We start from the raw sequence: 57307 nt of genomic DNA on the forward strand, positions 1-57307 counted from the left end.
CAGCACGATCAGAGGAAAGAGCCGTGAATTAAAGACAAGAAGGGTCTGTTTTTCGGCCGACTTGGATTTTTTGAACCTCAAGCAGCGAGGGCCTCAAAAATCGGTGGGTACTTCAGACCTTCCTTAGTTCGTCCTCCTGCTCATTAACTGCATCAATGTGCTTTCTGCGCCATTTGATGATTCGGTGGGCGGCAAACAAGTAAAGGATCGCCATGCCAGTCATTGCCAGAAAAATACCTGCCCCATCCATGTAGTAAAAAGCCAGTCCGACGATGATGAACTCCAGACACAGCGGCAAACCGGTGGTGATGAAAAACGTCAGCAATTGCTCATGAGCGGTAATCCCACGCTCTACTGACTTAATGAAATGGCCAATACGCCAAGTGTTGAATTGCTGGAACTCTTTACGCATCAACTGTGCCATCCAGCCGATTGAGGCATCCATCACTACCTGTTGCACCAGCTTGGAAAGGAAATAGATTTGCAGCGGATTGATTGCCGCTTGAATGCACCCGGCTAGGGTTATCGCCACCGTCAATAAAAACAGTGGGTTTAGCGCTGTTGGGGGTTGACTGTTTAGTGTGTCAATTACTTTGCCCAGGAGCAGTGGCGGTGCTAGTGCAAGGACTTTCAGCGCTATGACTGTGGTGATGGTTGAGATCAATAGCCATGCGTGTTTTTTGCAAGCGGTTCTGATGAGCGTCTGCATTGAATGTCTTCTGTGGTGTAGCGCTAACATTATTTTGCAGGTGATTGACGCAAGATGGTTTGTGGTGCTACCAGGCATCCATTTCTTATAATGTTAAAGCGTTCAAGGCCAGGTATATAGCTTTGGCAAACAATGCCGTTTCCGGGAAAGTCGGTAATGACTCTATAATAAAGTTTCCGGCCTGAGTTTGTGATGTTGTTGTTCAGGGTTTTTAGTTGTAACGGTTGTCGGTATGGCGTGTAATCGCCTCCAGGTCTAAGGAATTTATTGTTTTCTCAATTTTTGATTGCGCTACAAAAGGGCAAAACTCCCGCTCAGACATAATGGTCTCCTATAGTATAAATGCCGGAGAGTTTCTCCGGCACTTTCCTGCAGTGTCGGTCAGTTAGTTAGTGAGGCAAAGAAGCTCACTTCAGAAGCCAGAAAACTATCTGATGTATACAGCATCTCTTGAAGACTATCCCAGGGGCCGATCTCGGTACGTTTTTTACCCATGATATTAACTCCTTGTTATTGATGTGGCGCTAACCGGTAGTTGATGCACTTGCATTGATAGGAATGCAAGTGATTTATAAATAACATTGGGCTATTTGGTTTTCAATTGAGATCGGCAACGATATTTCCCAAGCTTCTGTGGGATTGTTCTTGCTGCTGAGTAGGGGGTTGCTTACGGTTTTTTCGGTTGTAAGAGGTGGGGGTTTTTAACTTTTCACTTCAATGAGTTGCAACGTTTAATAATGTTTCGCGCAAAGTGCGGGAAATGATCGTGGGAATTGTTGGATTTTTGTAGCAGGGGACTATCGAGCTGGAAGTTCTGGCCTCATCGCTGGCAAGCCAGCTCCCACACGGATCGCTGTGTTGCATAAATCGCATGCACACCGCTGATACCTGTGGGAGCTGGCTTGCCAGCGATGGGGCCCGTCCAGACGCCATCAAACTTCGCTAACGAAGGTCCCGGTGCCATCAAGGATGATCTTCAAAGTCTCCACAACCTCATCCATATCCACCATGTCCGGGTTGAAGCTGATCTCCAGCACATCATCCCCGTTCAGCGCATCGGCATCCGCCGCTGCAATCTCGATCTTCAGCAGGGTCGAGGTCAGGGTAACTTTGACGCCATCGAGCGTGGAAGGCTCGCCATCCAGCGTAATCTCCAGTTCATCCTCGTCCGGATAGCGGCTCATCAGGAACATGTCGCCCTTGTCGCTGTGGCAGCAGAGCATGGCCATGTTGTCTTCTTCGTCGTCGCACGGGTTGACGATGAGTAGGGCGGTGGTCATTTGCATGGGGGAATTCCTGCCTCAAAGGGCGTGTTGGTCGCAATTGGGCGCGATTCTGCCAGCCCTCGGGAATTTCTGCATGTGAGAGTGTCAGAGGATGTGTCGTGAACGCGACATGGGTCAATGGTCATTTCTGGCACGAATGTCCCGTAAAACCGGGCATTCAGACCGGCGTTATGCGCCATGAATGCTAGTGTTTAACCCAGCCAGAGCCTTGGTTTACGTGCCAATGACCGAATATGTCGCAGCACCGCAAGCAGACACATTGTCGCACCCATTAAGCTGCGCAACGGATGAGCACCCGTAAAGGCATTGCCGGCAGCCCCGGACAGTCGCTTTTGCAGATGCTCATTCATGGAAGGTGAATGTGACCTGAGTGTCCCGTCCAGCTTCACCCACCTGTCCCCCTGTTTCCTCTGCCCGAGATTCAGGAACAGGGCGACACAAGCCCCGAATGGGGTGTTGCACGCGACGCTTTCCATCAATAACAAGCTTAAGCGGAGTACCACAGATGGCGTTCTTCACCGCAGCCAGCAAAGCCGACTTCCAGCACCAACTGCAAGCGGCACTGGCGCAGCACATCAGTGAACAGGCACTGCCACAAGTGGCGCTGTTCGCTGAACAATTCTTCGGCATCATTTCCCTGGACGAGCTGACCCAGCGTCGCCTCTCCGACCTCGCTGGCTGTACTCTCTCTGCGTGGCGCCTGCTTGAGCGCTTCGATCACGCGCAACCGCAAGTGCGCGTCTACAACCCCGATTACGAGCGTCATGGCTGGCAGTCGACCCACACCGCGGTCGAAGTCCTGCACCATGACCTGCCATTTCTGGTCGACTCGGTCCGTACCGAGCTGAACCGCCGCGGCTACAGCATCCACACCCTGCAAACCACCGTGCTCAGCGTACGTCGTGGCAGCAAGGGCGAGTTGCTGGAAATCCTGCCAAAAGGCAGCACCGGCGAAGGCGTACTGCACGAATCGCTGATGTACCTGGAAATCGACCGCTGCGCCAACGCGGCCGAATTGAATGTGCTGAGCAAAGAGCTGGAGCAGGTTCTCGGTGAAGTCCGCGTTGCGGTCGCCGATTTTGAACCGATGAAAGCCAAGGTGCAGGAACTCCTCACCAAGCTCGACACCAGCGCATTCGTCGTCGACGCCGACGAGAAGACCGAAATCAAGAGCTTCCTGGAATGGCTGGTGGGTAACCACTTCACCTTCCTGGGCTACGAAGAGTTCGTGGTCACCAATCAGGCCGACGGCGGCCACATCGAGTACGACCAGAACTCCTTCCTCGGCCTGACCAAGCTGCTGCGCACCGGCCTGACCTACGATGACCTGCGCATCGAAGACTACGCCGTAAGCTACCTGCGCGAACCGACCCTGCTGTCGTTCGCCAAGGCTGCGCACCCAAGCCGTGTGCATCGTCCGGCCTACCCGGACTACGTGTCGATCCGTGAAATCGACGCCGACGGCAAAGTCATCAAGGAACACCGTTTCATGGGCCTGTACACCTCTTCGGTGTATGGCGAGAGCGTGCGGGTCATCCCGTTCATCCGCCGCAAGGTCGAAGAAATCGAACACCGCTCCGGCTTCCAGTCCAAGGCTCACCTGGGCAAGGAACTGGCGCAGGTGCTCGAAGTGCTGCCGCGTGATGATCTGTTCCAGACCCCGGTCGACGAACTGTTCACGACCGTGATGTCGATCGTGCAGATCCAGGAACGCAACAAGATCCGCGTGTTCCTGCGCAAAGACCCGTACGGTCGTTTCTGCTACTGCCTGGCCTATGTGCCGCGCGACATCTATTCCACCGAAGTTCGCCAGAAGATCCAGCAAGTACTTATGGAACGTCTGAAGGCGTCCGACTGCGAGTTCTGGACGTTCTTCTCCGAGTCGGTACTGGCGCGCGTGCAGTTGATCCTGCGTGTCGATCCGAAAAACCGTCTCGACATCGACACGGTGCTGCTGGAAAAAGAAGTGGTTCAGGCCTGCCGCAGCTGGCAGGACGACTACGCCGCACTGACCGTCGAAAGCTTCGGCGAAGCCCACGGCACCAACGTGCTGGCTGACTTCCCGAAAGGCTTCCCGGCCGGCTACCGCGAGCGTTTCGCTGCGCATTCGGCCGTGGTCGACATGCAGCACCTGCTGAGCCTGAACGAAAAAAATCCGCTGGTGATGAGTTTCTATCAGCCGCTGGGTCAGGTTTCCGGCCAGCGCGAACTGCATTGCAAGCTGTATCACGCCGACACGCCGCTGGCACTGTCCGACGTGCTGCCGATTCTGGAAAACCTTGGCCTGCGCGTTCTGGGTGAATTCCCGTATCGCCTGCGCCACACCAATGGCCGCGAGTTCTGGATTCACGATTTCGCGTTCACGGCCGCTGAAGGTCTGGACCTCGACATCCAGCAACTCAACGACACCCTGCAGGACGCCTTCGTCCACATCGTGCGTGGCGAAGCCGAGAACGATGCGTTCAACCGTCTGGTACTGACCGCCGGCCTGCCGTGGCGCGACGTAGCGCTGCTGCGTGCCTACGCCCGTTACCTGAAGCAGATTCGTCTGGGCTTCGATCTGGGTTACATCGCCAGCACCCTGAACAACCACACCGACATCGCTCGCGAACTGACCCGGTTGTTCAAGACCCGCTTCTATCTGGCGCGCAAGCTCAGCGAAGACGACCTGGAAGACAAGCAACAGCGTCTGGAACAAGCGATTCTGACGGCACTGGACGACGTTCAGGTGCTCAACGAAGACCGCATCCTGCGTCGTTACCTCGACCTGATCAAAGCCACGCTGCGTACCAACTTCTACCAGACTGACGCCAACGGCCAGAACAAGTCGTACTTCAGCTTCAAGTTCAACCCGCACGCAATTCCAGAGCTGCCGAAGCCAGTACCGAAGTTCGAAATCTTCGTTTACTCGCCACGCGTTGAAGGCGTGCACCTGCGCTTCGGCAACGTTGCTCGCGGTGGTCTGCGCTGGTCCGACCGTGAAGAAGACTTCCGCACTGAAGTCCTCGGCCTGGTAAAAGCCCAGCAAGTGAAGAACTCGGTCATCGTGCCGGTGGGTGCGAAGGGCGGTTTCCTGCCGCGTCGTCTGCCACTGGGCGGCAGCCGTGACGAGATCGCGGCCGAGGGCATCGCCTGCTACCGCATCTTCATTTCGGGCCTGCTGGACATCACCGACAACCTGAAAGACGGCGCGCTGGTTCCGCCATTGAACGTGGTTCGCCACGACGATGACGACCCGTATCTGGTAGTAGCAGCGGACAAGGGCACTGCAACCTTCTCCGACATCGCCAACGGCATCGCCATCGACTACGGCTTCTGGCTGGGTGACGCGTTTGCCTCCGGTGGTTCGGCGGGTTACGACCACAAGAAAATGGGCATCACCGCCAAAGGCGCGTGGGTTGGCGTACAGCGCCACTTCCGCGAGCGCGGCATCAATGTCCAGGAAGACAGCATCACTGTGGTTGGCGTCGGCGACATGGCCGGTGACGTGTTCGGTAACGGTCTGTTGATGTCGGACAAGCTGCAACTGGTTGCTGCGTTCAACCACCTGCACATCTTCATCGATCCGAATCCGAATCCGGCGACCAGCTTCGTCGAGCGTCAGCGCCTGTTCGACCTGCCGCGTTCTGCCTGGACCGATTACGACACCAGCATCATGTCCGAAGGTGGCGGTATCTTCTCGCGTAGCGCGAAGAGCATCGCTATTTCCCCGCAGATGCAGGAACGCTTCGACATCAAGGCTGACAAGCTGACCCCGACCGAGCTGCTGAACGCCTTGCTCAAGGCGCCGGTGGATCTGCTGTGGAACGGCGGCATCGGTACTTACGTCAAGGCCAGCACCGAAAGCCACGCTGATGTCGGCGACAAGGCCAACGATGCGCTGCGCGTGAATGGTAACGAGCTGCGCTGCAAAGTCGTGGGCGAGGGCGGTAACCTCGGCATGACCCAGCTGGGTCGTGTGGAATTCGGCCTCAATGGCGGCGGCTCCAACACCGACTTCATCGACAACGCCGGTGGTGTGGACTGCTCCGACCACGAAGTGAACATCAAGATCCTGCTGAACGAAGTGGTTCAGGCCGGTGACATGACCGACAAGCAACGCAACCAGTTGCTGGCGAGCATGACCGACGAAGTCGGCAATCTGGTGCTGGGCAACAACTACAAGCAGACTCAGGCCTTGTCCCTGGCAGCGCGTCGTGCGTATGAGCGCATCGCTGAGTACAAGCGTCTGATGGGCGATCTGGAAGGCCGTGGCAAGCTGGACCGTGCCATCGAGTTCCTGCCGACCGAAGAGCAACTGGCTGAGCGTATCGCTGAAGGCCACGGCCTGACGCGTCCTGAGCTATCGGTGCTGATCTCCTACAGCAAGATCGACCTCAAGGAGCAGCTGCTGGGCTCCCAGGTGCCGGACGATGATTACCTGACCCGCGACATGGAAACGGCGTTCCCGCCGACCCTGGTCAGCAAGTTCTCCGAAGCCATGCGTCGTCACCGTCTGAAGCGCGAGATCGTCAGCACCCAGATCGCCAACGATCTGGTCAACCACATGGGCATCACCTTCGTTCAACGACTCAAAGAGTCGACCGGCATGAGTCCGGCGAACGTGGCCGGCGCTTATGTGATCGTGCGCGACATCTTCCACCTCCCGCACTGGTTCCGTCAGATCGAAGCGCTGGACTATCAGGTTTCCGCTGACGTACAGCTGGAGCTGATGGACGAGCTGATGCGTCTGGGTCGCCGTGCCACTCGCTGGTTCCTGCGTGCCCGTCGTAACGAGCAGAACGCTGCCCGTGACGTCGCGCATTTCGGTCCGCACCTCAAAGAGCTGGGTCTGAAGCTCGACGAACTGCTGAGCGGCGAAATCCGTGAAAACTGGCAGGCGCGTTATCAGGCTTACGTCGCAGCCGGTGTACCGGAGTTGCTGGCGCGTATGGTTGCGGGCACCTCGCACCTGTACACCCTGCTGCCGATCATCGAAGCGTCCGACGTGACTGGCCAGAACCCTGCCGAAGTGGCCAAGGCCTACTTCGCCGTGGGCAGTGCGCTGGACATCACCTGGTACCTGCAACAGATCAGTGCTCTGCCGGTTGAAAACAACTGGCAGGCGCTGGCCCGTGAAGCGTTCCGTGATGATGTGGACTGGCAGCAACGTGCGATCACCATCTCTGTCCTGCAACAGGGCGACGGCACTCAGGACGTTGAAACACGTCTGGCGCTGTGGATGGCGCAGCACGAAAGCATGATCTCGCGCTGGCGCGCCATGCTGGTGGAAATCCGTGCCGCGAGCGGCACTGACTACGCCATGTATGCAGTCGCCAACCGTGAGCTGCTGGATCTGGCGTTGAGCGGCCAGGCAGTCGTTCCTGCACCGGCGACGACCTCGGCCAACGCCGAGCTCGAGCCGGCTGTCTGATCGGCAACTGAATGAAAAAGCCCCGCATCGTGAGATGCGGGGCTTTTTTGTTTATGCGGGCTCAACAAGTGCAGCCGCGCAAATCTCTCGGATACAGTCGATGCTATTACGCGTCGACTGCTCCTTTATTCGAAATACCCGAACTTTAATTCGAATCCAGTCTCAGGAATTGTTGCGCCGAACGCGAGAACCCGTAATTCGCCAAGTCATCAAAACCGCGTTCGACGATTTCAATGTTGAGTTTGACCAGAGTCCCCTGTTGCCCGCTGAAAGTGTAGACCTTATCGTCGAGCACTTGCCTTTTAATGAAATCGCCCTGATTCAATTTCAAATAAACGCTGGCATTGTTTGTTGTAATGTCATCCAGTGTGACGACATTCAAATTGGCATCGAACAGTGCGAAAGAACCTGTGGTGTTCGATTCCGTGAAGGCTCCGAGGGGATAGCCGATTTTGACGCCGGCACCGAGATACAACGCATGGTTCGTGCCGCTGCGGAATTGTATCTTGTACGTGTAATCGTCATGGCCAATAAAGTAAGCGTAGTCCGGGCCATCCCACCTGGCTGGAGAGTAGCTGGCCAGGGTGTCACCGGATTTTTCAGGGCCTTGGGATGTAGTGATATGGCTCTTGCGGAACTCGTAGTTTTTGCCGAAAGGATGTTTGTCGAAGAATACGATGTCAGCATCATCGAATTTGATTTTTGCCAGAAAAGATCGGCTATTCGAAATACCCATGGGTTCGTCCTTGTTTGGTTGGGTTTAAGTTCTGTGTTGCATCGACAGTATGCAATTCATTGAGTTTTTTAAAAGCCTGGAACGGTTACTTGTTATTGCGCGAGTGAAGATCGCATTAGCGGTTTGGAATAACTGGTAAAGAAATGACGTAGTGCAATCGGGTTGCGGATTCTTTTGTGATGTTGCACGCGTTAAAAAGCATTGCCTCTGCTTATCATCTAGGCAGAGGCGTTGCCTGTTAACGGTGGCGTTAGTTGTTTTGCAGCATTGATACGGTATTTACAGCGGGTTTCAACACGTTGTTTAGCGATTGGTCGAATTTTTTCAGAGCGCTTGTTTGCACATCCTGCTGCTGATTAATATCCGCAACAATTTCTTCCGAGCGTTTGAAGTCCGCCCAGAGTGGTGTCAGTTCTCTTGCCGCGGAGCCCTTTGCCGTTGCGATATAGTTCAACTGGGCGTCATAAAAATCGGCGCTGACATCGGCCTTGATGTCGGAACTGCGTGACGTGATCAATTGGCTATGGGTATCGACGATGGCTACCACATCAGGCTTGGCCGCACGCAGGCTTTGCATGTCCGGATACACCGTCACCGAGCCGAACTGACGCTGCAGGGAGGCGTTGACCCAGTCCACCGCCATGTCCGGTTTCGAGCTGGCGACGTAGGCGTCATGGATCGATTGCACCAGCAGGCTTTGGCCGAACCCGGTGCCGGCGTTGGCCTGATAGCCGCGCAGGTATTCGCGGTTGGTCTGGGTGCTTGGGCTGTAGACCACGCCGAGCGAAACGCCGGGACCACTGTTCACCAGGGTGGCGCTGCTGCGGCCGGTAGGGTGAGGAAGCAGTGTGTCCAGTGATGAGACTGCTCGGGGGGCGGTGGGAATCGAACAGGCTGACAGGGCTAGAACCGATATCGCTAATACACTGGTGAGCGCAAGTTTCATGGTGTTTCTCCCGTGAAACAACATCAGTCGGAAAGTTTTCAATGTCGTTCATGGCGACAGTTGAACCAGACTAAACCCACCGAGCTGACCCTTTGCTGAGTTAAAACGACATGGATAGTTTCATTTGCTGTAACCCGTTGCGGGTAATTGCTGCGGGAAATAAAAAGGCGCCGATTGTCGATTTGCGCCTTTTTATTTATGGCTGACTAAACAGCCATCAGTTTTTCAGCGGGATCAACACTTGTTCATCCGGGGCCAGCACCATGAACACCAGCAACTTCGCCGGTTTGCTTTGGCTGGCATTTTTCGACACCAGATGCTCGGAGCCGGCCGGTTCGTACCAGAACTGACCCTTCTTGTAAGTGACCGCTTCTTCGCCCTTGACCTGGGAAATCACTTCGCCCTCTAGCACATAGGCCATGGCAGTGCCCTCGTGTTTGTGGGCGATGGACGACTGGCCCGGTTTGTAATCGACTTCGATCATCATGGCTTTTTTGCCGGGGACGTTTTTTAGCATCTGGTCTTGCAGGACGGTGATTTTCTCGGACGGGTCATGAGCGAAAGCGGCAGAAGCGCAAAGGCTCAGGGTGAGGGCAGCGGTGAACAAGGGCAGGGCTTTCATGGCGGGTTTACCTGTGATGATTGGGGGGTGCAATCACAGTAGTCCGCAGGACGGGGCATTCAAACGGCCAATATTCGGGAAGATTGGGTGACCAATCTGTGGATTTTCAGCGCTTCCAGATAAGCCATCGCTGGCAAGCCAGGCTCCCACAGGTTTTTGTGCCGTTCATATGATTAATGAACGGCACGAAACCCTGTGGGAGCTGGCTTGCCAGCGATGGCGTCAGATCAGACGATGGGGAAACTATTGAAATCCACACTGTTGGCCAATCGACTGTCGATCAGGTCGATAAACCCCTGCGCCTCGGGCCGGTTGAAATGCGCCTGCATTGCCGCCTCCGACTGCCATCGCGCACTGACCGTCCAGCGGTGGTTGTCTTCGGGGCAGCGGTCGACCAGATAGGAATCGCAGCCCGGCGTTTCGCGCAGGGTGTCGACGATCTTCTGCAGTTGCCTGCCCAGCTCATCCGAGCGGCCGGCCGCAGCCTGCAGTTGCACCGTGTTGATCACTTCGTTGGACATTACTCACACTCCTGAATCAGGCCGGACGAATCCTGCTCATTGAGGGATAACGCCTGTGCAGAATAGGCCTGCCCCTGTCGATCACCAATAACCAATCGGCGGTTAATCGCCGAGACCAATCATTCAGGCAACTTGTTGCAGAATGTCGCGCAGGCGATCCAGTGCGATATCGATGTCGAGGGTCTCGATGGCGCCGAAGCCGAAATACAAACCGCTGCGCACGGGCTGCTGGTAATAGAAACCGTCGATGGAATACAGCCCGACCTCGACTTTTTTTGCCAGTTCGATCACCAGCGGCAGGTCGATCGGCACCTTGCACAACGCGGCCATGTGGAACCCGGCACTGGGCGGCACGGCCTCGAGCCACGGCGACAGATCGCTGGCCATGCGCGCCAGAATCCGTTCGCGCCGCTGGGCGTAAATCGTGTGGCAGCGGCGGATGTGTTTGAGCAGGCAGCCCTCGGCGATGAACTTGGCCAGCGCCCATTGCGGCAGGGTCGAGGCATGCAGATCGGTGAGTTGCTTGGCGCGGATCACTGCTTCGAGGATCGATGGCGGCAGGATCGCGTAACCCAGGCGCAGCTCCGGCAGCAGGGTCTTGGAGAAGGTGCCGACGTAGGCGACGATGCCGCGCTGGTCGAGGCTATGCAGCGAATCGGTCGGACGCCCTTCATAGCGAAATTCGCTGTCGTAGTCGTCCTCGATGATGATCGCTCCCAGTTCATGAGCGCGAGCCAGCAAGGCTTCGCGGCGCGCCGGGCTCATTGGCATGCTCAGCGGAAACTGGTGCGACGGCGTGACATAAATCAGCCGCGTGCCATCAGGGATGTGTTCAACCTGTATCCCCTCGGCATCCACGGGAATACCGACCACCTCGGCGCCATGGGTGCCGAACAACAGGCGTGCCGGCGGATAGCCCGGATCTTCCATCGCCACCAGGCTGCCGGGGCTGATCAACACGCGAGTGATCAGGTCCAGCGCCTGTTGTGCGCCGTTGCACACCACGATGTCTTCGTCCTGACAGTTGACCCCGCGAGAAAACGCGATGTGCCGGGCAATCGCATTGCGCAGCGCCGGCAGGCCTTCGGGCACGCTGTAGAAACCTTTGGACGCGGCCATCTGGCGCATGGCGTGGGAGACGCAGCGGCGCCAGTCGTCATGGGGGAACTGGCCCTTGCTGGTGGCGCCACCGATGAAGTCGTAGCGCAGCGAACCTTGCAGCGTCGGATGGCGCAGGAACACCGGCAAGTTGCGCCAACTCTCGATCACCTCTGCACCGGCCAGCTCGGTGTGGCTTTGCTTGCGCTGGACTTGCGCCGGGCGCGCATTGACGTAGGTGCCTTTGCCGATCACGCCGGTGAGGAAGTTTTCGTAGGTCAGTAGCGCGTAGGTGTCGGAAATGGTCTTGCGCGAAATACCCAGTTGCTCGGCCAGCAGACGGCTGGGCGGCAATTGCGTGCCGGCGGCAAGGCGCCCGGATTCGATGGCCTCGCGCAGTTGCTGATACAACTGACCGGCAAGATCCTTGCGGCCGTTGATCACGACGTGAAGTTCCATACCGACGAGGCTCCGGGGGCTATTTGGTGTGCCGGCCAGATTACCGCTGTTGCGTGGTCGGCAATAGTTGCGCACCACAAAAACCCGAAATTGGCCTAGATCCCTGTGGGAGCGGGCTTGCCCGCGATAGCGGTACATAAGGCGACATTTTCGTAGGATGTGCCGACGTCATCGCGGGCAAGCCCGCTCCCACAGGGATCTGCTGTGTCTGCAATTTTTGTGTGAAACACCATTGCTCCAATTAGTGGTGTAGCCATTTTCCGTGGAATTGGGGCTGTAACGCCGCTGTGGCAGCGCATACCTTGAGGCCACTATTACGCGTCCCGAGATCACCCCATGTCCCCGCGCCTGGATTACTACAACGCTTCGCCCAAGGCCATGAAAGCCATGATTGCCATGGAGGCACTGACCGGTAACCTGAGCATCGAGCAGCCGTTGCTGCAACTGATCCGGATCCGCGCTTCGCAGCTCAACGGCTGCGCGTTCTGCACCGACATGCATTCGGTGGACGCACGGCGGGCGGGGGAGAGTGATCGGCGGTTGTATGCGATTGCGGTGTGGCGCGACAGTGACTTCTTCAACCCCCGCGAACGCGCGGCGCTGGCGTGGGCCGAGGCGGTGACGCTGCTCTCGGAAAGCCATGTGCCGGACGACGTCTATCAACTGGCACGCGAGCAATTCAACGAAGGCGAACTGGTCGACCTGACGGTGGCCGTGACCACCATCAACAGCTGGAATCGACTGGCAGTGAGCTTTCGTCAAACGCCAAGTGACTGAAGATCAAAAGATCGCAGCCTTCGGCAGCTCCTACATGGGATCAACTGTAGGAGCTGCCGAAGGCTGCGATCATTTCCCTAGTTCGGCGGGCGCTGCGGTTTCACCGACGTTCCAAACGTATTGCCCATCCGCGTGCTGGTTGCCGCCGGTGTTGCCAGGCCTACCTGATTCGGCGGCCGTTTGTTCACCGGCACATTCAGCGCTTCTTGATTCTTCTGCGCCGCCGCCGCGCCTTCCGGGTTGTTGCCCATCTGTTGACTCAGGCAATCGTAATTCGGTGCCTTGTAACCACCGACCGTCACATCCACGCAACCCAGCCGCTGCTCGGCGTGGGCACTGGCGAACAGGCTTAGCAACAGCCCACCGAAGGTGATTTTCCACAATGATTTCATGCAGGCCTCCTGGCCGACCCGAAGGGGCCGCGCTATGGAATGAGTCTAGTGCACGCCGTGCGCAAATCCCGTGATGGTTTTTTTGCACCGCCCGTCACACCAGATTCATAAACAGCCCTCAGGATGACGATTTTCAGGGATACGTCGGCCGTGCAGCGAGGCAGTTCCAGGGACGGTCTTCAGCGTTCAACGACACTTGTGCGCCAGATCACGCTGGGGCTGCTGCTTGGCTTGCTGGCAGGCAATGCGACAGCTGCGCCCGTGCCGGCGGACCTGCGCATGACGCTGCATATTCCCGCGCAGGATCTGGCCGGGGCGCTGGATCAGTACAGCCGCGCCACGGGAGTTGCAGTGCTGGTCGACAGCCAATTGAGTCGCGGCAGACGTTCCTTGGCGGTTGATGGCGAATACACCGCGGCGGACGCTTTGCGCCGGTTGCTCGGTGGCAGTGGCTTGATGGCGCGCTATGCCCGTGACGATGCATTCACCTTACAAGTGGCGCAGGTCGAGGATGTGCCGGCGACGCTGGAAAACCCGACCCCCGCCAGCATCGCGGTCAACCGCAGTTACGCCACGGCAGTGCAAGCCGCCATCGAGCGCAACCTGTGTCGTTCGCCGCTGACCCGCCCGGGCAATTACCGCGCGGTGTTGCAGGTGTGGGTGGGGCGCGACGGCGTGGTGCAACACAACCGGTTGCTCACCTCGACCGGAGATGTACGGCGCGATACCGCGCTGGTGGAAAGCTTTCGCAATCTCAGGATCGACCGGCCGACGCCCAGTGCCTTGCGTCAGCCGGTCACGTTGCTGTTGTTACCGGAGTCGTCAGGAAAACGCATGGAATGCACTAAATGGGAAGGAGTTTCCGGGGGATGAAAGACACCGGACAAGGTTCGATGGTCCAACTGTTCCTGACGTCCTACGAGGACTTTCGGGTGCGCCTGCGCAGGCGTCTCGGTTCGGAGGATCTGGCCAACGACGTGCTGCACGAAACCTACCTGCGGGTCGACCGCATGGAGACGCCGCCGAACCTGCTGCGGCCGAACGCCTACCTCTATCGCATGGCCCTGAACGTCGCCGCAGACCGGCGTCAGGCCGATGCGCGGCTGCTCACCGGCGAGGAAGTCGAGGAGCTGCTGCAAATCGGCGACGAAGCGCTGGACCCTGCGCGGGTGGTGGGCGGGCAGAAGGAAATCCAGTCGCTGCTCAGTGCGTTGTACGAACTGCCGGCACGGCGCCGGAAGATCTTCATCGCAGCGCGTCTGGAAGAGGCGCCGCACCTGGAAATCTCTCAGCGCTTCGGCATTTCCACGCGCATGGTCGAGAAGAAATCAAGGCCGCGTTGGGCTTCTGCGCAGCGAAACTGGAAAGAAAAGTGTTTCAGCGGTTCGGTCGCGGGGCCGGAAAACCGTCTTCTGAATAGTGCCCGATCAATTCGTTGAGAAACTGCGCGTTTGAACATCTTTCGACTGAAACCTGCCGAGCCATCGGCGGCCGACAATCTGCACAGTGAAGCCCGCGACTGGCTGGTCCTGCTGACCTCCGGCCGCGCCACCGTGGCCGATGCCCGTGCACTGCGCGAATGGTGTGCACAAAGCGCCGAGCATGCCCGCGCCTTTGAGGACGCCAAAGCGCTGTGGCATTTGTTGCAACCGGCGGCCGAAGGGTTGCAGGCGCCGCGTGGGTTTGGCCGGCGTGCCTTTCTGGGTGGGGCGATTGCGGCGTCGGCGGCGTTTTTGCTGGTACGCGGAACGATTCCCGGGGGCTTTGGCGGGCTGGGGGCCGATTACATCACTGAGGTTGGCCAACAGCGCCGCTTCGAACCGGCGCAGGGTGTGAGCCTGGAGCTGAACACTCAGACGCGGATCAATCAGCGTGCAGTGTCTGACGGCGTGCAGGGTTTTGAACTGGTTAGTGGTGAAGTCGAGGTGCAGACCGCACGCCTGCCCTTGGCGATGCAGGCTGGGGGAGGGTGGTTGCGTGCCAGTCAGGCGCGTTTCAACCTGCGCAACACTGATCAGCAAGTTTGCGTGACCTGCCTTGATGGCGCGGTGGAAGTCGACGTAGAAGGCCGCAGCCTGCGCCTCGAACCTGGGCAGCAAGTGACTTATGACGCGCGGCGGGTTGGCAGTGTGCAGAGCGTTGATACGGCGGCGGTGATGAATTGGCGGCAGCAGGTGTTGGTGTTCAACGGTGCGACGCTGAGCGAGATGATTGATGAGATTAATCGGTATCGGCCGGGGATGTTGCTGCTGCTCAACCGTGAGCTTGGCCAACGCCGGGTTCAGGCGCGGTTCAGTCTTGATCAACTTGCGGGCGTTGCACTGCTGATTCGCGATGCCTATGGCGTTAAATGCACCGAGCTGCCGGGCGGAGTCGTTGTTTTGAGCTAGTGGGTTTGATCGGGTACATATCCGTTGCTGCGGTAACGGCGGCCCAGGGTTCCGCCCTTACGGCGGGTCACTTTTGACAAACGCCCGGAATGCCGGCCCAGCCAAAAGTAACCAAAAAGGCTTGCTCCAACGTCCGGCCCGCTCGCTAAAGCTCGGGGTTCCTTCGCTACGGTGTCCATCCGGGGCATCGATTCCGGTTTGCTTCGCTGCACCTCCTTTCGATGTCCTCCTCGGATGAATCCCTCCACTCAGCCTCCCGACGTCGCCCGTGAATCAAGATCAACAGCGGCAGCCGAGCTTGCGCTCATCCTGTTAAGTGGTTAGAAGCGGGTCGGTGTGTTGCTTTGATTTCTGTGGGAGCGAGCCTGCTCGCGAAGACGGCCTGCCGGCCAACCCATCTCCAGCACATGTACCCAATCCCTGTGGGAGTAGGCCCGCCAACGATGACGGCCTGAAAGCCAACCAACCTCCAACTGACCTCACCCAATCCCACTGTGGGAGCGAGCCTGCTCGCGAAGACGGCCTGCCAGCCAACCCATCTCCAGCCCATGAACCCAATCCCTGTGGGAGTTGGCTTGCCAACGATGGCGGCCTGACAGCCAATAAATCTCCAACTGACCTCACCCAATCCCACTGTGGGAGCGAGCCTGAACTGGCGAAGACGGCCTGCCAGCCAACCCATCTCCCGCACATGCACCCAATCCCTGTGGGAGTTGGCTTGCCAACGATGGCGACCTGTCAGCCAACCAATCTCCAACGGACCTCACCCAATCCCACTGTGGGAGCGAGCCTGCTCGCGAAGACGGCCTGCCAGCCAACCCATCTCCAGCCCATGTACCCAATCCCTGTAGGAGTAGGCCCGCCAACGATGGCGACCAGAAAGCCAACCAATTTCCAACTGACCTCACCCAACCCCACTGTGGGAGCGAGCCTGAACTGGCGAAGACGGCCTGCCAGCCAACCCATCTCCAGCACATGCACCCAATCCCTGTGGGAGTTGGCTTGCCAACGATGGCGGCCTGACAGCCAACCAACCTCCAACTGACCTCACCCAATCCCACTGTGGGAGCGAGCCTGCTCGCGAAGACGGCCCGACGGCCAACCCATCTCCCGCCCATGTACCTAATCCCTGTGTAAGTTGGCTTGCCAACGATGGCGACCTGTCAGCCAACCAATCTCCAACTGGCCTCACCCAACCCCACTGTGGGAGCGAGCCTGCTCGCGAAGACGGTCTGCCAGCCACCAGTCTTTGGCAGGTGCACCCGATCTCAAGGAGCTGCCGAAGGCTGCGATCTTTTGATCTTGCTTCTGAAAAACAAAATCAAAACATCGCAGCCTTCGGCAGCTCCAGAGATCTCCGGCGGTAACGGGGATAATCTGCATAGCAGGCGCGTGTCAGTCCAACGGCCCAATCACCTGCCGATATTTCTCCACCCCCTGCGGCGTCTGCCGAGTCAACCGAATCTCCAACCCCGCCGGATCTTCCCGCCGATTCCCGCTGAGCTGCCGCCACCCCTTATCCATCTCCCAAACCCGCACCTGCGCATCGCTAACGTCGTTCAACACCGCAACCCCATTCCCAGGCGCCGGCAACGGATACCGACTCCGCGCCTCAGCCACCGCCCGATACAACGTGCCGCCCTTGAGCCACCAACGAACCCGCTGCAAAGCCCCCGGCTGATCAGCCGCCGTACGAATGATGTCGAGCCGAAACCCCTTGCTGTCACTGCTACGCACGGTGAGGGCAGGGGGCGCGCTCGGCGGCTCATCATCCACCCCAACCTTCTTCGGCTCGGTCAACTCAATCCCCGCGCGCATCTCCACATCCCGCTGCAACTGATTCAGCGCCCGCAACAGGCTGTCGCTCTGCTCGCTGCTGGCCTGCAAATGACTGTCCGCCCGCGTCACACTGTCCAACCCCCGCCAGGCAATCAAACTCACCACCGCCATCAGCAGAATCGCGACCATCACCTCAATCAGGGTAAAACCTTGTTGGTTTCTCATTGCACACTGATCCGGCCGGCGCCGTCGCGCAGCACGCTGAGGCGATTGAAACCATCGGACAAAGTCAGTTGCAGCGGCGGATTGATCCACTCGGCGTTGAGCACGACTTTCTGTCTGGGCTCCACGCGCACTTCCAGTTTCGGGCTCTGCCACTGCCGTGGGCGCAACTGCGGGTCCTGCGCGAAATGATCAAACCCCTTGCCACTGTCACTGCGCCGACTAAACCGAAACCCCTTGGCATCACTCACCCACACAATCGGCCGACCATCGGCGCGGGCCTCGGCCTGCGCCACCTGCAGCAACTGCGCCACACGCTCGGCATCCTTGCGCAGCAACTGCAACGGATCGGGCTTGATGCTGAGGCTGATCGCCGCACTGGCGATACCGATGATCACCAGCACCACCATCAACTCGATCAGCGTAAAACCCTGTTGCTTGACCACGTTCATCGATTGCGCGCTCCTTTGCGTCGGAAGTCATCGTGCACGGCCAACATGTAAGGCGTGTGAAATAAAACGGAGAGAATTGCCGCGTAGGCTGGCAGCAGGGATAAAAAGGAGATTCACCCCATGACCTTCACCGCACGCGTTTCCCCACCCCAAATGGTCCAGGCCCTCGCACTGCTCGCGGCACTGGTCGGCGTGGCGACGTGGTCGTCGCTGCTGCTGACCTCCGCCGAATCACACACCCCGTCAGCAGCCCCCCAGTTGTTGGCGGCACGCAGCGATAGCCCGGCGTTGCAGTGGTTTTCCAATCAAACGGCGCCAGTGGACATCAAGGTGAGCGGGGTGATGGCGGGGAGTCGGGGGGCGGTGGCGATACTGAGTTTGAATGATGGGCCGCCAAGGAGTTTTTTGCAGACCGAGGTGTCTTGCGTTTTACATCGACCTGAAAGATTTTGGTCGATTATGGATTCAAAGCAGGAGGGCCAGGTCGCTGCAATCCGTCAATATTCCCCATTCGGTTCCCTCTCCCTCCGGGAGAGGGCTAGGGTGAGGGGGCTTTTGCAGTCACCTGAACCCCCACAAAACCTCCGGCCACAGGTAAACTCCGCGCACTTTTTCAAGGAGTTCACATGAGTCACTACCAGCCGGGCATTCTCGCCACCCCCGTTCCATTGCAAGCACGTCATTTGTTTTTCGCCCTGGCCTCGATTGAAGCCTTGCCGCAGGCGATCGACAATCTGCTGAGCCTGGTGGACGGCAAGTCTGCGGTGGTCGGTTTTGGTGAATCCCTGGCCAAGGCCCTCAACGTGGAAATCGCCGGTCTGCGCAGTTTCCCGGCCATGAGCGGCGTGGGCGTGAACAACCCGTCGACTCAACAGGCGCTGTGGGTCTGGTTGCACGGCGTCGACCGTGGCGACCTGCTCAATCGCTGCAACGCCATTGAAGCTGCGCTGGCTCCGGCCTTGCGCCTGGTAGAGATGCAGGAAGCCTTCCTCCACAAGGACGGTCACGACCTGACCGGCTACGAAGACGGCACCGAAAACCCTCATGACGAAGCCGCTATTGCTGCCGCGTTGCAGAGCGAAGGCGCTGAAGGCCTGGTCGGTGGCAGCTTCGCCGCGATCCAGCAGTGGCAGCACGACCTCAAGGGTTTCCACAAACTGTCCGCCGACGACAAAGACAGCATCATGGGCCGTCGCCTGAGCGATAACGAAGAGATCGACGACGCGCCGGTCTCCGCTCACGTCAAACGCACCGCGCAGGAAAGCTTTGCGCCTGAAGCGTTCGTCGTGCGTCGCTCGATGCCGTGGATTGAAGGTGACCGCGCGGGGCTGATGTTCCTCGCGTTCGGTTTCTCGCTGGATGCCTTCGAAGCCCAGTTGCGGCGCATGAGCGGTCTGGAAGACGGCATCGCCGATGGCCTGTACCGCATCAGCCGGCCGATCACCGGCGGCTATTACTGGTGCCCGCCGCTCAAGGACGGTCATCTTGATCTGCGCGCCTTGCGCATCGGCTGATTCTGCAAAAGGACTAAAGATGAACGTGGTGCGCTGGGGCATGATCGGTTGCGGCAGTGTCGCGGAACGCAAGAGCGGGCCAGCCTTTTACAAGGCGCCAGGGTCCGCACTGGTGGCGGTGATGGGGCGACGCCTTGAAGCCGTCAGTGATTACGCCGCGCGCCACGGTATCGCTCGGGTTTACACCGACGTCGATGCACTCATCAACGATCCCGAGGTGGACGCGGTGTACATCGCCACGCCGCCCGACAGCCACCGCGATTACAGTCTGAAAGTCGCCGCCGCCGGCAAACATTGCTGCGTGGAAAAACCCATGTCACTCAACGCCGGCCAAAGCCGCGAGATGCAGCAGGCGTTTGCCGACGCCGGTTTGCACTTGTTCGTTTCCTACTATCGCCGTTCGTTGCCGCGCTTTGCGCAGGTTCGGCAATGGCTGGAACAGGGACGGATCGGCGAAGTGCGGCACCTGAGCTGGACGCTGACCAAGGCACCGTCGCCGGCCGATCTGGATGGCCGCGACAACTGGCGCACCGACCCGGCGGTAGCGGGCGGCGGTTACTTCGCAGATCTGGCCAGCCACGGTTTCGACCTGTTCCAGTATTTGCTCGGCGACATCGTCGAGGTCGCCGGTTTCACCGCGCGGCAGGCCGGGTTGTACGCGGCGGAAGATGCGGTCAGCGCCAGTTGGCGCTTTGCCTCTGGGGCGCTGGGCATGGGCTGCTGGAGTTTTGTTGCCGATCGGCGCGAGGATCGGGTCGAGATCATCGGCAGCCTCGGTCGGATCAGCTTTGCAGTGTTTGATGAGCATCCGGTCGAGCTGCATGCCGATGAGCAGATCAGCCTGGACATTGCCCATCACGAACACATTCAGTGGCATCACGTGCTGGGCATGAATGCGCATATTCGTGGTGAATCGGAGCATCCGGCGATGGCCGAACAAGCGCTGAAGACCGATTGGGTCATGGACCAGATCCTCAAGCGTCACTGAATCTCGGACGTCACCCAATTCCTCCAGGTCGGCTTAGGCCGACTGGCGGTGCTTGTCAGGAAAATCCCACAGGAGTACAAATGTACTCCATGACAAACCTGACTCCCCGCCGTACCGCCATTCTGACTTTTATCCGCGAACGCATCGCCGAACACGGTCAGCCCCCAAGCCTCGCTGAAATCAGCGAGGCTTTTGGTTTTGCCTCGCGCAGCGTGGCGCGCAAGCATGTGCTGGCGCTCACCGAAGCCGGGTTTATCGAGGTCAACCCGCATCAGGCGCGGGGCATTCGCTTGCTCGGGCAACCGGCGCGACCGGAGTTGCTCGATATTCCCGTGCTCGGCCGGGTGGCCGCCGGTGCGCCGATTGGCGCCGATGCCGATCTCCATAGCCGTTTGCTGCTCGACCCGGCGCTGTTCTCCCGTACACCCGACTACATGCTGCGGGTGCAGGGCGATTCGATGATCGAGGACGGCATTCTCGACGGCGATCTGGTCGGCGTGCGGCGCAATCCCGAGGCGCTCAACGGCCAGATCGTCGTGGCGCGGCTCGACGGTGAAGTCACCATCAAACGCTTTGAGCGCACGGGCGATGAGGTTCGCCTGCTGCCGCGCAACCCGGCCTACCAGCCGATTGTGGTGCGTGATGATCAGGATCTGGCTATTGAGGGAGTGTTCTGTGGCCTGGTGAGGCAAGGCTGATGGGCGCCGTCGTTGCGTTGGATACGCTGTTCAATGGCGGCCAGGTCTGGAAGGGTCGGCCTGCGCCACCGGCCGCGAGCCCGCAACCGACCGGGCATGCCGCACTGGACGCAGCGTTGCCCAGTGGCGGCTGGCCGGAAGCGGCGCTGAGCGAAATCCTCCTGGCCGGCCCCGGGGTCGGCGAACTGCAACTGGTCTGGCCGACGCTGGCGCGGCTGTCGGCGGCGGGCGAGCGCATCGTGCTGGTGGCGCCGCCGTTCGTGCCCTACCCGCAAGCGTGGGAAAACGCCGGGGTCGATCTGCGACAGTTGTCGGTGATCCAGGCCAGTGAGCGCGATGCCTTGTGGGCGGCGGAACAATGCCTGCGCTCCGGCAGTTGCGGCGCGGTGCTGTGCTGGCCGTACAAGGCGGATGACCGCGCGTTAAGGCGTTTGCAGGTGGCGGCGGAAACCGGCCAGACCCTGGCCTTTGCCTGGCGCTCGCTGAGCGAGGCGATCAACCCGTCACCGGCGGCGTTGCGCATTGCCATTGATGCCAAACCTGCCCAGTTGCGCGTGCTCAAATGCCGTGGCGGCCTGGCTCGCGCGACGCCCATTGCCTTTGCCACAGGTCACTGAGGTCGTCATGCGCTGGGTGTGTATTCTGTTCCCGCAATTGGCCCTCGACGCCGTGCTGCGTCAGCGCCCCGACCCCGAAGAGCCGCTGGTGCTGCTCAGCGGTCCGGCCCAGCGCCGGGTGCTGCAAGCCGTGAATGGCGCGGGGCGCAAACTTGGCTTGCGCCCCGGCCAGTCCATGACCGCTGCGCAAGCCTTGAGCAAAGGCTTTGCCACCGCCGATTACGACGTCGCCGAGGTCGAGCATTGGCAGCAGTTTCTCGCCGCATGGGCCTATCGTTTCAGCTCACAGGTCAGCGTGCATTACCCGCGTACCGTGGTGTTCGAGATCGAATCGAGCCTGGGCCTGTTCGGTTCCTGGGCGCAGTTCGAAGTGCGGCTGCGCAAAGAGCTGACCGAGCTGGGTTTTCGTCATCGCATCGTCGCCGCGCCCAACCCGGTGGCGGCGCGAGTGCTGGCCAATGCTTATGACGGTTTGGTGGTGCCGGACGGTGAAGCCTTGCAGCATCACCTGGGGCAATTGCCCATCGACCGCGTCGGCCTGGAGCCACACGTGGCCACGGCATTGTCGCGCATGGGGCTGCGCAGTCTCAGTCAGGTGCAGAGCCTGCCGCGTCAGGCCTTGGCACGGCGCTTCGAGGCGCAGATGCTCAAGCATCTCGACACCCTGTTTGGCGCACGTCCGCTGGCGCTGGCGTTTTATCTGCCGCCGGATCGTTTCGATGTGCGCATCGAACTCAATTTCGACGTGCAATCCCATCAGGCGCTGCTGTTTCCACTGCGGCGCCTGACCGGCGATCTATCGGCGTTCCTGTGTGGACGCGACAGCGGCGTGCAGCGTTTCGATCTGCATCTGGAACATGCCGGGTTGCCGGATACGCTGATCAAGGTCGGCCTGCTCAGCGCCGAGCGCGACCCGGCGATGCTCTTCGAACTGGCCCGTGGCCGACTGGAGCAAGTGCAGGTCGAGGCCCCGGTGCGCGGCTTCCGGCTGCGCGCCGAAGATCTGCCGAGTTTCGTGCCGCAGTTTCAGGAATTGTTCGACGACCGTCCGCAGCAGACCTTGCCTTGGGAGCAATTGCGCGAACGCCTGCGCGCAAGGCTGGGCGACGACGCGGTGCAAGGCCTGCGTTTTCAGGCCGACCATCGTCCGGAGTGCGCTTGGCAAAACGCCGTCGACAAACAGCGCTGCGCCGGTTTGCCGAGTGTTCAGCGTCCGGGCTGGTTGCTGGGCGAACCGCAAAGCGTACCGGAGGGTGCGGCACGGATCCTCATGGGGCCTGAGCGCATCGAATCCGGCTGGTGGGACGGTGACGATGTGCGCCGCGATTACTACCTGATCCAGAACCGCGCCGGGCAGCAGGGCTGGGCCTATCGGGCGGTGGGCGAGGGCGGTCCGTTGTGGCTGCAGGGCTGGTTCGCATGAACGATGGCTACGCCGAACTGCACTGCCTGTCGAACTTCAGTTTCCAGCGCGGTGCTTCCAGTGCGCTGGAGCTGTTCCAGCGGGCGAAAAAGCACGGCTATCAGGCGCTGGCGATCACCGATGAATGCACGCTGGCCGGGATCGTGCGTGCCTGGCAAGCGGCGAAATCCGTTGAACTGCCGTTGATTATCGGCAGCGAAATTCGCATCGAAAACGGCCCGAAACTGGTGCTGTTGGTGGAGAACCTTGCCGGCTATCAGGCACTGTGCGGCTTGATCACCCGCGCCCGGCGGCGCACGCAAAAAGGTCAGTATCAGGTGCTGCGCGAGGACTTCAGCGAGCCGTTGCCGGGGTTGCTGACGCTTTGGGTGCCGGACAGTGTCGATGACGTCGAGGAGGGCCGTTGGCTCCGACAAACCTTCGGCGAACGGCTGTGGCTGGCGGTGCAATTGCATCGCGGGCAGGACGATCAGCGGCGGTTGGCGGCGTTGTTGAGCCTGGCCGCTGAGTTGGGGATTGCCGCGGTGGCCAGTGGCGATGTGCACATGCACGCCCGTGGCCGGCGTGCCTTGCAGGACACCATGACGGCGATTCGGCACCACGTGCCAGTGGCCGAAGCCGGATTGCGCCTGCACCCCAATGGCGAACGGCATCTGCGCAGCGTCGAGGTGCAGCGGGAACTGTATCCGTCGGCGTTGCTGGATGAGTCCGTCGCGCTGGCTCGACGTTGTACCTTCGATCTGAGTCAGTTGCGTTATCAATATCCCAAAGAGCTGGTGCCTGAAGGGCACACCGGCAGTTCCTGGTTACGGCACCTTACTAAAGCGGGCATCGCCTGGCGCTGGAAACAAGGCGCGCCCTTCAAGGTGCTGCGGCAGATCAACAAGGAATTAAAGCTGATCGCCGAACTCGGTTACGAAAGCTACTTCCTCACGGTGCATGATGTGGTGAACTTCGCCCGCGAACAGCACATCCTCTGTCAGGGCCGCGGTTCGGCGGCCAACTCGGCGGTGTGTTTTGCCTTGGGCATTACCGAGATCGATCCGGATCGCACCACGCTGTTGTTCGAACGCTTCATGTCGAAAGAGCGCAACGAGCCGCCGGACATCGACGTCGATTTCGAACACGAACGTCGCGAAGAAGTCCTGCAGTACGTGTTTCGTCGTTATGGTCGCAACCGTGCGGCGTTGACGGCGGTGGTCAGCACTTATCACGCGGCCGGCGCGGTGCGCGATGTGGCCAAGGCCCTGGGCCTGCCGCCCGATCAAATCAACGCGCTGGCCGATTGCTGCGGCCATTGGAGCGATGAAACGCCGCCGCTCGCGCGTTTGCTCGAAGGCGGCTTCGACCCGGACAGTCCGGTGCTGCGCCGGGTGCTGAGCCTGACCGGGCAACTGATCGGTTTTCCCCGGCACCTGTCGCAACATCCCGGCGGTTTCGTGATTTCCGAACAGCCGCTCGACAGTCTGGTGCCGGTGGAGAATGCGGCGATGGCTGATCGCACGATCATCCAGTGGGACAAGGACGACCTCGACGCGGTCGGGCTGCTCAAGGTGGATATTCTTGCGCTGGGCATGCTCAGTGCGATCCGCCGCTGTTTCGACCTGCTGCGCCGTCATCGCCATCAAGACCTGACATTGGCGACGATTCCTGCCGAAGACAAACCGACCTACGAGATGATCAGTCGTGCCGACACCATCGGCGTGTTCCAGATCGAGTCTCGCGCGCAGATGTCGATGCTGCCGCGCCTGAAACCGGCGGAGTTTTACGATCTGGTGATCGAGGTGGCCATCGTCCGGCCGGGGCCGATTCAGGGCGGTATGGTCCATCCATATCTACGCCGCAGAAACAAGGAGGAGGCGGAAACCTATCCTTCGCCGGAACTGGAAGTGGTGCTTAAACGCACCCTCGGCGTGCCGCTGTTTCAGGAACAGGTGATGCAGATCGCCATCGTCGCCGCCGACTACAGTCCCGGCGAGGCCGATCAGTTGCGCCGCTCCATGGCTGCCTGGAAACGCCACGGCGGGCTGGAGCCGCATAAGGAGCGACTCGCTGCCGGCATGAAGAAAAACGGCTACACACCGGAGTTCGCCACGCAGATTTTCGAGCAGATCAAAGGCTTCGGCAGTTACGGTTTTCCCGAATCCCACGCCGCCAGCTTCGCTCTGCTGACGTATGCCAGTTGCTGGCTCAAGTGCCATGAACCCGCGGCGTTCGCCTGTGCGCTGATCAACAGCTGGCCGATGGGGTTCTACAGTCCTGACCAGATTCTGCAGGACGCGCGCCGGCATCAGTTGCAGATCCGTGCGGTGGATGTGCGCGCCAGTGACTGGGATTGCAGCCTGGAACCGATCAGCGGCGCGCAGCCGGCGATTCGCATGGGCCTGCGGATGATCAAGGGTTTTCGTGAGGACGATGCCCGGCGTATCGAGGCGGCGCGGGCACGCGGAGCATTTGCCGATGTCGCCGATCTGGGGGAGCGCGCCGGGCTCGACAGTCGGGCGCAGGCGTTGCTGGCAGATTCCGGGGCGTTACGCGGTCTGGCCGGACATCGGCATCGGGCGCGCTGGGAAGTGGCCGGGGTGCAGAAACAGCTTGGGTTGTTTGCCGGCTTGTCGAGTCAGGAAGAGCCTGGCGTGGTGCTGCCCAAACCCAGTGTTGGCGAGGACTTGCACGCCGATTACACAACGGTCGGCACCACGCTGGGGCCGCATCCGCTGGCGCTGCTGCGCAATGAGTTGAAGGCGCGGCGCTGCCGCAGTTCGCAAGAGTTGCTCGATATCGAGCACGGACGCCCGGTCAGCATTGCCGGATTGGTCACGGGCCGGCAACGTCCGGGCACTGCCAGCGGCGTGACGTTTGTCACGCTCGAAGACGAGTTCGGCAACGTCAACGTGGTGGTCTGGCGCGACCTCGCCGAGCGTCAGCGTCAGGTGCTGGTCGGCTCGCAACTGCTCAGGGTCGATGGGCGCTGGGAACGCGAAGGCGAAGTGCGCCACCTGATCGCCGGACGCCTGAGTGATCTGAGCCCGCTGCTCAACGGCATCCGCGTGCAGAGCCGCGATTTTCACTGATCCGCTTTATATCTGCCGCCACCAATCATTCGGGTGCGCGAGGACGAGTCAGTCGCGGTCATTTTGAGCCGATTAATTGACGTCAAAAAAATCTGTCGCGAATGATGGCACTTTGTCATAATGCCGCCCCTTTTCCGCTCCCCACCGCGTTGCCGTGCCGGGACACACCGTTTTTCAAGAAGGAATACCCAGTGAGAATGATCTCCCGGATGTTGGTCTCAGGCGTTGCAATTGCGGTACTCGGCACGCTGGCCAGTTCGCTCGCCGGTTGCGCCACCGAAAGCTCCCGCGCGTTGCCGGTGGCCAAGGTTGAAAGTGCTTCTCAAGTCTGGACCGGCGTTCGCGTGCCGATGGCGGTGGGCAAGTTCGACAACCGTTCCAGCTACATGCGCGGGATCTTTTCCGACGGCGTTGACCGTCTCGGCGGTCAGGCCAAGACCATCCTGATCACGCATTTGCAGCAGACCAACCGTTTCTCCGTGCTGGATCGCGACAACATGGGCGAAATCCAGCAGGAAGCGGCGATCAAGGGCCAGGCCCAGCGTCTGAAAGGCGCCGATTACGTGGTCACCGGTGACGTCACCGAGTTCGGCCGCAAAGAGACGGGCGATCATCAGTTGTTCGGCATTCTCGGCCGTGGCAAGACCCAGGTCGCTTACGCCAAGGTCAACCTGAATATCGTCAACATCAGCACCTCGGAAGTGGTGTATTCGACCCAGGGCGCAGGCGAGTACGCCTTGTCCAACCGCGAAATCATCGGCTTCGGCGGCACCGCTGCCTACGACTCCACCCTCAACGGCAAAGTCCTGGATCTGGCCATGCGCGAGGCGATCAATCGTCTGGTGGATGGCATGAACGCCGGTACCTGGAAACCGGGCAACTGATCGACGCCCATTGCAAGGAGCAACAACACATGAATTTGACTCTGTCGCGGTCGCTGCTGGCCTTGACCCTGGCCGCCAGCACCTTGCTGGCCGGTTGTGCCGGCCCGAAAACCCTGTACCAGTGGGAAGGCTACGAACCGCAGGTCTACGAATACTTCAAGGGCGAAGAGCCGAAAGAAGCCCAAGCCGAAGCGCTTGAGCGTGACCTGCAAAAAATCCGCTCCACCGGTAAGGCCGTACCACCGGGTTACCACGCGCACCTGGGCCTGCTCTATCTGAGCATGGGCAAGGATGATCAGATGGTGCAGCAGTTCCGCACCGAAAAGACGCTGTTTCCCGAGTCCGGCACGTACATGGATTTTCTGCTTAAAAACGCCAAGACCGGAGACGCCAAATGATCCCGCGTGCAGTGAAACTGCTGGTCGGTGTGCTGGCGCTGAGCGTGCTCGGTGGCTGCGTCAAGCCCAAGACCGTGGACTATTCGGCGTACAAGCAGGCACGGCCCAAGACCATTCTGGTATTGCCGCCGCTGAACACCTCGCCGGACGTAAAGGCCTCGTACAGTCTGTTGTCGCAGGTAACGTTTCCATTGGCCGAGGCCGGTTACTACGTGTTGCCGATCACATTGGTTGACGAGACCTTTCGCCAGAACGGTTTGACCACGCCAGATGACATCCACCAGGCGCCGGCGAACAAGCTGCAGGAAATCTTCGGCGCCGACGCGGCGTTGTACATCACCGTGACCGAATACGGGACGCGTTACATGGTGATCAGCAGCGAAACCGCAGTCACTGCAACGGCGAAACTGGTTGACCTGAAGAGCGGCACGACGCTGTGGACCGGCTCGGCCCGTGCCTCGAGCGAAGAGGGCGGTAACAACGGTGGCGGCGGCCTGATCGGCATGCTGATCACGGCGGCGGTGAAGCAGATCATCAACAGTTCCACCGATGCCGGTTTCCCGATTGCCGGCGTGGCGAGTAACCGCCTGCTGTCGGCCGGGCATCCGGCAGGGCTGTTGTACGGTCCGCGCTCGCCAAAATACGGCACGGACTAAAAACACAGATCAAAAGATCGCAGCCTTCGGCAGCTCCTACATTTGGAATGCATTTCCCTGTAGGCGCTGCCGAAGGCTGCGATCTTTTGCTTTCAGGGGCCAAAAGCGCTCGGCACCTCATCGACTCGTAATCAAGACTCTGCATCTTCAGGCCGAAGGCGATATTCTGCGCGACAGTTCATGCGCCACTGCTGCGTTGCCAGCACTGAAGGAGCTTTCGAATGACCGAGAAAAAACCGGAAACCACGGTCGACCGTGTCTACCAAGGGGTTTACGAGGCGATCAGCAAGCGATCGCTGCGTCCGGGGATGAAGCTGGGCGAAGCTTCCCTGGCAGAATTGTTTAACGTCAGCCGCACGTCGGTTCGCGCCGCGCTCAAGCAATTGGAGGCCGACGGACTGGTGACGACCGAGCCCAATAAAGGTGCGTCAGTGTCCTTGCCGAGCAATGAAGAGATTCGCTCGCTGTTCGAAACCCGGCGCTTGATCGAGATCGGCATCGTCACTGAGTTGTGCCGTCGCAAGGACACCGCAGCGATGCAAGCGCTGCGTGAACACCTGCTGCTGGAAGATGAGGCTCACGCGGCCGGGGACCATCAGCGGCTGATTTACCTGCTTGGTGAATTCCACATCAAACTCGCGCGCAGTCTCAACAACCCGGTGCTGCTCGACTGGTTCCAGAAGCTGATTTCCCGTGCCTCGCTGTATGCCGCTGCGCTGGACGACGACAGCCATGAAGTCTGCCGCGACGACGAACACCTGCGCCTGATCGAGTACATCGAGGCCGGTAATCAGAGTGCTGCCATCGAGTTGACCTGCACGCACCTCAACGGCATCGAGAAGGCGATTCTCGACGTCGCCGCGAAAATGAAAACTGGCTACCATCCGCTCAAACACCTGATTGGCGTTTAATCCTGAGCCGGCGTTGAAATCGGCTATACCTCTAATGAAACCAATGAGTCAGACGATGCTCGAAACAAACGTGCGATCGCGGCGATTTGGCTTCGCGATCATTCGGGCAAACACACAGGACACCGAGTCACTCGATGCAGTTTTTATCCGATAGCCACGGTTGTGAAGGCTGGAAAGGCGAAATGGCCGCACGCATCTGCGCGTTCGACTGGAGCCATACCGAGTTGGGCCCGCTCGATCGTTGGCCCGCCAGTCTGTGCTGTGCCGTGCAGATGATGCTCGCCTCGCCGTTGCCGATGGTCATGCTCTGGGGCCGCGCCGGTTACATGATCTATAACGACGCCTACTCGGAGTTTGCCGGTGGCCGCCACCCTTACTTGCTTGGCGTGCCGGTGGAGTTGGGCTGGCCGGAAGTTGCCGAGTTCAATCGGCATGTGGTCGACACTTGTCTGGCGGGTGGCACTTTGTCGTTTCGCAACAAAGAGCTGGTGTTGTTGCGCGACGGGGTTCCGGAAGACGTCTGGATGGATCTTTATTACAGCCCCGTGGCTAATGACGAAGGTCGCCCGTCCGGGGTGATGGCAATGGTGGTGGAAACCACCGAACTCGTGCGCTCCGAGCAATTGCGTCAAGCCGCGGAAGAAGCCTTCCGCGCCGACAACGAACGTGTGCGTCTGGCGCTCAACGCCGGGGCTTTGCTCGGCTCGTTTGTCTGGGATGTGAAGAACAATGTGTTGTCGGCGGACGAGCGTTTTGCCCGGACGTTTTCTTACCCGCCGGAACATGATCTGAGCAACCTGGCACAACATATTGCGCATTCGCGAATTCACCCCGATGACCGTGCCTGGGTTCAGGAAAGTATCGACCATTGCGTAAAGACCGGCGCGCCGTATAACGTCGAATACCGCGTACTGCGCAGCGATGGCAGTTACCTTTGGGTGCTGGCCAGCGGCGGTTGCGAATTCGACGAACGCGGTGAAGCACTGCGTTTCCCCGGGGTGTTGATCGACATTCATGAGCGCAAGAGCGCCGAAGAGTCCCTGCTCAAGTTCACCCGTAACCTCGAACAGCGTGTGGCCGATGAAGTCGAAGCGCGGCTCACTGCCGAAGAACAACTGCGCCAATCGCAAAAGCTCGAGTCCATTGGCGGACTTACCGGTGGCGTGGCCCATGACTTCAATAACCTGTTGCAGGTAATTGCCGGCAACCTGCACCTGCTGGCTCGGCATGAGCCGGATAACGCCAATGTGCAGCGGCGCGTCAGCGCTTCGCTGGCGGCGGTCGAGCGCGGGGCCAAGCTGTCTTCGCAACTGCTCGCGTTTGCCCGGCGTCAACCGCTGTCGCCGGCCGTGTGCAATCCGCAGCAGATCTTCGAAGGCGTCGGCGAGTTGCTGCAACGGGCGCTGGGCGAAACCATTCACATCGATGTGCAATTGCCACAAGCACCGTGGCACATCAACGTCGACCGCAATCAACTGGAAAACGCCATTCTCAACCTGGCAATCAACGCTCGCGATGCCATGAAAGGCGAGGGCACGATTGTGCTGAGCGCTTTCAATACGTTTCTGGACAGCACGTTTTGCGTCGGCAAAGGCATCGTCCCCGGCGAGTTCGTGCGGGTGACGGTCAGCGATACCGGCGCCGGCATTCCCGCGCAGATACTGGAGCAGGTGTTCGAACCGTTCTTCACCACCAAGGCCGATGGCCAGGGCACCGGGCTCGGCTTGAGCATGGTGTTCGGTTTCGTCAAACAGAGCGGCGGGCATGTCGAGATCGACAGCAAGCTGGGCGAAGGTACGCGGGTCGAGCTGTACTTTCCGCGCAGTTTGCGGCCGATTCGCGAAGAGTCCTCCACTGCTGATGAAGTGTTGGGTGGCGGCAACGAGACCATCCTGGTGGTCGAGGACAACGACGCGGTGCGGGCCTCGGCAGTGGAATTGCTGCGCGATGAGGGCTATCAGGTCCTGATTGCCGGCAACGGCGACGCCGCGATGCAGATGCTGCTGGAAGGCGTTGAAGTGGATCTGATTTTCACCGACGTGGTCATGCCTGGGCTGATCAAGAGTTCCGACCTGTTCGCCTGGGCCAAGGTGCAGAAGCCTCCGGTGGCGGTGCTGTTCACCTCTGGCCATACCCGCGACATCATCTCGCGCAATCACCAGTTGAGTCCCGACACCCATTTGCTCGGCAAGCCGTATGGCCCGGAATCGTTGTTGCAGATGATTCGTTCGGTGCTAAGCGGCTGAGCTTGAAAACTTCCCACCAAGGCAGGCTGATGACTTCGAAACGCACCTCCAAAGCACCCGCCGGCATGGTTCGCGTGCGCGGCGCCCGTGAGCACAACCTGAAGAACGTCGACATCGACATCCCCCGCGATGCATTGGTGGTGTTCACCGGCGTGTCCGGGTCGGGCAAGTCGTCCCTGGCGTTTTCCACTTTGTATGCCGAAGCCCAGCGCCGCTACTTCGAATCGGTCGCGCCCTACGCGCGGCGGCTGATCGATCAGGTCGGAGTGCCGGATGTCGATTCCATCGAAGGCCTGCCTCCCGCCGTGGCCCTGCAACAGCAGCGGGGCACGCCGAGCACGCGCTCCTCGGTGGGCAGTGTCACGACGTTATCGAGCCTGATCCGCATGCTCTATTCCCGCGCCGGCAGTTACCCGCCGGGGCAGGCGATGCTGTACGCCGAGGATTTTTCGCCGAACACGCCGCAGGGCGCCTGCCCGGATTGTCATGGTCTGGGGCGGGTCTATGAAGTCACCGAAGCGTTGATGGTGCCGGACCCGAACCTGACCATCCGCCAGCGCGCCGTGGCGTCCTGGCCGCTGGCATGGCAGGGGCAGAACCTGCGCGACATCCTCGTGACGATGGGCATCGACGTCGACATCCCATGGCGAAAGTTGCCGAAAAAGCAGCGCGACTGGATTCTCTTCACCGAAGAAACCCCGACCGTGCCGGTGTACGCCGGGCTGACCCCGGAAGAGACCCGAGTCGCCCTCAAGCGCAAGATGGAGCCGAGTTATCAAGGCACCTTCACCGGCGCCCGCCGCTACATCCTGCACACCTTCACCCACTCGCAAAGTGCGCTGATGAAAAAGCGCGTGGCGCGGTTCATGCTCGGCAGTCCTTGCCCGTTGTGCGATGGCAAACGGCTGAAGCGCGAGGCGTTGGCAGTGACATTTGCCGGCTACGACATCGGTGAGTTGTCACAGATGCCGCTGCTGCAAGTCGCCGAAGTTCTAAAACCGGTGGCGGCTGCCAGTTATCTGGAGCACGCCGAGGAAACCGGCGAAACCCTCAGTCACGCGCAAACCCGCGAAGCCCGTCAACAGCGCGTCGCAAAGGGGGCCAGTGGTCACGCCAGCGCGCCAGATGTGCGCCACACACCGAACCTGTCACTGGAAAAGCGCCTGGCGGCGCAGCGCATTGCCGAGGATCTGCTGGAACGGGTCACCACGTTGACCGAACTGGGGCTGGGCTATCTGGCTCTGGAACGCAGCACGCCGACCTTGTCGTCCGGTGAGTTGCAGCGCCTGCGATTGGCGACGCAATTGGGTTCGCAGTTGTTCGGCGTGATCTACGTGCTCGACGAGCCCTCCGCCGGTTTGCACCCGGCCGACGGAGAGGCGTTGTTCGAAGCCTTGCAGCGCTTGAAGGCTGATGGCAACACGCTGTTTGTGGTTGAGCATGATCTGGAAACCATGCGCCGCGCTGACTGGTTGATCGACGTCGGGCCGGCGGCGGGCGAGAAGGGCGGTCAGGTGTTGTACAGCGGCCCACCTGCGGGGCTGGCCGACATCGAACAATCACAGACCCGCGCTTATCTGTTCGCCGAAACGCCACGCCAGACGCGTGCCGCACGCAAGCCGACGGCGTGGCTGAAGCTGGAGGGCATCACCCGCAATAACCTCAACAACCTCAGTGCCGAGTTTCCCTTGGGCTGCTTCACTTCGGTGACCGGTGTGTCCGGTTCCGGCAAGTCGAGTCTGGTCAGTCAGGCGTTGCTGGAACTGGTCGGTGCACAACTGGGACGGCCGGGCGCTGAGGCTGAGGCTGAAGAGCTGAGTCTTGAGGACGACGCGCCGCAAGTCAGCAGCGGCCAGATCACGGCCGGGCTGGAGTCGATCAAGCGCCTGGTGCAGGTCGATCAGAAACCCATCGGTCGTACGCCGCGCTCCAATCTGGCGACTTACACCGGGCTGTTCGACAACGTACGCAAGCTGTTCGCCGCCACTCCCCAGGCGCGGGCGGCGGGCTATGACGCCGGGCAGTTTTCCTTCAATGTTGCCAAGGGTCGTTGCGCGACGTGCGAGGGTGAGGGGTTTGTCAGTGTCGAGTTGCTGTTCATGCCCAGCGTGTATGCGCCGTGCCCGACGTGTCATGGCGCGCGGTACAACCAGCAGACGCTGGCGGTTTTGTGGGAGGGGCTGAGCATCGCGCAGGTGCTGCAATTGACGGTCGATGAGGCGGTGGAGGTTTTCGTCGGGCAGCCGGGGATTCGCCGTTCGCTGGAGGTGTTGCGCGATATCGGCCTTGGTTATTTGCGACTTGGTCAACCGGCCACGGAGCTGTCGGGCGGTGAGGCGCAGCGGATCAAACTGGCCACCGAGTTGCAGCGCAATCAGCGCGGCGCGACGTTGTATGTGCTGGATGAACCGACCACCGGCCTGCATCCGCGGGATGTCGACCGACTGTTGGAACAACTGGATTCGCTAGTGACAGCCGGGCACACGGTCATCGTGGTCGAACATGAAATGCGCGTGGTTGCGCAGAGCGACTGGGTGATCGACATCGGCCCGGGGGCGGGAGATGAGGGCGGCAAAATTGTCGTGGCGGGCACGCCGCAGAAAGTGGCTGCCAGCAAAAAAAGCCGGACCGCGCCATTCCTCGCCCGCGCCTTGAGCCGATAATGGCGTCGATCCCGATGGTCTGATCGCTGGCAAGCCAGCTCCCACAGGTTATTGGGTTGTACTCGGGTTTTGAGTTCCCTTCACTCCATTGCGGGAGCTGGCCTGCCAGCGATAGCGGTGGAACAGGCAGCATTGATGTTGAGCGAGCGGGCCTGATCGCTGGCAAGCCAGCTCCCACAGGTTTTGGGTCGTGCTCGGGTTTTGAGTCCCCTTCAATCCCTGTGGGAGCTGGCCTGCCAGCGATAGCGGTGGAACAGGCCGCATTGATGTTGAGCGAGCGGGCCTGATCGCTGGCAAGCCCGCTCCCACAGGTTTTTGGGTCGTGCTCGGGTTTTGAGTCCCTTCAATCCCTGTGGGAGCTGGCTTGCCAGCGATAGCGGTGGTTCAGGCGCCGTCGAGTGTGCGGCGAACCTTGTCCAGCAATTCGCTGATCTGAAACGGTTTGACCAGCATGTCCATTCCTTCTCCGAGAAACACCTGACGGTTGAGCGCGGTTTCGGCGTAGCCGGTCATGAACAGGATCGGCAATTTTTCGCGCCAGCCTCGCGCAACATCTGCCAGTTTGCGCCCGCTCATGCGCGGCAAGCCGACGTCGCTCAGCAACAGGTCGATCGATGGATCGTTCTGCAAGCGCTCCAGCGCCGTCTCGATGTCGGCGGCCTGAGTGCAGCGATAACCGGCATCTTCCAGCACTTCTGTGACGAACATCCGCACCGAGGGCATGTCCTCGACAATCAACACATGCTCGCCAGTGCCCTGCGCATTGACTACCTCTGGTGAAGCTTCAACGCCGACCGGGTTGCTGGTGGCCGGCAACATGATGGTCACTTCTGTGCCACGCCGGGCGACACTGCGAATGTGCGCATCACCGCCCGATTGCCGGGCAAAACCGTAAATCGTCGACAAGCCCAGCCCGGTGCCTTGGCCCAAAGGTTTGGTGGTGAAGAATGGGTCGAAGACCTTGTCGATCACGTGGTGCTCGATCCCGGTGCCGTCATCGCGCACCGACAACGCCACGTACGCGCCATCGGCCAGGTTCGGGTCGCCGTGGGAATACGCCGCGTAGGTGTTGACCCAGATGTTGCCTCCCTGAGGCAGTGCATCGCGGGCGTTGATCACCAGGTTGAGCATCGCGCTTTCCAGCTGGCTCGGATCGACCAGTGCAATTGCCGGTTTGCTGGTCAGCTCCAGCTTCAGGGCAATCCGTTCACCGATGGTGCGCACCAGCAGTTCTTCCAGTGACCGCATGTGCTCGTTGATATCCACGGGCCGGGTGTCCAGCGGTTGCTGACGGGCGAACGCCAGCAAGCGATGGGTGAGCGAGGCTGCGCTCGTCGCGGAGTTCAGCGCCGCTTCGGCATACAACTTGACCTTTTCCGGACGATTGTCAGCGATGCGCTTCTGGATCAGCTCAAGACTGGTGATGATGCCGGTCAGCAGGTTGTTGAAGTCGTGGGCAATGCCGCCGGTGAGCTTGCCCAGCGCATCCATTTTCTGCACTTGCAGCAACTGCGATTCGGCGCGTTCCAGTTGTGAGGTCGTGTCATCCAGGCGTGCCAGGTGCGTGCGTTCGCGATGACGGTGTTCGGTGACGTCTTCGACAAACACCAAGCTCAGCTCGGGCGTGCGGTACGGCGAAATCTGCCATTCGGTCTCGCGAATCTCGCCCTGCACGCGCATGTTCAGCGTGCCTTTCCAGCGCTCGCCATCGACCAGGCGCAGGCGCAGTTCATTGAGAATCGCGTTTTGATCGTCGGCGAAGCATTCGCTCAGGGCCTGCGGGTCGCGGTTATCCAGAATCAACTGATTGAACGCGTGGTTGCACTCATGCACCTTGAGGTTGGCGTCCAGCACCGCAATGGGCGCCGACACATTGACGAAAATCTCGCGGAACCGCGCCTCGCTTTCGCGCAGTGCATTTTCCGTGTCGCGCACCCGCAGCAGGGTGCGCAGGGTGGCGAGCAGCACGTCCGGGTCGACCGGGTGAATCAGGTAGGCATCGGCTCCGGCATTCAGACCGGTGATGATGTCGCCGGTCTGGATCGATGCCGCCGAAACGTGGATCACCGGCAGAAGGGCGGTGCGGGTATCGGCGCGCAGGATGCGCACGATGTCGAAGCCGCTCATGTCCGGCAGGTTGACGTCGAGAATCAACGCATCGATCGCTTCGCTCTCGATCAATGCCAGACCATCGGTGCCGGTGCCAGCCTCGAGGACTTCATAGTCGTGGCGTTCCAGGCGTTTGCGCAAGGCATAGCGGGTGGCGACGTTGTCATCGACGATCAACAGGCGGATGTCACGTTTCATCGACGTTCTCCAAAGCGATCGCCAACGGAATAATCACGTAAAAGGTCGAGCCGACGCCCGGTGCGCTGTCCATTCCGACCTCTCCACCCAACAGGGTCGCGAAGCGTTTACACAAGGAAAGTCCCAGGCCAGTACCGCGCAAGCGTTTCTGCAGCGGCGAGTCGACCTGGGAAAAGTCCTCGAACAATGCACCATGCAGCTCCGCCGCGATACCAATACCGGTGTCACTGACTGCAAAACGTACTTTGTCCGTGCCTTCAAGTCGCGCCGAAACCCGCACTTCGCCGCGCGTGGTGAACTTCAGCGAGTTGGAAATGAAGTTGCGCAGGATTTGCGCGAGTTTCTTGTCGTCGGTGTACAGACGCGGCAGGCCTTTGGGTTCCTCGAAGATCAGGTCCACTGCCGACGCATCGACAATGGGCCGAAACATCCCGCGCAGGGCGGAAAACAGATCGAACATGTCGAACCACGCCGGGGAAATACTGATGCGACCGGCCTCGATTTTCGCCAGATCGAGCAAGTCGTCGACCATGTCGCTGAGTTCGCGGGCGGCGGTGCTGACGAAGGCAACCTGTTTGTGTTGCTCGGGGCTCAGCGGCCCGTCCAGCTCGTCGGCGAGCAGGCTGTTGATGCTCAGGATCGAACCCAGCGGGGTGCGGAACTCATGGCTCATGTACGACAGGAAACGGCTTTTGAGGTCCGAAGCCTGACGCAATTCTTCTGCCTGAATGTCGAGCTCGGCGTACAGCGCCAGCACGCCCTGATTGGTTTCATCGAGCTCTGCGCGCAAGGCTTCGGTTTCGCTCTGCAACTGGGCGATCAGCGCAGCCTGTTCAGCATTGCTCGCAATGGGCGACTCAGCCATGGGCGGCCTCCAGGGCAACGACCAGTACCGTTACATCATCCCGACCGCGGCAGAAGTCGCGATGCAAAATGGCGGCTATCACGGCAGGATGACGGTGCACCAGGCCGGGGTAGTCTTGAAGATTCCAACGGGACTGCAAACCGTCGCTGTACATGATCAAAAGATGTCCGTTCACGTGAGCATAGTCAAAGGGCTGGGCTTTCCGGTACTGGACGCCAACGATGCCAGGGTGCGAAGCCAGTCCGCGAGATTTGTCGGCGGTAAGCAGGCTGGCGCCAATATTACCGACCCCGGTGAAACTCAGGTTGGCGCGATCGGCGTGAAACTGTGCGAACGCCACCGCGCCGCCGCGAGTGCCGATCATGTCCCGGTGCAGGTCTTCCATCAGCATCGTTGCCGCACTGAATGGCGCCCGGGCAAACGCTTGCTCGCCGGCCCGTCCGGCAATTTCGGCGTCTTCACCATGGCCGAGGCCGTCAACGATCAGCGCGCTGATGTCTGCGCCGTGATACGCCAGATGCCAGACATCGCCGCAGGCCGGATCGTCATGCAGCGAGTGCTGACTGACGCCGTAAAGCAGGTCCGGCTGACGGTTGTTGCGCGGGTACAAACGCGCGAGCAACACGGCTCCGCGGTGGTCGGCATACACGTCAAACACATCGGCCTGGCGTGACACCGCGCCAAGGCCGATGCCTTGGGTGCCGCCGGTAGAAAAGCCGTCAGTGAGGCATGCCTCCAGGTCAAAACCCTTGGCACGATCCACCGCCAGCAGTTCGATCCCCGCATCGCCCTGACGTGGCAGCACGCGCAAGTGCAGCTCGCCACGGCCGGCATGTTTGAGCAGATTGCTCGCCAGTTCGGTGACCACCAATGCCACGCGTCCGGCATCGCTTTCAGTGAAACCGTGCTGTTCGGCAAGCCGTTGAGCCGTGCGCCTTGCGTAGCCGATCTGGCTGGTGTCTTCGATCAGTAAGACTTGGGTCAGTGACCCGTTAATGTTCATGTCCATCGCGTAATCGTTATGCGGGTGCCCTTGCCGGGCTCCGTGTCCAGTTCGAACTCCTGGACCAGCCGTTTCGCACCGGTCAGACCCAGGCCCATGCCGCTGCCGGAAGTCCAGCCGTCGGTCATTGCCAGTTTGATGTCGGCAATGCCCGGCCCCTCGTCGCGAAAGGTCAGGCGCAGACCGACCTTGTGATCCTCATCGAGGATCTGCCAGTCCATGTCACCGCCACCCCCGTAAACCATGGTGTTGCGCGCCAGTTCGCTGACAGCCGTGACCATTTTGGTCAGGTCGATCAGGCGCATGCCGCACTCGGTGGCCAGTTTGCGTGCGGTCTGGCGGGCCAGGACCACATCCTGCTCAATGTGAATGGGTTGAGTACCGCTACTGCGCACGGTCATTGCTGACTTACTCGTTCCCGCAGCACTTTCATCCCACGCTCGACATTGAGCGCCGTGCTGACACCGGGCAGAGTCAGGCCGAGTTCGACCAAGGTAATCGCCACCGCCGGCTGCATACCGACCAGCATGGTTTCGGCGTCCATGATTTTCGACAGGCCGGAGATCGTGCTGATCATCCGGCCGATGAACGAGTCGACCATGTCTAGTGCCGAGATGTCGATCAACACGCCACGCGCCGAGGTTTTGCTGATGCGTTCGGACAGATCGTCCTGCAGGGTCAAGGCGAGTTGGTCATGCATGTCGACCTGAATGGTCACCAGCAGGAACTCGCCCATCTGAAGAATCGGAATTCTTTCCATGGCGTCAGACCGCTTTGCTGAGGGTGATGCCCAGGCGTGTCAGGGCCAGTTTCAACGCATCGGCCAGATTGGCCTTGGTGACCACGCCTTGCAGGTCGAGCCCCAGGTGCACGATGGTCTGCGCGATCTGCGGACGCACGCCACTGATGATGCAATCTGCGCCCATCAGGCGGATCGCGGTAACGGTTTTCAGCAGGTGCTGGGCAACCAGGGTATCGACGGTAGGCACGCCGGTAATGTCGATGATGGCGATTTCCGAACCGGTATCGACGATGCGTTGCAGCAACGATTCCATCACGACCTGTGTGCGCTGCGAATCGAGGGTGCCGATCATTGGCAGCGCCAGCACGCCGTCCCAAAGCTTGACCACGGGAGTGGACAGTTCCAGCAGTTCTTCCTGCTGACGCTTGATCACCGCTTCGCGGGATTTCTGGAAGGTCCGGATGGTGTGCAGACCAAAGGCATCGAGCAATTCGGAAATTTCCCAGAGCTGCTCGGCGAGCAGCGCCGGTTGTTCTTTGTAGTGCGCTTGCAGCAGCGTGAATAACGGGCCTTTCAGGGCGAAGATGAAACTCGCGGTTTGTTGCGAGTCCTGGCCGAGCAGGGCGCGGCTATGGGAGAGCTTTTCAAGGAACAGGCGGGTCGCTTCCCAACCCTGCGCAGTGACGTTGGCGCCGTTGCCGTTATCAAGCCCCGTGATCACCAGTTGCAGGAATTCGCTGGTTTGCTGCTGCAGGTCGTGTTCTTTCAAGTTGCGCGTGGCGCCGTTCGCTTCGAGGCCATTGATCCATTCGCCCAGCAGTTGTGACTGCTTGTTTTTAATCGCATCGAGTGTGCTGTTCTGCAGTGCTGCCATGTGCCTGTTGCTCCGTAACGAATGAGGGGCCGATTTCATCAAATTGATCGGCGCGAAGTCAGTGACCGTTGCCGTTTCAAATAGTTGTGCAGTCTAACGAGGATATTTGTGATTTACCTCAATAAAGGCCCGAGTAACTCTAGTCGGCATGGCTGCAAGGCGCGATGTTTTGAACGTTGGCGCGATGGCGGCTTCGAAACTGCAAGGCCCGACTGGTTTCAGTCGCGCTGGCGATGACTAAAGAGGTGCTTATGAACGAGCAATCGACACAGCAGAACAATCAATCCGGGGAACCGATCGATCGCAATGACCCGGCGATTGACCCGCAAGTGCCGGGGCAATCGGCGCCGACGCAGCCTGCGCAGCAACAGGGCGATACAGACCAGGCGCAAAGTGCTGACCCGGCAGTGGATCAGAAGAACCAGCACACCGATAACGACAACGAGTTCAGTCCGGGATTCGAACCGGATCCAGATCGTCCGAAGGCGGGCGAGGAGACGGACGCAGATATTGATACTGACGGGGGTTAATCAAGGCTGAAACGAGGAGGCCGCATCCATTGGATGCGGCCTCTTTTTGACTGCCCGATACTTATTTGCTTGGGTATTTGGCTTGCAGCTCTTTCGCCGCTGTCAGATGTTTTTCCAGGCCCGGCAGCATTTTCTGAGCGAAGGCTTTCAGCTCGGTCGCGCCTTCGGTCTTGTCATCCGTGACGGTATTGGCTTGCTTCTTGAACAACTCGATGGTCTCTTCGTGGGCCTTGACCTGATTGTTGGCGTAGGCCGCATCGAAGGATTCATCGCGCATGTCGAGGATTTTCTCTTTGGCCTGTTTGACCAGAGTAGTGGTATCCGGCACTTCGATATCGTGAGCCTTGGCAATCGTCGCCAGCTCGTCATTGGCCTTGCTGTGATCGGTGATCATCATTTCGGCAAACTTCTTGATGTCGGCCGATTGGCTTTTTTCCAGCGCCAGGCGACTGGTTTCGATTTCGGCGATGCCACCGGCAGCAGCATTGTCGACGAAGTCATTGTCGGTAGCAGCGAAAGCGCTGCCCATGCCGGCACTCAGGGCAACGGCCAGAGCAATGTGACGCAGGTTGAATCCGTCCATTTGGTAGATCTCCACGCAGGTTTTTGTGAGCGTTATGCAATGGAGCGAGTGCGCCGACGAAAGGTTTTATCGCGTTTGCGACAGGGCGACGAACGGCCACCGCTGGTCTGACAGGGAGTCGACAGAACGCCCCGACCGAGGCCATTCTGATGGCTGGCCAGCGCAATCGGTCGCGCTGGACACCGATCAACTCACGGAGGTGTTACATGCCGGTTCCCCATGACCTGTTTCAGGACTTGAGCTGCACGAAGGAAGAGATCCAGCAAAAACGCACCCAGGATCCGCGACTGGATTCATTGATCAACAAGTATTCTCAGGTTGATGCCGACGTGGTCAAGGCAGAGACAGCCACCTCGGACGCCCCCAGCGACGACGCATTGAAAAAACTCAAAGAGAAACGTCTGAAGGTCAAGGACGAGATCGTCAGTCACTTGCAGACGCCGTCCTGATCTTCTAGCTGTCCGCCGACCTACGGTTGCAAATGAACGGGAACGACAGCCCCTGCCGGCACCTCGAATGTACAGAGTCCGAATTCATCGACTTCTTGCGAGGTGCCTCATGAGCGATCCCAAATTCCCGAGTGAAGAGCAGGGCGCATTCGACCCGGTGCCGACGCATCCCGAGCCGAACAGTCCGGCCCATACCACGGCCAATCCGGATGAGCCTGTCGAGGATCTTCCTGAAGACGAAAACCCCGACAAGTTCGACAAGTCTTCCAACTGACAGACCGCTATCGCTGGCAAGCCAGCTCCCACAGGGGCTCATGTAGTTCACAGATTATGTGCACGATCCAATACCTGTGGGAGCTGGCTTGCCAGCGATGGCGTCAGTCAACTCACCACAAAACCGACAGACTCACTTCAGCGCATCCGCCAACGGCATCCGCGCCATATGCATCGCCTTCAACGACCCGAAATACAACCAGTCCCCATACTCCCTCACCGTGGTAATCGGCGAATAATTGCCCTCGCTCGCGTCCTGCAGATTGGTAATCACCTTGCCCTGCAAATCCAGCCCCAATACAAACCCGCGCTTCTCCACCGGTGTGGGCAACACGCTCAACGCCCGCACAATCATCTTGCGCACGAATGGATGCCCGGCCGTGCCATCGAGCAAGGCATTACGCGGTGCGTACAAAGCGACCCAGAAACGGTCGTGGCCATTGAATGACAGGTTGTCCGGCAGCCCTGGCAAGTTGTCGGTAAACAGGTCATGGGTGCCCGCCTGAGGGCCTTTCAGCCAGAAGCGACTGATGCGGTAGGCGCCGGTTTCATTAACCAGCACATAAGCATCATCCGGGCCGAGGGTCACGCCGTTGGCGAACTGCAGTTTATCGAGCAGGATGCTGGTCTTGCCGGTCTGAAAGTCATAGCGCAGCAAGCGTCCGTCACCGCCGTGTTCAATGATCGCCTCGCCGTCATGGCCGTAGCCCCAGCGGCTGGAGGCGTCGCTGAAGTAGGCGTAGTGCCCGGACTTGTCGATCGCCACATCATCGGTGAAACCGAAGGGCACGCCATTGGCCTCTTTGGTCAAGGCCGTCACCTGGCCCTGTGCATCGAGAGACAGCAAACCCTTGACCCCGTCGGCGATCACCAGTAGCCCGTTGGGATGGCGCGCAAGCCCCAGTGGCCGGCCACCGGTATCGGCCAGCACTTTGCGTTCCTTGCCATCAAGACTGCTGCGGATCAGCCGACCGTCATGCAGACCGGTGATCAGGAATTCCCCTTCCAGCAGCAGCGCTTCCGGCCCTTCGATGTCACTGGGGCCGACCTGCACCGCACCTTTGAGGCGCTGGTTATCGGCGTAGATCCCTTCGCTCAACGAGGGCGCCGCCTGCGGTGTCCAGGCGACCGGCTCGACCTTGGTGGGCATCAGCAGCAGAAACGCGATGACGACGACAATCAGCAATATCAAAACCTGCCGCCACCTCATGCGCTGGCCCTCGCTGAAGCCAGATACTGCGTAGCCATGTCACGCAGTGCGAGCATGGATTCGGCGGACTCACGGTCGATCCGGCGCTTGAGCAGCAATCGATTGGCGATACGCATGCCCAAGCCGTCGAAACGATAATCCAGCGTACGCACAAACCGCGTGCCGTCACCTTCGGCGTAGCACTCGTAAGTCAACGCCAGCGACAACCCGTGATCACCTTGGGCCCGCGCGCACCAGCGTCGCCCGGGCAGGTATTCGGTGACTGCCCAGCTCAAGTGACCTGCGCGGCCGCCGGCATGAATGTCTTCTTCAAAGCATGCGCCTGCATGCAGCGGCCCGGATGGCCCGTCGATCTTCAGCGATGACGGATGCCACTCGGGCCAGCGGCCGACACTGGCCGCGTAGGCGAGTACGGCAATCGGGTCGCCAGCGATATCGATCTGGTGCTGCATGCGGGTCATGGGCATTCTTGAATAGCTCAAAGGGGCGGCTTGCGGCTCCCAGTAAAGGGTGCCGAACAGGTAGTCCATCAGCGGTAGAACAATGTTGAAATTACGCTCTTGCATGCGCTCGCGACGGTGATGCAGCTCATGCAAATGGCGCATGTGACGGATCCACGGCAGGCGCGTCAGCGGGTTGTGCGGCGGCAAGTGTTCGGCAGCATGAAACACCTCGTAGGTCAGATAACCCAGCACCATGCTGCCAGCGAACAGCCCGGCGACGTTGGCGTTGAACTGCGCGAACAGCCACCACAGCGGCAGGGTAATCACCAGCGTATGGATCACGATCAGCCACGCCGGAAACAGAATCACCCGCCAGTCGCGAGCGCTGTCGTAGGTCATGTGGCCGGGCGTGAAGAAGCTGTGATGGTCGCCCGCATGCCGGGCGTAGAACATTTTGGCGAAGGTTTTTTTGTGGTGGCCGAGATGGCGATGGACCATGTACACGCCAAAGTTGAAAAACAGCAGGGTCAGCGGCACGCTCAGCCATTCCAGCCAGCTCGCCTGGTGCACGCTGCTCCAGAACGCGCCGATGGCCAGCACCCCGAACAGCAACACGAAGGCGCCGTGCAGCCACGGGTTGTAGAGCGGATGAATGGCCGCACGATAGCGGCTGCGGAATGCCTCGGTGGTCTGCCTCACTGCGTTCACCTGCGGGTATTTTGTTGTACCCGGCAGATTAGCCGATCCGGCCATCAATGCAGGCCGGACCTTGAGGCCACATGCGCCATGATCCGGTGTAAAGCGCCCACTCGGGCTTCTCGATCAGCTCAGCGGGTTCCAGCGTTGTGACCAATCGTCATCGGTGCGGATCACTTCACGCAGCAGATTGAAGGCTTGCTGCAATGTCGCCGAGTCGCGATCACGCGAATACACCAGATAGGTTGGATAGCCGAATTCCGGGGCTTTGGTCACCGTTTCCAGTGCGCCGCTTTCCAGATAGGTGCGCACCACACGGGTGCGGAAGTAGCCGCTGCCACCGTTTTCCAGGATGTATTGCAGGGCGAGTGGGCCCAGGTTGAAACTCAGCGCGGCTTTGGCTTTTTCCGGCAGGGCGGCGTCGTGCTGGCGGCGGAAGTCCGGGCCCCAGTCGATATAAACGTAGGGATCCGGGCGATCAGGCGCGCGCACCAGAATCAGTTTTTCCTCCAGTACCTGCTCGACCTGCAACCCCGGCCAGTATTCCGGTTGATAGACCAGCGCCGCGTCGAGCACGCCGAGTTCGAGTTGGCGCAGCAGGTTTTCACCGTCGCGGATTTCCATGCGCAGGGCATGCCCGGGGATTTTCTCGCGCAACTCGGCCGCCCAACTGAGCATCAGCGGGTTGCACAGGCTGACTTCGCCGCCGATGTGCAGCACGTTGTGATAACCCTCAGGCAGCGGCAGGTCGCGCCGCGCCGCTTCCCAGGTCTGCACCAGTTGATTGGCATAGACCACGAAGGCCTCGCCATTGGGCGTCAATTTCGCTCCGGCGCGATTGCGCACAAACAGCGTACTGCCCAACTGGCTTTCGAGTTTCTGCACCCGGGCGGTGATCGCCGTTTGCGTGACGAACAGCTTCTGCGCCGCTGCCGCGAGACTGCCGTGACGGACGATTTCCAGAAAGGTGCGAGCGAGGTCGATGTCCATGGGCGGGCCGGTGTTTGAGGTGGGGGGCATTGTAAGTGCAGGGCCGATACCACGTCATCGTTCATCGCGGCCGTACGCAAGATCTGTGCTCGACACAAAACCCTGTAGGAGCTGTCGAGTGAAACGAGGCTGCGATCTTTTGATCTTGTCTTTGGAAAAACAGGTCAAAAGATCGCAGCGTGCCGCAGCTCCTACACGGAGATCGCGCAGGGTTGCAGTGTCGGTGATGGACGAGCCCAATCTTCAATCAGTCGCGCCGGCGTGCCACAGGCCTTGCGCTTGTAGACGAAATGGCGGCACTTCTCGGCAAAGCCATTGCGGTTGTAGAGCATGTCTTTCTGCATTTCCTGCAGTTCGGCCTCGCGGCATTGTCGGATCAGCACCTGATCCGCTCGCAACTTGCGTTCACGCACTGGCGCGTAGGTTGGGTCGGTCAAGACGCTGTTGGCCCGTTGCAGCAGCCACAACGAAAACTCATCCGGGCAGCGCGGACCAATCTCCTGGACCATACCCCATTGCAGCGCCTGGCTTGTACTCACCGGCAGACAGGCCTGGGTCAGTTGCTCGGCCATCGTCGGGCCGACGGCGCGGGGCAGGCTGTAAGTCCAGTATTCCGACCCATACAGGCCCATGCTTTTGTAATGCGGATTGAACACGATATCGGCGCGGGCAAACACGATATCAGCGGCCAGTGCGAGCATTACTCCCCCGGCGCCGGCGCTACCTGTCACGCCGCTGACTACCAGTTGCCGCGCGGTCAGCAGCTCTTCGCAGACATCATCGATCGCCTGAATATTCGCCCAGGCTTCAGCACCCGGATCCTGTGCCGCCTGAATCACATTCAAATGCACGCCGTTGGAAAAACTCCCGCGCCCACCCTTGATCAACAACACTTGGGTGTCGCGAGACTTGGCCCAACGCAATGCCTCGACCATGCGTCGGCACTGCTCGGTGCTCATGGCGCCGTTGTAGAACTCGAAGGTCAGTTCACCGACCTGCCCGGATTCGCGGTAACGAATCGGCTGATACGCCTCGTCGCTGAATGGCTGGTTGGCGATCGACCAGTCCAGCGTCGGCACAGCGGCCAATTGTCCGGCGAGAATATGCCGAGCCGGTTGCTTGAACGTTTCTTCGCCGGGCTGCGGTTTGCGCCGCAGCGAGCCGATCCACACGCTCTGATCGCCGGCCGCGACCAACACAGCATCGTCGTGCACCGCGAGAATTTCACCGGGCATGCCGCTGCGTGAATCAAGGTGTGCGTCGTACACGTAGTACTGCCCGCCGGCCAGGCTCGCCAGAACGCCGGGCTGACCGTCGGCGGCATCGATGCAGCGTTTGATGAAGTGTGCGCAGTCATGCCAACTGAAGCTGCGGTCGACTTGCTTCATGTTCGGCTGCAAGCGGCCGCGCACCTTGGGGTCGGCGTAATCCAGCGCCACAGGAACGAATCCGTCACTGAACTTCTCGACCACTTCGCGAATGCAACAGATCGCCGCATCGCTGACCCGACCGTTGTAAAGCTCGGATTTGCGCAGGCCTGCCGGCAGGTTGAACTCGCAGGTGGCCCATACCGGCCCGGCGTCCATTTCTTCGACCGCTTGCAGCGCGGTCACGCCCCAGCACGACAGCTCGTTGGTGATCGCCCAGTCCAGTGCACTCGCACCGCGATCGCCGACGATGCCGGGATGGATGATCACGACCGGCCGCGCGGTATTGCTCCATAGCGCTTGCGGCACGCGGTCCTTGAGAAACGGACAGATCACCAGATCGGCGCCGCTGTGTTCGATCTGTTCGCACACCGTCGCCTCGTCGGTAAACACTACAACGCTGGGCGAATGCCCTGCCTGGCGCAGTTCCAGCCACGCGCGTTGGGTCAGGCCGTTGAACGCCGATGACAGCAAGATAATGTGGAGTGGCCGCATGAAAATTCTTCCTTGAATGGGATCAGCCGCAGGCTCCCGGTGAGCCTTCCTTGGCCTTCGATGGAGCGGGAAGAGTAATCAGTGGCAAGGTGTGCATCAGTGATCGAGGTCAACGTTGTGTCAGCCAATAGTTGTGCGGCCGGACGAGGTGACGAATTGCCCCCACACTTATGTTCAACAAAAAACCGGTAGGAGCTGCGGCACGCTGAATTGTTGGCGCCAAACGCAAAAATCCCGCCACAGGGGCGGGATTTTTTTGTCACTGAACAGCGGTATTACGAAGGGAACAGCTCGGACAGTTTCATCGCCAGCATCATGTCGCCTTCAGCGCGCAGTTTGCCGCCCATGAACGCTTGCATGCCGTCGGTCGAACCGTCAACGATGCCTTGCAGGGTTTCGCCGTCCATGACCAGAGTGACCTGGGCGTCCGGGTTCTCGCCTTCTTGCAGCTCGCAAGTGCTGTCTTTGACGATCAGCGAGAAGTTCTTGGTGTCGTCGATGCGGAAACCGAAGACCAGGTCCAGGCCGGCAGCAGCGGCTGGGTTGAACTTGGCTTTCATTGCTTGTACGGCATCAGCTACGGAGGTCATGGTTCGATCCTTTCTTGGGTAATGGGAGCTGGGTGATTACAGCAAGGGTCACAGTAATCCGGACTCAGCGGAAAGTGATGAGTTCCGGGGCCTTCAACAGTTGCAGATGGGCATGACTGTTGAAGGAAGCCAGGGCCACCTCGCGGCCGCGAAACTTCAGCTGGTTGAGCGAGGTGTTGACGATTTGCCAATTCAGTTCAAAAGCCTGTTTGGCAGGCATTTGTGTAATGAGGTGGAGCAGGGCGGTGATCGTGCCGCCAGAGGTGAACACCGCGATTTTCTGGTTTTGTTCGGCCTGTTCAATAATTCGATGCAGCCCGGCCTGAACCCGTTCAACGAAACCCAGCCAGCTCTCCAGCCCCGGTGTGTCATAGGTGCCGGCCAGCCAGCGCTCGATGATCAGGGCAAAAATGCGCTGGAACTCGCCGCGGTTTTGCGCGGCGTTGCGCAAGATGTCGAGGGCTTCAGGCTCGTCTGGCAACATCGCCGGGAGCAGGGCACGGATCACCGCGTCAGCATCGAATTCGTTAAACGCGGAATCGGTTTCCAGCGTCGGCACCGACAGGCCTTTGGCAGTGAATTGCTCCAGCGCACTGGTGGCCGTGTGTTGTTGGCGGCGCAGATCACCTGCCAGGCAGCGATCGAAGCGGATCCCCAGTTCTGCGAGGTGCTGACCGAGGATTTCTGCCTGACGCACACCAGTCGGCGACAGGACGTCATAGTCGTCTGCACCAAAGGAGGCCTGGCCATGTCGAATCAAATAGATGCTGCCCACGTCCGCGTCGTCCCGGTACGTTGAAGGTTTGGCGAGATTATGAGGATGCCGGGGAGCTGTCAATGAAAAAACATACGCTTGTTTGAAATGCCCGTTACAGGCGTGTTGCCAGAGGTTTCACGACTGGCCGACGAGTCGGCGCATGGGTATGCTGGTGCCATTACGCGTGGAAATCACATCCACGCTTTGTTTTGAGGAGTCTCTGTGGAGTTTTTCACCGAATACGCCAGTTTCCTGGCCAAAACCGTCACCCTGGTGATCGCCATTCTGGTGGTGCTTGCCAGCTTTGCCGCGTTGCGCAGCAAGGGTCGGCGCAAGTCGGCGGGGCAGTTGCAGGTCAGCAAGCTCAATGATTTCTACAAAGGCCTGCGTGAGCGCCTGGAGCAGACCCTGCTCGACAAGGATCAGCTCAAGGCCTTGCGCAAGGGCGAGGCCAAGTCCGAAAAGAGCGAGAAGAAGCAGAAGAAAAAACCCGAGGCCAAACCACGGGTGTTCGTGCTGGATTTCGACGGCGACATCAAAGCCTCGGCCACCGAGAGCCTGCGTCATGAAATCACTGCGCTGCTGACCCTCGCTACGCCGAAGGACGAAGTTGTACTGCGTCTGGAAAGCGGCGGTGGCATGGTCCACAGCTACGGTCTGGCGTCTTCGCAACTGGCGCGTATCCGCGAAGCCGGTGTGCCCTTGACCGTGTGCATCGACAAAGTCGCGGCCAGCGGCGGCTACATGATGGCGTGCATCGGCGAGAAGATCATCAGTGCGCCGTTCGCCATTCTCGGCTCGATCGGTGTGGTTGCGCAGTTGCCCAACGTCAACCGCCTGCTGAAGAAGCACGACATCGACTTCGAAGTGCTGACCGCCGGTGAGTACAAACGCACCCTGACCGTGTTTGGTGAGAACACCGAGAAAGGCCGCGAGAAGTTTCAGGAAGACCTGGATATCACCCATCAACTGTTCAAGAACTTCGTTGCCCGCTACCGTCCGCAACTGGCCATCGATGACGTGGCGACTGGCGAAGTCTGGCTCGGCGTCGCGGCGCTGGAAAAGCAACTGGTCGACGAACTCAAGACCAGCGATGAATACCTCTCGCAGAAGGCCAGGCAGGCTGAGGTTTACCACCTGCATTACGCCGAACGCAAAAGTTTGCAGGAGCGCATCGGCATGGCAGCCAGCGGTTCGGTAGATCGCGTACTGCTGAACTGGTGGAGCCGTCTGACCCAGCAGCGCTTCTGGTAAGTCAGTCAGGCATAAAAAAACGCCGCTCAATGACCGGCGTTTTTTTGTCCGCAGCTTTTGTGGCGAAGACTTAGCGGCGGCGGAACAGCGGCAGCGGTTCGTCAGTGGCGGCCTGATAGGTCACCGAGAAATCCTTGAGACCTTCCAGCGCTTCGTGCGGATCTTTATCTGCACGCACAGCAAAGGCGTCGAAACCGCAGCGGCGCATGTAAAACAGCTGATCGCGCAGCACATCGCCAATCGCTCGCAGCTCGCCTTTGAAGCCATAGCGATCACGCAACAGGCGGGCGTTGGAGTAGTTGCGCCCGTCAGTAAATGCCGGGAAGTTCAGCGCGATCACCTGGAACTTATCAACGTCCTCACCGATTTCCTCTGCTTCCTCGTCCGCGTCGAGCCACACGCCCAGACCGCCGTCGCGAGCCATGAGCATGCGGCTGTGTTCACGCCACAGTTGCAGCGGAACGATCAGATCGTCGCAGTTGCTGATCTCGTCGATGTTGAAATCCTTGGGCAGCAAGTGCCAGGTTTCGTCGACGACTTCGTTGTTCTTAATGATTCGCTGCATAGACGCGTTCCTTGAAGAGGTCGATGCCAATACGCTGATAGGTGTCGATGAAGCGCTCGTCTTCGGTACGTTGTTCCACGTACACGTCAATCAGCTTCGAGATCACGTCAGGCATGACTTCCTGTGCGAAGGACGGGCCGAGAATCTTGCCCAGACTCGCATCACGGCTGGCGCTGCCGCCGAGGGAGACCTGATAGAACTCCTCACCTTTCTTGTCCACCCCGAGGATACCGATGTGGCCGACGTGGTGGTGACCGCAGGCGTTCATGCAACCGGAGATGTTCAGGTCCAGTTCACCGATGTCGAACAGGTAGTCCAGGTCATCGAAACGGCGCTGGATCGATTCGGCAATCGGGATTGACTTGGCGTTGGCCAGCGAGCAGAAATCACCGCCAGGGCAGCAGATGATGTCGGTCAGCAGGCCGATGTTCGGCGTGGCGAAACCACCTTCACGCAATTCGCCCCACAGGGCGAACAGTTGGCTTTGCTCGACATCGGCAAGAATGATGTTTTGCTCGTGGGAGGTGCGCAGTTGACCGAAGCTGTAGCGGTCGGCCAGATCGGCGACGGCGTCAAGCTGCTTGTCGGTGATGTCGCCCGGCGCTACGCCAGTCGGTTTCAGCGACAGGGTCACGGCCACATAACCCGGCTTCTTGTGCGCCAGGGTATTGCGGGTGCGCCAGCGGGCGAAGCCTGGGTGTTCTTTGTCCAGATCGGCCAATTGCGCGGTCTGGTTTTCCAGCGCTTTGTAGTCCGGATCGACGAAGTGCCTGGCGACGCGCTGCAGTTCGGCTTCGGTCAACGTGGTCTGACCACCGCGCAGGTGTTCCATTTCCGCATCGACTTTCTGCGCGAACACTTCAGGGGTGAGCGCCTTGACGAGGATCTTGATCCGCGCCTTGTATTTGTTGTCGCGACGACCATAGCGGTTGTAGACCCGCAGGATGGCGTCGAGGTAGCTCAACAGATCCTGCCACGGCAGGAACTCGTTGATGAACGCGCCCACCACTGGCGTACGACCGAGGCCACCGCCAACCAGGACGCGGAAACCGAGTTCGCCAGCTTCGTTGTGCACCGGCTCAAGACCGATGTCGTGTACTTCGATGGCCGCACGGTCAGCGGTCGAACCGTTGACGGCGATCTTGAATTTGCGCGGCAGGTAGGCGAATTCCGGATGGAAGGTCGTCCACTGACGAACGATCTCGCACCATGGGCGCGGGTCGATCAGCTCGTCGGCAGCGACACCGGCGAACTGGTCGGTGGTGACGTTGCGCAGGCAGTTGCCGCTGGTCTGGATCGCGTGCATCTGCACGGTGGCCAGTTCGGCGAGGATGTCCGGGATGTCTTCCACCGCCGGCCAGTTGAACTGGACGTTCTGCCGGGTACTGATGTGGGCGTAGCCCTTGTCGTAGTCACGGGCAATCTTGGCCATCATGCGCATCTGACGCGAAGTCAGTTGGCCGTAAGGCACCGCCACGCGCAGCATCGGCGCGAAGCGCTGAATGTAGAGGCCATTTTGCAGGCGTAGCGGGCGGAATTCTTCTTCGCTCAGCTCACCTGCCAGATAGCGTCGGGTCTGATCACGGAACTGCTTGACGCGGTCCTCGATGATCCGCTGATCGTACTCGTCGTATACGTACATATAAGTCCTGTTCTCAGGCTTTGGGCTACTCGGAAAACGCTGCGTTTTCGCTTGCTGGAGTCCGATGTTGCCTCTGCAATTCTGCGCGCACGGCCGCGCGCTCCCTAAGGGAGCCGGGGCAATATACCCGTTTGCAGTTATGCGCAAAAGTGATGTTTGAGTATATGTAAAGAACCAAATCGCCTAACGATAACAGTTATTAACTAATCCACATTTGTCGTGCGGACAATCATCGTCTTAACTGTGGTCGAGTCTTTCTGCAATCACCGATAAAACCGATAAGAGGCGATGCAATGAGCAACCCGACCAAGGCAAGAAAAAACGATAGCAGCGTGGATGCGTGGGCCATTTTGTTCCTGATCATTCTCGTCGTAGGAACAGCGGTGTTCTGGGTCAGCCATCAGTAAACGACCCGTCCGGGCCCGCTTCCGACGATTGTCGGACAAAAAGCGGGATCAGACGTCAATAGCCGGTGGTTGAATGGCTATAATGCGCGGCCATTTTTCCTCGGGCCCGGATGCTTCATGTTCAAGTTTCTCTACGTCAGCCTTGCCCTGTTCGGCGCATTCTTCGCCAATGCTGTGCGAGCCGAGTCCGTGCTGTTTCTGAATCCCGGTTACACCGACGAAACGTTCTGGGTCAGTTACTCGCAATTCATGCAGGCAGCCGCCCGGGATCTGGGCGTCGATCTGCAAATCCTCTATTCCCGGCGTCAGCCTGAATTGACTCTGGCTCAGGCACCTCTTGCATTGCTGGGCCCCGATCGTCCTGATTACCTGATGTTCGTCAACGAGCAATACGTGGCACCGCAGATCCTGCGCCTGGCGCAGAACAGTGGCGTGAAGCTGTTCATGGTCAATGCGGCGCTGACCCCTGATCAGCAGGCGCTGGTGGGCAAGCGCAGCGACCGGATTGGCAGTCTGGTGCCCAACGATGAGGAGGGCGGCTACCTGATGATGAAGGAGTTGATCCGGTTGCACCCGCCCGTGCGCAAGGGTGAGCAGATTGAAGTGCTGGCTTTCTCCGGTCTGAAAATCACTCCGTCGGCGCAATTGCGTGAGAAGGGCATGCAGCGCGCACTGGCCGAGCATCCGCAAGTGCGATTGCGTCAACTGGTCTACAGCGGCTGGACGCAGCAGCGCGCCTATGAACAGGCCAAACAGTTGTTCGCCCGGTATCCGCAGGTGTCACTGGTGTGGTCGGCCAACGATGAAATGGCATTCGGCGCGATGCGTGCCTACGCCGAGAGCGGCAAGGTTGCGGGCAAGGATGCGTTGTTCAGTGCGGTCAACACGTCTCGCAGTGCATTGCAGGCGTTGGTTGACGGGCGCCTGAGCGCGTTGGTCGGCGGGCACTTTACCCTTGGCGGCTGGGCGCTGGTCGAATTGCATGACTATGAGCAAGGCGTTGATCTGGAGCAGTACGGCGGCCGCGACCGCCAGTTGCCATTACTGCAACTGATCAACAAAACCCAGGCTCGGCAATTACTCGCCATGGGCGACTCGCCGGGCTACAACGTGAATTTTCGCAAGCTCTCAGCCAAGGGACGGCCGATTTCCTACCGCTACCCGTTTACGCTGCAGACCCTGATGCGCTGAAGCCCGTCAAACCCCGGCGAAATGCAGCACCAGTTTGACGATGGCAAACAGCGTCAAAGCGAATACCGCCGTGAACAGAATGCCCAACAGCACGAAATGGCTGGGCTTGCCATGTGTGAAGTCCCTTGCCCGGTTTTTGCCACTCTGCACCCCGAACGCCGCCGCCATCACGCTGTGCAGCATCTGCCAGAAGCTCGGCGGTTTGTTGTCGACTGGATCGTCCATAAATCCCTCGTCTGCGGTGTGTGTCAGACAAGCATAGCCAACCCACTGAAGAACACCGCAAAACCCCTGAAGAGGTCAGTTCAATCACAATCCCTGTGGGAGCTGGCAAGCCAGCTCCCACACGGTAATGCGCTGAAACTGGATCAGTTATCGTAACCCAGATTCGGCGCCAGCCAGCGCTCGGTCACGCTGAGCTCCTGAGCTTTACGCGAGGTGTAGCTCTGCACCTGATCCTTGTCGATCTTGCCGACGGCAAAGTACTGCGCCTGCGGGTGAGCGAAGTACCAGCCGCTGACCGCCGCAGCCGGGAACATGGCGTAGTGTTCGGTGAGAAAAACACCGCTGCGACCGGCACGCATTTCTTCTGCTTCAGGGTCGAGCAACGCAAACAACGCGGCTTTCTCGGTGTGATCCGGGCAGGCCGGGTAGCCCGGAGCAGGGCGGATACCCGAATACTGCTCTTTGATCAGTGCGTCGTTGTCGAGCACTTCGTCCTTGGCATAACCCCAGTGTTCTTTGCGCACCTGCTGGTGCAACCATTCTGCGCAAGCCTCGGCCAAACGGTCGGCGAGGGCCTTGACCATGATCGAGTTGTAATCGTCGCCAGCATCCTGATAAGCCTTGGCCACTTCTTCGGCACCGATGCCGGCAGTGGTGATGAAGCCACCGACGTAGTCAGTGACTTCGCTGTCTTTCGGCGCGACGAAGTCGGCCAGCGAGAAGTTCGGCTTGCCGTCGGTCTTGATGATCTGCTGGCGCAAGTGGTGCAGTTTGGCCAATGGCTTGCCGTCATCGCCGTACAGTTCGATGTCGTCGTCATGCACCTGATTGGCCGGCCAGAAGCCGAACACCGCACGGGCGCTGATCAGTTTCTCGTCGATCAGCTTGGCGAGCATCTCCTGCGCGTCCTTGTAAAGCGCAGTGGCGGCTTCACCGACGACTTCGTCTTTGAGGATGCGCGGGAATTTGCCGGCCAGGTCCCAGGAGATGAAGAACGGCGTCCAGTCGATGTACTCGGCCAGCACCTTGAGGTCGATGTTGTCCAGAACGCGAGCACCGGTAAAGGTCGGTTTGACGGGGGCGTAGGTGCTCCAGTCAAATTGCGGCTTCTTGGCGATGGCGGCGGCATAGCTCAAACGCTCGGTACGGGCGCTGCGGTTGGCCGTGCGCTCACGCACTTCAACGTATTCGGCACGGGTTCTTTCGACGAAACCGGCCTTCAGCTCTTTGGACAGCAACTGCGTCGCCACGCCGACGGCGCGGGAGGCGTCGGTCACGTAGACCACCGCGTCGTTGCTGTATTTGGGTTCGATCTTCACCGCCGTGTGGGCTTTGGAGGTGGTTGCGCCACCAATCATCAGCGGCAAGTGGAAGTCCTGACGCTGCATCTCACGTGCCACATGGACCATTTCATCCAGCGACGGCGTAATCAGACCGGACAGGCCGATGATGTCGCACTTCTGTTCTTTGGCAACCTGGAGGATTTTCTCCGCCGGCACCATCACGCCGAGGTCGACGATGTCATAACCGTTGCAACCGAGTACCACGCCAACGATGTTCTTGCCGATGTCGTGCACATCGCCTTTGACCGTGGCCATGAGGATCTTGCCCTTGGCTTCCGGCTTGTCGCCTTTTTCCAGTTCGATGAACGGGATCAGGTGGGCCACGGCCTGTTTCATCACGCGGGCGGATTTCACCACCTGCGGCAGGAACATTTTGCCGGCACCGAACAGGTCGCCAACGATGTTCATGCCGGACATCAGTGGGCCTTCGATCACCTCGATCGGACGGGCGAACGACAGGCGCGACTCTTCGGTGTCTTCAACAATGTGCGTGGTGATGCCTTTGACCAGCGCGTGTTCCAGACGCTTGTTGACCGGCCAGCCGCGCCATTCTTCGGTCTCGGCTTCCTTGACGCTGCCGTCGCCCTTGTACTTGTCGGCGATGGCGAGGAGGGCATCGGTGCCGTTCGGTGTGCGGTTGAGCACCACGTCTTCGACAGCATCGCGCAGCTCGACAGGGATCTGGTCGTAAATTTCCAGCTGACCGGCGTTGACGATGCCCATTGTCAGGCCGTTGCGGATTGCGTACAGCAGGAACACCGAGTGAATCGCCTCACGCACCGGGTTGTTGCCACGGAACGAGAACGACACGTTGGACACGCCGCCGGAGGTCAGCGCATACGGCAGTTCGTCGCGGATGTAGGCGCAGGCATTGATGAAGTCGACAGCGTAGTTGTTGTGTTCTTCGATGCCGGTGGCCACGGCGAAGATGTTCGGGTCGAAGATGATGTCTTCCGGCGGGAAGCCGACTTCGTTGACCAGAATGTCGTAAGAGCGTTTGCAGATTTCTTTTTTGCGCGCTTCGGTGTCGGCCTGACCGGCTTCATCAAACGCCATCACCACTACCGCCGCGCCGTAACGCTTGCACAGTTTGGCGTGGTGGATGAACTGCTCGACGCCTTCTTTCATGCTGATCGAGTTGACGATGCCCTTGCCTTGAATGCACTTCAGGCCGGCTTCGATCACTTCCCATTTCGAGGAGTCGATCATGATCGGTACGCGGGAGATGTCCGGTTCACCGGCGATCAGATTGAGGAAGGTGACCATCGCCTTCTTCGAATCGAGCATCCCTTCGTCCATGTTGATGTCGATCACCTGGGCGCCGGCTTCGACCTGTTGCAGGGCGACTTCGAGCGCTTCGGTGTAGTTGTCTTCACGAATCAGACGGGCGAACTTGGCCGAACCGGTGATGTTGGTGCGCTCGCCAACGTTGACGAACAGCGAACTGCGATCAATGGTGAACGGCTCAAGACCGGACAGGCGGCAAGCCTTGGGGATGTCCGGAATCTGGCGCGGTGCGTAACCGGCCACGGCTTTGGCGATGGCTTCAATGTGGCCGGGCGTGGTGCCGCAGCAGCCGCCGACGATGTTAAGGAAGCCGCTCTGGGCGAACTCTTCGATGACTTTGGCGGTTTCGATCGGCAGTTCGTCGTACTCGCCGAACTCGTTCGGCAGGCCGGCGTTCGGGTGCGCGGAAACGTGGGTGCTGGCCTTGTTCGACAGCTCTTCCAGATATGGACGCAATTCACTGGCGCCGAGTGCGCAGTTCAGGCCGACCGAAATCGGCTTGGCGTGGGCCACGGAGTTCCAGAACGCTTCGGTGGTCTGGCCCGACAAGGTGCGGCCGGACGCATCGGTGATGGTGCCGGAGATCATGATCGGCAGTTCGATGTGCAGTTCTTCAAACACGCCTTGCACGGCGAAGATCGCCGCTTTGGCATTGAGGGTGTCGAAGATGGTTTCGATCAGGATCAGATCGGCGCCGCCCTCGATCAGGCCTTTGGTGGCTTCGGTGTAGTTCTCCACCAGCTCATCGAAGGTGACGTTGCGGTAGCCAGGGTTGTTGACATCAGGCGAGAGCGAGCAGGTTCGACTCGTAGGACCGAGCACGCCGGCGACAAAGCGTGGTTTGTCGGGGTTTTCTGCGGTCTTGGCATCGGCAACCTTGCGCGCCAGGCGTGCGCCTTCTACGTTTAGCTCGTAGGCCAGTTCTTCCATGCCGTAGTCGGCCATGGAAATGCGTGTGGCGTTGAAGGTGTTGGTTTCCAGAATGTCGGCGCCAGCATCCAGATAGGCTTTTTCGATGCCGCCGATCACGTCAGGACGGGTGAGTACCAAGAGGTCGTTGTTGCCCTTGACGTCACTCGGCCAGTCCGCGAAGCGTTTGCCGCGATAATCCTGCTCTTCGAGCTTGTAGCTCTGGATCATCGTGCCCATGCCGCCGTCGAGTATCAGAATGCGCTCTTTGAGAGCTTGCTTGAGGGCTTGAAGGCGGACGCTGCGATCGGACATTTGGACTACTCGGAAAGACCATTACGAAGGAGCGGGATCATAACAAACCTGTGCGGTTTTG

The 57307-nt window shown here is 59.7% G+C and carries 49 protein-coding genes and 1 pseudogene; 23 read left to right on the forward strand and 27 right to left on the reverse strand.

Annotated elements, in window-relative coordinates; translation table 11 throughout:
* Positions 1-112 precede the first annotated feature (112 nt).
* Together IEQ42_RS20300 and IEQ42_RS20305 are read right to left on the reverse strand one after the other, a co-directional pair.
* Positions 113-709, reverse strand: coding sequence for an ABC transporter transmembrane domain-containing protein (locus tag IEQ42_RS20300; protein WP_210704910.1), 597 nt, complete (start codon positions 707-709; stop codon positions 113-115).
* A gap of 932 nt (positions 710-1641) precedes the next feature.
* On the reverse strand, positions 1642-1995 hold the full coding sequence (locus tag IEQ42_RS20305) for a hypothetical protein (RefSeq protein ID WP_210704911.1): 354 nt from the start codon (positions 1993-1995) through the stop codon (positions 1642-1644).
* Positions 1996-2500: 505 nt separating this feature from the next.
* Here IEQ42_RS20305 and IEQ42_RS20310 point away from each other — a divergent pair.
* Positions 2501-7408, forward strand: a complete 4908-nt coding sequence (locus IEQ42_RS20310) for an NAD-glutamate dehydrogenase (protein ID WP_210704912.1) — start codon at positions 2501-2503, stop codon at positions 7406-7408.
* Between the two features lie 145 nt (positions 7409-7553).
* Here the strand turns inward: IEQ42_RS20310 and IEQ42_RS20315 are convergent, their stop codons facing one another.
* From IEQ42_RS20315 to pdxR, 5 genes are all read right to left on the reverse strand, one after another.
* Positions 7554-8144, reverse strand: coding sequence for a hypothetical protein (locus tag IEQ42_RS20315; RefSeq protein WP_210704913.1), 591 nt, complete (start codon positions 8142-8144; stop codon positions 7554-7556).
* A gap of 250 nt (positions 8145-8394) precedes the next feature.
* On the reverse strand, positions 8395-9090 hold the full coding sequence (locus IEQ42_RS20320) for a substrate-binding domain-containing protein (protein WP_210704914.1): 696 nt from the start codon (positions 9088-9090) through the stop codon (positions 8395-8397).
* A 217-nt stretch (positions 9091-9307) separates the two neighbouring features.
* Entirely contained in the window at positions 9308-9712 is a 405-nt protein-coding gene (locus tag IEQ42_RS20325; protein ID WP_210704915.1) for a cupin domain-containing protein, read from the reverse strand.
* Positions 9713-9939: 227 nt separating this feature from the next.
* Complete coding sequence (locus IEQ42_RS20330; protein ID WP_042559480.1) at positions 9940-10233, reverse strand: putative quinol monooxygenase; 294 nt, start codon at positions 10231-10233, stop codon at positions 9940-9942.
* Positions 10234-10356: 123 nt separating this feature from the next.
* The gene (pdxR, locus tag IEQ42_RS20335) at positions 10357-11790 is read right to left on the reverse strand and encodes a MocR-like pyridoxine biosynthesis transcription factor PdxR (protein ID WP_210704916.1); all 1434 of its coding nucleotides are present in this window, start codon (positions 11788-11790) and stop codon (positions 10357-10359) included.
* Positions 11791-12126: 336 nt separating this feature from the next.
* Between pdxR and IEQ42_RS20340 the strand changes: the two genes are divergently transcribed.
* Positions 12127-12567, forward strand: a complete 441-nt coding sequence (locus tag IEQ42_RS20340; RefSeq protein ID WP_200615487.1) for a carboxymuconolactone decarboxylase family protein — start codon at positions 12127-12129, stop codon at positions 12565-12567.
* Positions 12568-12644: 77 nt separating this feature from the next.
* Here the strand turns inward: IEQ42_RS20340 and IEQ42_RS20345 are convergent, their stop codons facing one another.
* Positions 12645-12959, reverse strand: a complete 315-nt coding sequence (locus IEQ42_RS20345; protein ID WP_210704917.1) for a hypothetical protein — start codon at positions 12957-12959, stop codon at positions 12645-12647.
* Between the two features lie 207 nt (positions 12960-13166).
* Here IEQ42_RS20345 and IEQ42_RS20350 point away from each other — a divergent pair, with 207 nt between their 5' ends.
* From IEQ42_RS20350 to IEQ42_RS20360, 3 genes and pseudogenes are all read left to right on the forward strand, one after another.
* Entirely contained in the window at positions 13167-13832 is a 666-nt protein-coding gene (locus IEQ42_RS20350) for an STN domain-containing protein (protein ID WP_232392875.1), read from the forward strand.
* Positions 13829-14379 (forward strand): annotated as a pseudogene (locus IEQ42_RS20355) (RNA polymerase sigma factor). Before IEQ42_RS20350 ends, IEQ42_RS20355 begins: the two are co-directional and overlap by 4 nt.
* Before the next feature lie 31 nt (positions 14380-14410).
* Positions 14411-15349 (forward strand): FecR family protein, encoded by a 939-nt coding sequence (locus IEQ42_RS20360; RefSeq protein WP_210704920.1) that lies wholly within the window; start codon positions 14411-14413, stop codon positions 15347-15349.
* A gap of 1395 nt (positions 15350-16744) precedes the next feature.
* On the opposite strand, the gene IEQ42_RS20365 is transcribed toward IEQ42_RS20360, so the two are convergent.
* Positions 16745-17353 (reverse strand): prepilin-type N-terminal cleavage/methylation domain-containing protein, encoded by a 609-nt coding sequence (locus tag IEQ42_RS20365; RefSeq protein ID WP_210704922.1) that lies wholly within the window; start codon positions 17351-17353, stop codon positions 16745-16747.
* On the reverse strand, positions 17350-17802 hold the full coding sequence (gspH, locus tag IEQ42_RS20370) for a type II secretion system minor pseudopilin GspH (protein ID WP_115147046.1): 453 nt from the start codon (positions 17800-17802) through the stop codon (positions 17350-17352). Before gspH ends, IEQ42_RS20365 begins: the two co-directional genes overlap by 4 nt.
* Positions 17803-17922: 120 nt before the next feature.
* Here gspH and IEQ42_RS27375 point away from each other — a divergent pair, with 120 nt between their 5' ends.
* The 13 genes from IEQ42_RS27375 (at position 17923) to IEQ42_RS20435 (ending at position 33874) form a co-directional block, all read left to right on the forward strand.
* Positions 17923-18432 carry a hypothetical protein gene (locus tag IEQ42_RS27375; RefSeq protein ID WP_228732013.1) on the forward strand — a complete coding sequence of 170 codons (510 nt, stop codon included), beginning with the start codon at positions 17923-17925 and terminating at the stop codon, positions 18430-18432.
* Complete coding sequence (locus IEQ42_RS20380; protein ID WP_210704924.1) at positions 18429-19316, forward strand: Dyp-type peroxidase; 888 nt, start codon at positions 18429-18431, stop codon at positions 19314-19316. The genes IEQ42_RS27375 and IEQ42_RS20380 overlap by 4 nt, the downstream gene beginning before the upstream one ends.
* A gap of 19 nt (positions 19317-19335) precedes the next feature.
* The gene (locus IEQ42_RS20385) at positions 19336-20304 is read left to right on the forward strand and encodes a Gfo/Idh/MocA family protein (RefSeq protein ID WP_210704926.1); all 969 of its coding nucleotides are present in this window, start codon (positions 19336-19338) and stop codon (positions 20302-20304) included.
* Between the two features lie 80 nt (positions 20305-20384).
* Entirely contained in the window at positions 20385-21002 is a 618-nt protein-coding gene (lexA, locus tag IEQ42_RS20390) for a transcriptional repressor LexA (protein ID WP_047301573.1), read from the forward strand.
* Entirely contained in the window at positions 21002-21619 is a 618-nt protein-coding gene (gene imuA / locus IEQ42_RS20395) for a translesion DNA synthesis-associated protein ImuA (protein ID WP_210704928.1), read from the forward strand. Before lexA ends, imuA begins: the two co-directional genes overlap by 1 nt.
* Before the next feature lie 7 nt (positions 21620-21626).
* Entirely contained in the window at positions 21627-23042 is a 1416-nt protein-coding gene (locus IEQ42_RS20400) for a Y-family DNA polymerase (protein ID WP_210704929.1), read from the forward strand.
* Complete coding sequence (locus IEQ42_RS20405) at positions 23039-26116, forward strand: error-prone DNA polymerase (RefSeq protein ID WP_210704930.1); 3078 nt, start codon at positions 23039-23041, stop codon at positions 26114-26116. The genes IEQ42_RS20400 and IEQ42_RS20405 overlap by 4 nt, the downstream gene beginning before the upstream one ends.
* Before the next feature lie 197 nt (positions 26117-26313).
* On the forward strand, positions 26314-27000 hold the full coding sequence (locus IEQ42_RS20410; RefSeq protein WP_210705026.1) for a CsgG/HfaB family protein: 687 nt from the start codon (positions 26314-26316) through the stop codon (positions 26998-27000).
* A 29-nt stretch (positions 27001-27029) separates the two neighbouring features.
* Positions 27030-27398, forward strand: coding sequence for a DUF4810 domain-containing protein (locus IEQ42_RS20415; RefSeq protein WP_047301565.1), 369 nt, complete (start codon positions 27030-27032; stop codon positions 27396-27398).
* On the forward strand, positions 27395-28054 hold the full coding sequence (locus IEQ42_RS20420; protein ID WP_042559434.1) for a DUF799 domain-containing protein: 660 nt from the start codon (positions 27395-27397) through the stop codon (positions 28052-28054). Before IEQ42_RS20415 ends, IEQ42_RS20420 begins: the two co-directional genes overlap by 4 nt.
* Before the next feature lie 221 nt (positions 28055-28275).
* Positions 28276-28965 (forward strand): GntR family transcriptional regulator, encoded by a 690-nt coding sequence (locus tag IEQ42_RS20425; protein WP_210623394.1) that lies wholly within the window; start codon positions 28276-28278, stop codon positions 28963-28965.
* 134 nt (positions 28966-29099) lie between these two features.
* Entirely contained in the window at positions 29100-31211 is a 2112-nt protein-coding gene (locus tag IEQ42_RS20430) for a hybrid sensor histidine kinase/response regulator (protein WP_210704931.1), read from the forward strand.
* 29 nt (positions 31212-31240) lie between these two features.
* Positions 31241-33874, forward strand: coding sequence for an excinuclease ABC subunit UvrA (locus tag IEQ42_RS20435; RefSeq protein ID WP_210704932.1), 2634 nt, complete (start codon positions 31241-31243; stop codon positions 33872-33874).
* Positions 33875-34258: 384 nt separating this feature from the next.
* Here the strand turns inward: IEQ42_RS20435 and IEQ42_RS20440 are convergent, their stop codons facing one another.
* From IEQ42_RS20440 to IEQ42_RS20465, 6 genes are read right to left on the reverse strand one after another with little or no spacing between them, the layout of a single operon-like run.
* Positions 34259-36181 (reverse strand): response regulator, encoded by a 1923-nt coding sequence (locus tag IEQ42_RS20440; RefSeq protein ID WP_210704933.1) that lies wholly within the window; start codon positions 36179-36181, stop codon positions 34259-34261.
* Positions 36171-37046: a sensor histidine kinase gene (locus IEQ42_RS20445; protein ID WP_210704934.1), complete on the reverse strand. Its 876-nt coding sequence runs from the start codon at positions 37044-37046 to the stop codon at positions 36171-36173. Before IEQ42_RS20445 ends, IEQ42_RS20440 begins: the two co-directional genes overlap by 11 nt.
* Entirely contained in the window at positions 37039-38049 is a 1011-nt protein-coding gene (locus IEQ42_RS20450; RefSeq protein WP_210705027.1) for an ATP-binding protein, read from the reverse strand. Before IEQ42_RS20450 ends, IEQ42_RS20445 begins: the two co-directional genes overlap by 8 nt.
* The gene (locus IEQ42_RS20455) at positions 38046-38450 is read right to left on the reverse strand and encodes an anti-sigma regulatory factor (RefSeq protein WP_042559428.1); all 405 of its coding nucleotides are present in this window, start codon (positions 38448-38450) and stop codon (positions 38046-38048) included. Before IEQ42_RS20455 ends, IEQ42_RS20450 begins: the two co-directional genes overlap by 4 nt.
* Entirely contained in the window at positions 38447-38809 is a 363-nt protein-coding gene (locus IEQ42_RS20460) for an STAS domain-containing protein (protein WP_150592079.1), read from the reverse strand. The genes IEQ42_RS20455 and IEQ42_RS20460 overlap by 4 nt, the downstream gene beginning before the upstream one ends.
* 4 nt (positions 38810-38813) lie before the next feature.
* A complete protein-coding gene (locus tag IEQ42_RS20465) occupies positions 38814-39665 on the reverse strand; it encodes an STAS domain-containing protein (protein WP_150592078.1) in 852 nt (283 codons plus the stop codon).
* 251 nt (positions 39666-39916) lie between these two features.
* Here IEQ42_RS20465 and IEQ42_RS20470 point away from each other — a divergent pair, with 251 nt between their 5' ends.
* Complete coding sequence (locus tag IEQ42_RS20470; RefSeq protein WP_210704935.1) at positions 39917-40195, forward strand: hypothetical protein; 279 nt, start codon at positions 39917-39919, stop codon at positions 40193-40195.
* 61 nt (positions 40196-40256) lie between these two features.
* On the opposite strand, the gene IEQ42_RS20475 is transcribed toward IEQ42_RS20470, so the two are convergent.
* Positions 40257-40778: a DUF4142 domain-containing protein gene (locus IEQ42_RS20475; protein WP_210704937.1), complete on the reverse strand. Its 522-nt coding sequence runs from the start codon at positions 40776-40778 to the stop codon at positions 40257-40259.
* Between the two features lie 206 nt (positions 40779-40984).
* Here IEQ42_RS20475 and IEQ42_RS20480 point away from each other — a divergent pair, with 206 nt between their 5' ends.
* Positions 40985-41227 carry a DUF465 domain-containing protein gene (locus IEQ42_RS20480; RefSeq protein WP_210704938.1) on the forward strand — a complete coding sequence of 81 codons (243 nt, stop codon included), beginning with the start codon at positions 40985-40987 and terminating at the stop codon, positions 41225-41227.
* A 109-nt stretch (positions 41228-41336) separates the two neighbouring features.
* Entirely contained in the window at positions 41337-41501 is a 165-nt protein-coding gene (locus IEQ42_RS20485) for a hypothetical protein (protein ID WP_196304160.1), read from the forward strand.
* Between the two features lie 132 nt (positions 41502-41633).
* On the opposite strand, the gene IEQ42_RS20490 is transcribed toward IEQ42_RS20485, so the two are convergent.
* The 6 genes from IEQ42_RS20490 to IEQ42_RS20515 form a co-directional block, all read right to left on the reverse strand.
* A complete protein-coding gene (locus tag IEQ42_RS20490) occupies positions 41634-42710 on the reverse strand; it encodes an SMP-30/gluconolactonase/LRE family protein (RefSeq protein WP_210704939.1) in 1077 nt (358 codons plus the stop codon).
* Entirely contained in the window at positions 42707-43852 is a 1146-nt protein-coding gene (locus IEQ42_RS20495) for a sterol desaturase/SRPBCC family protein (RefSeq protein WP_210704940.1), read from the reverse strand. The genes IEQ42_RS20490 and IEQ42_RS20495 overlap by 4 nt, the downstream gene beginning before the upstream one ends.
* A gap of 123 nt (positions 43853-43975) precedes the next feature.
* Positions 43976-44839, reverse strand: a complete 864-nt coding sequence (locus tag IEQ42_RS20500; RefSeq protein WP_042559420.1) for a LysR family transcriptional regulator — start codon at positions 44837-44839, stop codon at positions 43976-43978.
* A 191-nt stretch (positions 44840-45030) separates the two neighbouring features.
* Entirely contained in the window at positions 45031-46761 is a 1731-nt protein-coding gene (locus IEQ42_RS20505) for a hydrogenase maturation protein (RefSeq protein WP_210704941.1), read from the reverse strand.
* A 275-nt stretch (positions 46762-47036) separates the two neighbouring features.
* Complete coding sequence (locus IEQ42_RS20510; protein WP_007946492.1) at positions 47037-47351, reverse strand: SCP2 sterol-binding domain-containing protein; 315 nt, start codon at positions 47349-47351, stop codon at positions 47037-47039.
* Positions 47352-47415: 64 nt separating this feature from the next.
* Complete coding sequence (locus IEQ42_RS20515) at positions 47416-48126, reverse strand: histidine phosphatase family protein (protein ID WP_042559419.1); 711 nt, start codon at positions 48124-48126, stop codon at positions 47416-47418.
* Positions 48127-48330: 204 nt separating this feature from the next.
* Here IEQ42_RS20515 and sohB point away from each other — a divergent pair, with 204 nt between their 5' ends.
* A complete protein-coding gene (gene sohB / locus IEQ42_RS20520) occupies positions 48331-49362 on the forward strand; it encodes a protease SohB (RefSeq protein WP_210704942.1) in 1032 nt (343 codons plus the stop codon).
* 70 nt (positions 49363-49432) lie between these two features.
* Here sohB and IEQ42_RS20525 read toward each other — a convergent pair whose 3' ends face one another.
* On the reverse strand, positions 49433-49927 hold the full coding sequence (locus IEQ42_RS20525; protein ID WP_042559417.1) for a DUF934 domain-containing protein: 495 nt from the start codon (positions 49925-49927) through the stop codon (positions 49433-49435).
* Positions 49911-51569 (reverse strand): nitrite/sulfite reductase, encoded by a 1659-nt coding sequence (locus IEQ42_RS20530; RefSeq protein WP_200615342.1) that lies wholly within the window; start codon positions 51567-51569, stop codon positions 49911-49913. Before IEQ42_RS20530 ends, IEQ42_RS20525 begins: the two co-directional genes overlap by 17 nt.
* Before the next feature lie 524 nt (positions 51570-52093).
* On the opposite strand from IEQ42_RS20530, the gene IEQ42_RS20535 reads away from it, so the two are divergent.
* Positions 52094-53167, forward strand: coding sequence for an ABC transporter substrate-binding protein (locus IEQ42_RS20535; RefSeq protein ID WP_210704943.1), 1074 nt, complete (start codon positions 52094-52096; stop codon positions 53165-53167).
* A gap of 6 nt (positions 53168-53173) precedes the next feature.
* Here the strand turns inward: IEQ42_RS20535 and IEQ42_RS20540 are convergent, their stop codons facing one another.
* Both IEQ42_RS20540 and metH read right to left on the reverse strand, forming a co-directional pair.
* Entirely contained in the window at positions 53174-53392 is a 219-nt protein-coding gene (locus IEQ42_RS20540) for a DUF2970 domain-containing protein (RefSeq protein WP_042559414.1), read from the reverse strand.
* Between the two features lie 143 nt (positions 53393-53535).
* Positions 53536-57246, reverse strand: coding sequence for a methionine synthase (gene metH, locus IEQ42_RS20545; protein WP_210704944.1), 3711 nt, complete (start codon positions 57244-57246; stop codon positions 53536-53538).
* Positions 57247-57307 lie beyond the last annotated feature (61 nt).

The organism is Pseudomonas iridis (assembly GCF_017980685.1).
Taxonomy (GTDB): Bacteria; Pseudomonadota; Gammaproteobacteria; order Pseudomonadales; family Pseudomonadaceae; genus Aquipseudomonas; species Aquipseudomonas iridis.

Excerpts from the sequence above, each read along its gene's own strand:
- IEQ42_RS20525 (WP_042559417.1), bottom strand. The coding sequence starts at position 49,927 with ATGCAGCGAATCATTAAGAACAACGAAGTCGTCGACGAAACCTGGCAC.
- IEQ42_RS20345 (WP_210704917.1), bottom strand. The coding sequence starts at position 12,959 with ATGAAATCATTGTGGAAAATCACCTTCGGTGGGCTGTTGCTAAGCCTG.
- IEQ42_RS20480 (WP_210704938.1), top strand. The coding sequence starts at position 40,985 with ATGCCGGTTCCCCATGACCTGTTTCAGGACTTGAGCTGCACGAAGGAA.
- IEQ42_RS20420 (WP_042559434.1), top strand. The coding sequence starts at position 27,395 with ATGATCCCGCGTGCAGTGAAACTGCTGGTCGGTGTGCTGGCGCTGAGC.
- metH (WP_210704944.1), bottom strand. The coding sequence starts at position 57,246 with ATGTCCGATCGCAGCGTCCGCCTTCAAGCCCTCAAGCAAGCTCTCAAA.
- IEQ42_RS20470 (WP_210704935.1), top strand. The coding sequence starts at position 39,917 with ATGAACGAGCAATCGACACAGCAGAACAATCAATCCGGGGAACCGATC.
- IEQ42_RS20325 (WP_210704915.1), bottom strand. The coding sequence starts at position 9,712 with ATGAAAGCCCTGCCCTTGTTCACCGCTGCCCTCACCCTGAGCCTTTGC.
- IEQ42_RS20410 (WP_210705026.1), top strand. The coding sequence starts at position 26,314 with ATGATCTCCCGGATGTTGGTCTCAGGCGTTGCAATTGCGGTACTCGGC.
- IEQ42_RS20365 (WP_210704922.1), bottom strand. The coding sequence starts at position 17,353 with ATGAGAAACCAACAAGGTTTTACCCTGATTGAGGTGATGGTCGCGATT.
- IEQ42_RS20330 (WP_042559480.1), bottom strand. The coding sequence starts at position 10,233 with ATGTCCAACGAAGTGATCAACACGGTGCAACTGCAGGCTGCGGCCGGC.
- IEQ42_RS20400 (WP_210704929.1), top strand. The coding sequence starts at position 21,627 with ATGCGCTGGGTGTGTATTCTGTTCCCGCAATTGGCCCTCGACGCCGTG.
- pdxR (WP_210704916.1), bottom strand. The coding sequence starts at position 11,790 with ATGGAACTTCACGTCGTGATCAACGGCCGCAAGGATCTTGCCGGTCAG.
- IEQ42_RS20310 (WP_210704912.1), top strand. The coding sequence starts at position 2,501 with ATGGCGTTCTTCACCGCAGCCAGCAAAGCCGACTTCCAGCACCAACTG.
- lexA (WP_047301573.1), top strand. The coding sequence starts at position 20,385 with ATGTACTCCATGACAAACCTGACTCCCCGCCGTACCGCCATTCTGACT.
- IEQ42_RS20475 (WP_210704937.1), bottom strand. The coding sequence starts at position 40,778 with ATGGACGGATTCAACCTGCGTCACATTGCTCTGGCCGTTGCCCTGAGT.
- IEQ42_RS20445 (WP_210704934.1), bottom strand. The coding sequence starts at position 37,046 with ATGGCTGAGTCGCCCATTGCGAGCAATGCTGAACAGGCTGCGCTGATC.
- IEQ42_RS20540 (WP_042559414.1), bottom strand. The coding sequence starts at position 53,392 with ATGGACGATCCAGTCGACAACAAACCGCCGAGCTTCTGGCAGATGCTG.
- IEQ42_RS20485 (WP_196304160.1), top strand. The coding sequence starts at position 41,337 with ATGAGCGATCCCAAATTCCCGAGTGAAGAGCAGGGCGCATTCGACCCG.
- IEQ42_RS20435 (WP_210704932.1), top strand. The coding sequence starts at position 31,241 with ATGACTTCGAAACGCACCTCCAAAGCACCCGCCGGCATGGTTCGCGTG.
- IEQ42_RS20385 (WP_210704926.1), top strand. The coding sequence starts at position 19,336 with ATGAACGTGGTGCGCTGGGGCATGATCGGTTGCGGCAGTGTCGCGGAA.
- IEQ42_RS20300 (WP_210704910.1), bottom strand. The coding sequence starts at position 709 with ATGCAGACGCTCATCAGAACCGCTTGCAAAAAACACGCATGGCTATTG.
- IEQ42_RS20340 (WP_200615487.1), top strand. The coding sequence starts at position 12,127 with ATGTCCCCGCGCCTGGATTACTACAACGCTTCGCCCAAGGCCATGAAA.
- IEQ42_RS20505 (WP_210704941.1), bottom strand. The coding sequence starts at position 46,761 with ATGCGGCCACTCCACATTATCTTGCTGTCATCGGCGTTCAACGGCCTG.
- IEQ42_RS27375 (WP_228732013.1), top strand. The coding sequence starts at position 17,923 with ATGACCTTCACCGCACGCGTTTCCCCACCCCAAATGGTCCAGGCCCTC.
- IEQ42_RS20320 (WP_210704914.1), bottom strand. The coding sequence starts at position 9,090 with ATGAAACTTGCGCTCACCAGTGTATTAGCGATATCGGTTCTAGCCCTG.
- IEQ42_RS20535 (WP_210704943.1), top strand. The coding sequence starts at position 52,094 with ATGTTCAAGTTTCTCTACGTCAGCCTTGCCCTGTTCGGCGCATTCTTC.
- IEQ42_RS20530 (WP_200615342.1), bottom strand. The coding sequence starts at position 51,569 with ATGTACGTATACGACGAGTACGATCAGCGGATCATCGAGGACCGCGTC.
- IEQ42_RS20455 (WP_042559428.1), bottom strand. The coding sequence starts at position 38,450 with ATGACCGTGCGCAGTAGCGGTACTCAACCCATTCACATTGAGCAGGAT.
- IEQ42_RS20315 (WP_210704913.1), bottom strand. The coding sequence starts at position 8,144 with ATGGGTATTTCGAATAGCCGATCTTTTCTGGCAAAAATCAAATTCGAT.
- IEQ42_RS20440 (WP_210704933.1), bottom strand. The coding sequence starts at position 36,181 with ATGAAACGTGACATCCGCCTGTTGATCGTCGATGACAACGTCGCCACC.
- IEQ42_RS20380 (WP_210704924.1), top strand. The coding sequence starts at position 18,429 with ATGAGTCACTACCAGCCGGGCATTCTCGCCACCCCCGTTCCATTGCAA.
- IEQ42_RS20430 (WP_210704931.1), top strand. The coding sequence starts at position 29,100 with ATGCAGTTTTTATCCGATAGCCACGGTTGTGAAGGCTGGAAAGGCGAA.
- IEQ42_RS20460 (WP_150592079.1), bottom strand. The coding sequence starts at position 38,809 with ATGGAAAGAATTCCGATTCTTCAGATGGGCGAGTTCCTGCTGGTGACC.
- IEQ42_RS20425 (WP_210623394.1), top strand. The coding sequence starts at position 28,276 with ATGACCGAGAAAAAACCGGAAACCACGGTCGACCGTGTCTACCAAGGG.
- IEQ42_RS20465 (WP_150592078.1), bottom strand. The coding sequence starts at position 39,665 with ATGGCAGCACTGCAGAACAGCACACTCGATGCGATTAAAAACAAGCAG.
- imuA (WP_210704928.1), top strand. The coding sequence starts at position 21,002 with ATGGGCGCCGTCGTTGCGTTGGATACGCTGTTCAATGGCGGCCAGGTC.
- IEQ42_RS20490 (WP_210704939.1), bottom strand. The coding sequence starts at position 42,710 with ATGAGGTGGCGGCAGGTTTTGATATTGCTGATTGTCGTCGTCATCGCG.
- IEQ42_RS20405 (WP_210704930.1), top strand. The coding sequence starts at position 23,039 with ATGAACGATGGCTACGCCGAACTGCACTGCCTGTCGAACTTCAGTTTC.
- IEQ42_RS20500 (WP_042559420.1), bottom strand. The coding sequence starts at position 44,839 with ATGGACATCGACCTCGCTCGCACCTTTCTGGAAATCGTCCGTCACGGC.
- IEQ42_RS20415 (WP_047301565.1), top strand. The coding sequence starts at position 27,030 with ATGAATTTGACTCTGTCGCGGTCGCTGCTGGCCTTGACCCTGGCCGCC.
- gspH (WP_115147046.1), bottom strand. The coding sequence starts at position 17,802 with ATGAACGTGGTCAAGCAACAGGGTTTTACGCTGATCGAGTTGATGGTG.
- IEQ42_RS20305 (WP_210704911.1), bottom strand. The coding sequence starts at position 1,995 with ATGCAAATGACCACCGCCCTACTCATCGTCAACCCGTGCGACGACGAA.
- IEQ42_RS20450 (WP_210705027.1), bottom strand. The coding sequence starts at position 38,049 with ATGAACATTAACGGGTCACTGACCCAAGTCTTACTGATCGAAGACACC.
- IEQ42_RS20510 (WP_007946492.1), bottom strand. The coding sequence starts at position 47,351 with ATGACCTCCGTAGCTGATGCCGTACAAGCAATGAAAGCCAAGTTCAAC.